A 57,671-nucleotide genomic window follows, 5' to 3' on the forward strand; every position below is an offset into this window, starting at 1 on the left:
TAACCGGACGACGGCTGGCACTGCCGCACGTGACCAGCGAAGCCACCGGCTAGTGCCACCCACCCGCGGTCCGGTGTGCCGTCGCCGCGGCAGACGGAGTTCCACTAGGCGGTGGGTGTGCCGGTAGCGCTCTCGGCGCCGACCACTGCCAGTGGGCAGGGGGCGTGCACGACGAGGGAACGGCTGGTCGAGCCGAGCAACATCCCGTGGAATCCCCCGTTCCCCCGGTTACCCACCACGAGCAGCTGGGCTCGAGAGGCAACCTCGATCAGGGTGCGTACGACGTGTCCGGTGATGACGAGCTGTTCCAGCGGCACGTCGGGATAGTCCTCCTGCCATCCGGCGGTCCGCTCGGAAAGCAGCGCGCGGTCCGATTCGGTTCCGGAAGGCGATGAGTGATCGTCCTTGCCGACGTGCACGGCGGTCAGCGCCACCCCGCGAGCCGAGGCGTCCCGGAAGGCGAACGCCACGGCGGCCGAGCCGGCGGGGGAACCGTCCACACCGACCACGACGGGTAGGGAGCGGTGTGCCGGATCGCGCGAGTGCTCGTCCCGTACCACCACTGTGGGAACGCGCGAGTGCCCCACCAATGCCATCGCCACCGAACCGACCAGCATCCCGCTGAATCCCCCGAGTCCGCGCGAACCGACGACGGTCAGCAGGGCGCCGTGGGACTCCCGCAACAGCGCCACGGTCGGGGGAGCCTCGATTACGCGGGTCTCGACCTCGATGCCGGGTACGGCAGCGCGCACGGCTTCGCTCGTGGTGTGCAGTGCTGTCCGCGCCTGGGCGCGGAGTCCGTTGCGCAGGGCACGCATCGGAACGAGAAAGCGTGGATATCCCCGTTCCGGCATCGCGTACCCGTGCACCAGCCGCAGTACGGCCGAGCGACGTCGCGCTTCGTCGGCGGCCCACAGCGCGGCCCGCACCGCCGAGTCCGAGCCGTCGGTTCCCACGACGATCCTGCCGTTGCGCGAAGTGGCCATACCCGGATGGTCGGGCAACAGCGCACAGATCGCCCGCGCCGAGCGAGCCTCCCGACACGTTTCGGAGGTTTCGGGCCTCGGTCCTGGGCACCGGCGTCCGGAACGGTGCTCGACACGGCTCGCCGGGGCGGGAGGGATCAGGCGGGAGAGGGATCAGCTGTCCCGGATCCGCACCCGTACGGTCTCGGTGCCGGTGGCCTCGACCGTCAACGTTCGGGCGCCCGGTTCGGAGGTGATCCGCCCGCCGCGCACCGTTACCGAGTAGCCCGATTCGTAGTGCCGGTCCGAGACGTAGATCTCGGTGGGCTTCGGGATCGTCGGATCGGGGCGATAGGTGTAGTCGAACTGCCCCGTGGTGGCGTCGAAACGCATCGACTCGGGTGTCCCCGCCGTGGCCTGCGGATAAGTTCGGACCAGTTGGTCCCCTATCTCGGAGCGGAAGGGGTCCTCCCCGGGATCGGGCCCGAAGATGCTCTCGTAGTGCCAGTAGTGCCAACCCACGAACCTGCTGTCGGCCCGTTCCAGCGTGTTGGCCAGCACCCGCGGATCGCTGTCGCCGAACTCGGTGACCATGGCGGGCACGTTCGCGCGTTCGACGAACGAGTCCGCGTTTTTCCAGGTCGTATCGTGCTGTGCGGAGCACACTCCGACCAACTGTTCGGGCAGCCCCAGGTAGATGGCGGCTTGGCTGGCTATGCAGTAGTCGTGGAACGAGAACACCACCTGCTCCGCGGCTATCCGGGGTGTCAGTGGTGGCTCGGCCATGTGGGTGGGCATCAGCTGGTTCCAGGTGGCGTTGGGTTCCCAGAACACCGGAACGTCCGGATCAGCCCGACGGATCCGGGCGGTCAGCTTCTCGTGCACCTCCTGGTACCTGCGGTCGAAGGCCGGGCAACCGGCCGGGAAGCAGCTCGGGAACGCGGCACCGGGCCACGGCTCGTTCAGCAGTTCGATGCCGAGCACCGCCGGTTCGTCGGAGACGCGTTCGGCCAACGCGGCCAACGCGTCACCGAGATAATCGATGGCCCCGTCGCTGTTGCTCCACACCTCGCTCCACGCCTTGTTCATGCTGGGCATCAGGTAGTACAGCGGAAAACCCGGATTCGGTTCTCCCGGAAACGGCTCGGTTTCCACCGCCCAGTCGGGAAATCCGTTTCCGCCCCAGTCGGGGCCGAGCCCGTCCTGGTGGTTGTCGAGCAGGACGTGTATTCCCTCCTCGCCCAGGGTGTCGACAACCCGGGCCACCCGGTCCAGATAGGCCTCGTCGACATCACCGCGTCGTGGCATCAGGCCGTCGAACGAGACACCGAGCCGGACGGTGTTGAAACCGTGTCCGGCGAGGAGTTCGGCGTCGCGAGCGGTGACCGTGAAACCGTCGCCCGGTCGCACGTAGGGCGCGGTCTTGTCCACGTTGTTCACACCGTGCAGCAGCATCCTGCGGCCGTGCTCGTCGACCAGCCAGCGCCCGGAAACCCGCAGTCCGCTCTGGATCTCCGACGTGTCCTCGGATTCGGCGTGTCCGGGAACACCACTGAGCAGCCCCACCGCCGTGGTCATCGCGAGCAGCGTCGGAATCAGTCGCCGCATGGCCTCTCCCCGAGTTTCGGCGTCAGTGATGCCCGAAACTATATGAATGAATTTCACTTATGGCGACTCAACGGCGACGATTTCACCGGATCGGCGGCAGACCGGCCCCGACCGCGGAGTCCACCGAGGCGGTGCTGGACGATGCCGCCGGCACCGTAAGCGAACCACCGCGGGGACACCACAGGGCGGGCCGTTGGCGGCCCGCGACTCCGTGGCGGCTCGGCATGGGCGAAATGCGACCTCGCTCCGGTCGGGGGACCGTGGCGGTGGAGGGGTGCGATGACTGGGGAGACCACCTATCGGATCACTGTCGGGATCGACGGCTCACCGGCCTCGAAAGCGGCACTCCGCTGGGCGTTTCGGCAGGCCGAACTCACCGGCGGGGAAATAACGGCCGTGATCGCCTGGGACTACCCACCGATCTACGGTTGGGAAGTACCGAACGGTGCGGATCTCGACAAGGACGCGGCACGGACCCTCAACACCGTGCTCGCGGAGACCGTCGGCGACGAGGCATCCGTTGTCCCGCACCGCGAGGTGGTCCAGGGCCATCCGGCCAGCGCGCTGCTGGACGTGGCGAACGAGACGGCGGCCGCACTGATCGTCGTGGGCAACAGCGGTCACGGCGGTCTCACCGGAGCGTTGCTGGGATCGGTCAGCCAGCACTGCGTGGCCCATGCCCGCACACCGGTCGTGGTCGTACGGGCTGAGCAGCACGATGGCTCCGGATGAGGCACGAGGAATCCACGGCAACCGCTTCCGCTCCTGGCCAGCTACGAACCGGTCGAAAACACGGGAGGGAACCGATGAGTACCGAACAGGAACGAGTGGTCGTCGGGGTGGACGGATCCGCGGGCGCCGCGGAAGCGCTGTCCTGGGCACTGCGTTATGCCTCCAACAGCGGAGCGGAGGTCACCGCGTTGATCGCCTGGGCACATCCGACCTACTACGGTTTGGGCGCTCCGATCCCGGAAGAGGACTTCGACCAGCGGGCCGAACGGCAGTTGTCGCGGGCGGTCGCCGACGCCGTCAACCAGCTCGGAGTCGATGTCGGGATACAGCAACGAGTGGTGCGGGGAATTCCCGCGCGAGCCCTGCTGGACGCGGCTGAGGACGCCGATCTGCTGGTCGTGGGCAGCCGGGGCACGGCGGTTTCGCCGGAGCGTTGCTGGGCTCGGTCGGTCAACACTGCGTGCACCACGCGCCGTGTCCGGTGGTCGTGGTACGCGAGCGCAGCGAATAGTGGCCCTGTTGACGCGGTTGTCCGTCACGTTCGCTCGGTGGACCTCTCGCGGATCCTCAACCCCGGAAGACCGGATATCGAGCAGCGGGTTCACTCACGCACGTTCGGGGAGTTCGGATGCCCGTTCACGACGAATGGGACTGCTCGATCGCTCGTGAAACGACATCATGGCCTGGACATGAATCGTCGCCGCGGGCGAATTGGAAGGGTTGGCAGCGATGAGCGCGGAGCGGACCGGCAAGGTCGTCGTCGGATTCGACGAACTCGAACACTCACGGCAGACGGTGCGGTGGGCGGCTTTCGAAGCGGCCAGCAGACAGCGGGCGCTGCTGATCGTCCGCGCTATCCCCGTACCGTTGGAACAGATCACCCGCATACACCTGCCCAGTGAGGCAGTGGAGTCCGAACCGCTGCGCACCGAATCGGAGAACGAACTCCGGGCCATGGTGGCCGAGTGTCGTGCGGAACTTCCGCGGCTGGAGATGGAAACCTCGATGCGGATGGGGCACCCGGCCAAGATTCTCGGCGAGGCCGCGGAGGGAGCCGAGATGTTGGTGCTGGGGCCCCCGGAGCAGACACAGCCCTGGCGTGTGCTGCTCGGCTCCACCTCTGCCGAACTGGTTCGCACCGCCGAGCTTCCCGTGGTGGTGGTGCGGGGCGAGCGGGAGAACGAACGGATCACCAATAGCCCCACCGAGTTCACCAGAGTGGTGGTGGGTGTCGACGGTTCCCGAGGCAGCCAACGTGCCATCGAGTTCGCCTACGAGTTCGCCTTCCGCCACGACGCTGAACTGATCGCCCTGTTGGCGTGGAACGAGATCCGCAAGTACGCCCTGTCCGTCTCCGCACGGCGCAAACTCAACTGGGAAGAGGCGCACGAGACCTGTCAACGGGTGCTTTCGGAATCAGTGGCCGGACAACGTGAGAATTATCCGGATGTCGTGCTGCGGAGCGAGGTGGTGACCAACGAGGGAGCCGCGGACGCGTTGTTCTCCGCCTCGGAGCAGGCCGATCTGTTGGTCGTGGGCAGCCACGGCAGGGGACCGATCAGATCGAGCCTGCTCGGCTCGGTCAGCTACGCCGTCGCACACTACGCACAGTGCCCGGTGGCCGTGGTCCACTGACGTTCGCCCGGGCACCGGTGCGCTGACGGCAATGGGTGCGGTCGAACGGCACCCCGAGTCACCGCGTTCTCCCTCGAGAACGTCACTCCCCGTGTGCTCCGCTCCCGGCCGGAGCCGGTGGGGCCCACCGTCCGAGCATCCGCGGAAACCGAACGGAGCAAGCCCCGCCGCGTCACTAGGTGTGGAAGTAGGCCGGTTCACCGGTGGACTGCTCGACGTCGGCGATGGAATCGTCGAGCAACTGGTGCGCCAGCTGTGACAGCGCACGCGAGGCGGCGAGTTCGGCGCCGATCCGCGGAATGTTGCTGTCGTGCGGATTGCGGCGGGCCAGGCCGTTGGCCCGGACCTCCGGCTGGTGCTGCCGGTGCAGTCTGGCCTCGGCGTGTGTTCGGTCCTCGCGTTCGTCGATGAAAATCGTCACCGACCATTCCTCTGTGGCGATCATGATTTTCTCCTCTTCGCCCACGAGCACTCGGAACCGCTTCTTTCGAGCCCGTCCGGTGCTGTACGGGTCCCGATGCTGTACGGATCTCGCATCCGAATCGCCGACATTGTCCGGACGGGAATCATCGGGCTCACATTCGTGCGGCTGCCAGGTGTCCCCATGATGGTGGGCACACCGTTATCACCACAAGTGATCGAGTTGTTGGCGGAAAGACCGCACCAATTTTTGCGAATATTACTCACGCACTGCCGGAAGCCCGCGCAGCTGGGTGGCCAGCGCCCAGATCACCACCACATCCACCGCGATGATCAGTACCGACCACAACGGCTGGATCGGGACGAACATGAAATTGCCCAGCGCGCTCAACGCGACGATCACGATACCGGTGACGCGCGCCCAGCGCTGTTGCGACAGCAGCGCCGCACCGGTGGCTCCGACCAGCAGGCCCAGCGCCACGTGCACCCATCCCCAGGTCGTGATGTTGGCACCGAAGAAATAACCCCCGGCAACCACGTAGAACGAACTCCGCAGCAGTGCCGTGAGGCCGACGACGACGTGGAAAAGCCCGATGATCACCATCAGCACGCTGGCGAACATCTCCACACCGCTGGCCAGGGCTCCGTTGGAACGGTCGACCGGGACTCCGGTCCCGTGCTCGGCGTGTGCCATCTGCCAACACCCCATCAAACGTAGCCGACGATTCGGATCCGTTTCGTCGAGCGGCACCGGCTGAACACCGTTGATCACGAACAACGGAATCGGGCCGATCGACGAGTTCAGCCTAGGCAGGGCACACCGCGCCCCATAGGGCACAAGGTCCCGTGGGAGCGGCGCCGCACGACCGCTGGTATGCGAAGACGTCAACGGCGTGTCGTGACCTCGTCAACCGGGAACGAATGACATAAGACCCTTCGGAAGCGCCACCGGCCACGAGGATGCTTGCGGTGACGACACCACGGCCTGGGAGGTGGGCCATGCTCGATCGGTACGAACGGCGCAGGCTGGACGAGATCGAGCACCAGCTCAGCGGTGACGACCCCCACCTGGCCGAACTCATGAGCAACGAGGGTTCCCGTCGGTCTCGCGGCCTGCGGTTCAACCTCCGGACGGGGATAATCGTCTTCTCCTACGCGTGCGCGCTGCTGTGCCTGGTGCTCGGTGAAGGAGCGGGCTTCTTCCTCGGGGTCGCGCTCGCGACCGTGATGATCGGGCTGTACGACTGGACGATGCGTGCCGTTTGAACCGGTGCGGCCCGGCCCGAAACCGGTGTGGCCCGGTTCAAAGGCAGGGCCCGCTCGCTGGGGTCAGCCGTGAACCGGCCGCAGCAGCCCCGGCTCCAGCTCGGCCGGTTCGGCGATTCCTGCCAGCGCCATGGTGATATCGAGCTCTGCCACCAGGTGTTCGAGCACGGTTCGTACCCCCTCGGCACCTCCCGCGGCCAGCCCGTAGGCATAGGGCCTGCCGATGCCCGCCGCGGTCGCGCCGAGCGCCAGAGCCTTGCACGCGTCCGCGCCGGTGCGGATCCCGCTGTCGAACAGCACGGGGATCCGGTCGTCGACTTCGGCCACGATGCCGGGCAAGGCGTCCAGCGCCCCGAGAGCGCCGTCGATCTGACGGCCACCGTGATTGGACACGAGGATGCCGTCCACGCCGGCGTCGAGGGCACGCCGCGCGTCCTCGACGTGCTGCAGCCCCTTCAACACGATCGGCAGGTTGGTCCGTTGCCGGACGAAGTCGAGCTCGGCCCAGGTCAGCGAGGACCGGGAGAACACGTCCAGGAACGTCTCGACCGCCGCTCGCGGGTACGGCGAGCGCAGGTTGGCCAGCAGTGAGCCGGGGTGATTGCGGCTCATCGACCACAACGCCCGCAGCGCCTGCGGTGTGGGAGTGGGAGCGGGGGAACTCGCCGGACGCTCGGCACGTCGTCGTACCAGGGAGGCGAACACGGGGTCAGCGGTGTACTGCGCGATGCCCTGACCGTGTGCGAACGGCAGGAAACCCGCGTCGAGGTCGCGGGGGCGCCAGCCGAGAACGTGCGTGTCCAGTGTGATCACGATGGCCTCGCAGCCCGACTCCTCGGCACGGCGGAGCATGCTGGTGACGAGGTCGTCGTCACTGCTCCAGTACAGCTGGAACCAGCGGACTGCGTCCGGGGCGACCTCGGCCACTCGCTCCATCGAGTAGGAGGCCTGGGTGGACAGCGTCACGGGAACACCGGTGGATGCGGCCGCACGGGCGACCGCGAGGTCACCGTGCCGATGGACGAGTTCCAGCACCCCGATGGGCGAGAGGAACAACGGTGCGGGCACCGCACGGCCGAACAGCTCGATTCCGAGATTCCTGCTGGAAACGTCACGAAGCATGCTGGGGACGATCCGGTGGCGCTCGAACGCGGTCCTGTTGGCCGCGGCGGTACTTTCCGTTCCGGCCGAGCCCTGCAGATAGTTCCAGGCCCGTCGCGAAATCGCCGAACGGGCGGCCAGGCTCAGGCGTCGCGGATCGACCGGGACCCGGGGTTTGCGGCCGTAAACCCCCTCTCGGTATATGCGCGTCTGGATAGCGCGGCCGATGTTGCCGATGTTGTCCGCCAGTGACATGTGTTTCCCTCAAAGCCGTTCAGCCAACCGACCCCTGTTCCGGGTACCGCAGAAGATAGCCGCGCCGCGGTCGTCCCGGCCACCCCGGAACTCACGGCCATGTTCGTGGAAAACACGGCGGGGCGGTGTCGCCGGACACCGCCCCGCTCGAACTCGGAGGACGAACCGGTCGAGCTCAGTCGAGAGGGACTGTCGGATTCGGACTCACGCCGTGGCCCGCGAGGCCGCCGCGTCGCGACGGTTTCCCGCCATGGTCACGGCGGTGAGGGCGATCAGCGCGATCAGCACACCCGCTGTCATGGCGATCGCCAGCGCCGAGGCGTCGTTGCCGAGCAGGCCGACGACGGGGGCGGTGAACGCACCGAGGCCGAACTGTCCGGCTCCCAACAGCGCGGCGGCCGTACCCCCGGAGTCGCCGTGCCGGGAGAGCGCCAGCGCGGGGGCGTTCGGCAGTACGAAGCCGACCGAGCCCAGCACGAACAACAGCGGCACGAAGAAACCGACTATCCCGCCGAGTCCGGTGGTGGTGAACAGGGTCAGCACGAGCCCGGCCGTCGTGGCCGTGGCCAACGCCCCGAACACGATCTGCTGGGAGGAGAACTTGCGCAGCAGCACGACGTTGAACTGCGTGGCACCGATGATCATGAGGGCTCCGAGCCCGAAGACCAGGCCGAACTGCTGCTGGTTGAGTCCGAACTGCTCCTGCAGCACGAACGAGGCACCGGAGATGTAGGAGAACAACGCGGACATGCCGAGCGCTGCCACCAGCACCATGACCAGGAACTGGCCATCGGTGAACAGCTCCCGGTAGGAGCGCATCACCGGTTTTATGCCGCCCTTGTGCCTGCGTTCGGGCGGCAGGCTCTCGCGCAGTGCCAACGAGGCCAGCACCAACAGCAGGACACCCAGCACGGCCAGCACGGCGAACACACCGCGCCAGGACAACTGCAGCAGGATGATGCCACCCAGGGTCGGCGCCAGGATCGGTGCCGCTCCGTTGACCAGCATCAGTCGGGACAATGTGGTAGCGGCGGTGCGTCCGGTGAACAGATCGCTCACCGAGGCCAGCGCGACGACCATGGCCGCGGCACCGCCCGCACCCTGCAGCACCCGAAGAATCCCCAGCACCAGGATGTTCGGGGCGAGCAAGCACAGTAATGAGGCCACGACGTGTAACGAGATTCCCACGATCAGGGGGGTCCTGCGCCCCACCGCGTCGGAGAACGGCCCCATGAACAGCTGTCCGAGTCCGAGCCCGAGCAGGGTCCCGGTCAGGGTCAGCTGCGTCTGCGAGGAACTCGCCCCCAGACTCTCACCGATGTCGGGCAGGGCGGGCAGGTACATGTCGATGGTCAGCGGAACCAGGGCAACCAGGGCGCCCAGTACGAGAATGATCCGGGTTCTTTCCCACCCGGTGGGTTCACTCACACCCGCCTGGTTCGGGGTGGAAGTGCTGTGCTCTGCGACTCGTTCCATCACGACCTTCCGTACAGGGTGTGAAGATGACAGGACTGCCAACTTCACAGCGAACGTGAAGGAGGTTTTATTCCCGTGGAGCGAAAAGCCTCTCGGGTTTCAGCCGGTCGTACGAACGTGATTCGAATCTCCCTGGCAGAACACACGCCACAGCCCAAAAAAGGACACTCCGGATCGCATGTACTCAACAGCGCACCGTGATGTTTCGCTCTGCCGGGTTCGTTTCACGGCGCCCGTGGAACGTGTCGGCCACCACAAAGCAACGCGAAAACAATTCACAACGTTTCGGGGTGCCGAACCACGGCACCCCGAAATCCCACCGCTCCATTACCGGACAGCAGCCGTCGAGGAAATTTCCCGCGCACGAAAAACTCGTGAGTACGTCAACCAATCACCGCCGTTGGAACCGGGCCCGCCGCCGGCACGGGAGGCGAGCGTTTCCCCGCCACGCGGAGCCGTGGTGATCGCACGGCACGACGGACTGGGCTAACGTTCTCCTGGGCAGTCACCGGCGGAAAAACCGGAGTTCACGTGCAATTGCGGAACAAGAACGTCCTGATAGTAGGAGCGAGCGGGGTGTTGGGTGGCAAGCTCGCCCACAAGCTGCACGAGGCGGGCACCCGCACCTACCTGGCCGGACGCGACCGGAACGAGCTCGCCACCGTTTCCGAGAAGCTCGACGAAACGCCCTACTCGACCTTCGAAGCGATCGACACCGACTCCTGTCGCCGAGTGGTCGACACGGCGGCCGAATCCCTGAGCGGACTGGATCTCGTGCTGATCGCCACGGGCGTCGCGGCGTTCGGCCGCACCTCGGACGCCGAGGACGCGGTGACCGAGCACCTGCTTACCATCAACACGCTCGCGCCCATAGTGCTCGCACGTGCGGCACTTCCCCATCTGGAGCGAAGCGGGGGAACGTTGGCCGCGCTCTCCGCTATACTGGCCGACCATCCCACGGCGGAGATGGCCGACTACTCGGCCAGCAAGGCGGCACTGTCGGCGTGGCTGACCGCCACCCGACGGGAAATGCGCGGACGGGGAGTCGACGTGTTCGACATCCGACCACCGCACATGGAAACCGGGCTGGTGGATCGCGCACTGAGCGGAACACCGCCTCGCATGCCGCCGGCCGCCGACACCGACGAAGTGGTGGAAACCATCGTCTCCGGCATACGCGACAGCGCGCACGAACTGCGCTACGACCTCGAGCAGCGACGGCTACGGCTGGTCTTCTGAACCGACCGCTTCCCGCACAGTGCCCCCGATGTCCCCGGACGGTGGTGTGGCATCTCGGCCGGTTCGGCACCATTGCTAGAGTAATCATCGATGGGTATCAACGCGAGTGCTCCCTTCTACGTGAGGCCCCGCCGCTGACGGCGGGGAGCTGATCTTCACTTTTCGCAGCTCCGCCGCGCATCGGAGTCATCGCCGGTGCGGCTCTCGGCTGCCCGGCTCCGTTCTTCACTCCGCGGAGCACACCCATGTCTCATTCCCACCCTGGCGGGCCGCACGAGCTCGGCCAGAACTTCCTCGTCGACCGGTCCACGATCGCCGTGATCGAGAACCTCGTCGCCGGAACGAACGGACCGATCGTCGAACTCGCCGCCGGCGACGGTGCTGTCACCGTGCCGCTCGGCCGGTTCGGACGGCCGATCACCGCCGTGGAACTCGACCCCGGCAGAGCACGACGATTGCGGCGGCGCACTCCCGAGCACGTCGCTGTCGTCAACACCGACATCCTGCGTTTCACCCTGCCCGGGACTCCGCACGTGCTGGTAGGCAACCTGCCGTTCCACCTCACCACGGCGGTACTCAAACGCGTGCTGGGAGCCCACGAGTGGCGAACCGCGGTCCTGCTGGTGCAGTGGGAGGTCGCCCGCAGGAGAGCCGGTGTGGGCGGAGCCACGATGCTCACGGCCCAGTGGTGGCCCTGGTACGAATTCAGCCTGCGACAGCGAGTACCGGCGCGCGCCTTCCGGCCGGTTCCCTCCGTCGACGGCGGTCTGCTCGTGATGAGCAGGCGGGAAGTCCCCCTGGTCACCACAGCGGGTGAGGAGTACCGGCGATTCGTCAGGGACGTCTACACCGGCCGGGGACGGGGGCTAGGCGAGATCCTCGAACGCACGGGACGGATCGACCGCTCCGCCCTGCGGGAGTGGTTGCGCCTGGAGAACGTCTCGACCCGATCGCTTCCCAAGGAACTCACCGCCGAGCAGTGGGCCTCGCTGTGGCAACGGATCACGGCGACCGGCAAGGGAACGTCGCACCGTCGGCCGGGTGGAACCACACGCTCCGGACGACGTGGTCGGAACCGGAACCGCTGAGTCGGGAGGTTCCGCCAAGCGGTCATCGACAGTGACCCGAACAGCCGGGGCCGGGAGCCCGGAAGAGGAAGCGACGTGCGAGACGTCCACCTCCGTGGCCCGGCCCCGGCCGCTTTCGCTCCCACAACCCCGTGGCGTCGGAGAGCAGGGCCGCCAGGAACTCGGCGGGCTCTCGGTGAACGCGCCACCGTTCCCCGGATCCACGGCGTGGATTCAGAACTCCGGCCCTGGATCTCACACCGAGCCGGAGCCGCTGTGGTACGAGGGCTGTCGCTCCAGGTATCTCGCGTTCGGTTCGGCGAACCCGAAGTCGCGGTAGAGCCCGTGCGCGTCGTCGGTGTGCAGCATCCACTTGAAGTTCTTGCCCGGACCGTTGTCGATCATCTCGTGCACCAGTCCTCTGCCGAGGCCACGACCGCGGTGCGCGCTCTCGATGTAGACGTCGGCGAGGTAGGCCATGGCGACGCCGTCGGAGAACGTCCGGGCGAAACCGACGGTGTCGCCGTGCGGGTCGTAACAGCCCACCACGCGCCAGGCGTGCCGAACCTGCCTGCGGAAGTCGTCGAACTCGCGCCAGCGGCCCCAGTAGGCCTCGGTGGACAGGAAACGCCAGACGGCGTCGAGGTCGAGCCGGTTCGGATCGTCGTCGAACTCGTAAGGGTCATGCGGCGACACGCCTCGATCGAAGCAGATTCGGGCTGGATCTCGCCACTGCTTTTCCACGTGATCTCGAAGCCGACGAGCTCGCCCCGACCCGGTGAGAGGCCGGGGCCATGCCACCGTCGAACCCGGCAGCGGCTCGTGCGGGAGCTACACCCGGTGCGGCTCAGTCGAATCGTCCGCAGCGCAGCGCCGTGGTGAAAGCCGCCCAGGCAGCAGGCGATTTCCCCAGGCTGACAAGCCTGCGGCTTGCAACCGCCTCATCGCCGCACGGTAAACGGCTATCTCCTCGGGCTGCTGGTAGTAGTAACCCTTGACACGTGTGTCCACATAGACGGTTCCGGGATCGTTCTCCAGCTCGGGCGGGAAAGCCAGATATATGAAAGCGCCTTCTATGCCGGTATGAGCTCCGACGGACATGGGCAGCACCTGTACGGCTCTTCCACGAGACGCAACAGGTGATGGAGCTGTTCACGGGTCACGTCTCCACCTCCGACGGAGTGCGCAACGCGGACTCATGGACGACCGACCACAGGTCACCCCGGAACTGGTCACCGACGGAGTCGCACGCACCACTCACCTGTTCCAGGAACGCGTGCCCTGTGCTTACCCGGTACGGCTGACCATGGGGCCGGACGGAACCCACACCGTGTGGCTGGACACCCCGCAGCGGCCGGTCCGCACACTGGAGTAGTGCTTACCAGTACCCCTGCACAACACCGTCCCGAAACCGAGAACCACTGCTCGTCCCGCAAACGGCATCGCGAATCAGCGAACCCGGACAGCGAAAACGATCACATTGTCGAGATAGTCACCGGAGCGGTCGTCGAAAACCCCACCGCAAGTGATAAGCCGTAACTCGGGGGCAGCTGTCTCAGCGTAAACCCTGTTCGTCGGGAAATCGGACTTGGCGTGTCGCTCGCTGCGATACGTCCGGAACACGGCAGTGGATCCGTCAGCTCGGTCCACGAACACCCGGTTTCCGGGCGACAACGTGTCCAGTTCGTAGAACACGGCCGGACCGTTCCTCGAGTCGACGTGTCCCGCGATCACGGCCGGGCCCTGTTCACCGGGTTCAGGTCCCGCACGCCACCAACCGGTTCGATTCGCCGAATCCGGAGCGGCCAGTCTGCCCTCATCGGTGAGTTCCAAGGGATCCACCGGAGCGACCAGTTCCAAAGCGGGAATCCGAACACGAACGGGCAAGGCCTGCTGTCGAGGAACGAAGCGTTGGTCGATAGCTGTGTTCGCACTGACCGCGGATCGTGCCCGGGTGGATTCAGAGCCCGCGGGCGCGGTTGCTCCGGTCAACAACCACGGAAGTATCAACAGGAGCGTAGCGGCCACGGGAACCCATACCCCGTGACCGCTACGCACTACCGACGAACCACGACCGAGGAAGCTCATTCACGCTCCGCCGGAGGAACGACGGCGGAACATCAGAAGCACTCCACCGGCGAATGCCACCCCGCCTGCCGCGCTCAACGGCAACAGCAATTGGGAATCACCATGAGTGGCGGCACCACCGTATCCGGCATCCACCCCGCCAGAAGGAGCGGCACCGGAGTCTCCCCGGGTATCTGCGGTTCCATCTCCGTTCTCACTATCACCACCGACGGCACCGTTGTTGTCCTCGGTGGATTCCGTGGAGTCGGAAGAAAGATCCTCACAGGCGATCCCGTCGTCGTCAGCGTCCAGCCTTTCCGGATCGCCAGGCACGGAGTCGTAGGCCCGCTGAGCCTCTTGCTGCGTGGCGAAATCCTCACAGTCACGATCCGCGGATTGCGCCGTGGCCAAGCCCGCCAGTGGTAAGGAGATCCCAACCGTGAGCGCCGTAGTGGCAGCGATCTTGCGAAGTGTCATGGCTACCCGCTTTCCTCGACAACAGTGGCAGACGAAGAATAAGTAGTTACACTACAGATCACAATTTAGAGGGAACCATACACACGGAAGCGTGAAAGCTAGACAAAGAATATCACTTTCAGTAGCAATCAACATTGCTACAGCAGGTAATCGAGCCACGTCCAGCGTAAAGAATGGATCGAACGGGCAACTGAACGTTTACGGCGGGCCCGTACTGCCGACAACGGAGGGTGGGAGCGAAAAGATCCGGCCGCGCGGCCCGAGGGCGACCGCGCGGCCGGAGTGGTGCGACCGACTCGAACTCACATCGGACGGGTCAGTACACCGAGGACTCCTCGGAGGTCTCCCGGATGCCGTTGGGGCCGTTGATGATGCGCTCGCCCCACGGGGTCAGCTGGTTCGGGTCGAAGTCCCGCACCATGTCGAGGTATTCGACCCCACCGCTGTTGCCGCTCCAGGACCAGCCGATGTAGCCGAGCCCGAGCGACTCGGCGGTGGCCATGACGGCGTCCTCGGCCGGGTCACCATCGGAGTGGCGATGCCCGAACTCACCGACCATGATGGGCAGCCCTGCGTCGACGAAGTGGTTCAGGTAGTTCCTGACCTTGGTGGCGGTGTCGAACACGCCGTACATGTGGACGGAGAACACGGTGTTGCGCAGCGGGTCGGCCTGGAATACCGAAGCGGCGTTGTCGCGCATCGTGTACGTCCAGTCCTGGCCCCAGTTCGGGGCGTCGGCGATCAGGGTGTGCTGGAACCCGAGATCGCGCATCCGCTGGATCGCGTTCGAGATGTCCTCGGTCCACGCCTCGTAACCGGTGTTGCCGAACGGCTCGTTGCCGAGGTTGATGAGGACGTGGTCCTCCTCTCCGGTCAACGCGCTCTTGACGCTGTTCCAGTAGTCCACCGCACGCGACAGCGGCACCGCACCGGACTTCTCCGGATAGCCGATGGTGTCGTGCACCTCCAGCACGCAGACCAGCTTGTTGTGCTCGCAGTTCTCGACCACGGACGCCACGTCGGCGGTGTCATTGCGGTTCCAGAGGTCACCGCTGCTGAGCACCACACGCACGGTGTTGGCGCCGGTGGCCTTGATGTCGGCCAGCGAGTCCGTTTCGTTCGGATACCACGTGTGGGCGTGGTTGATCCCGCGCATCACGAAATCGTTCCCGTTGGCGTCGAGCAGTCTGCCGTTGGAGACGTGGAATCCCATTGCCGCCGCGGCTTTCCCGGTCATCCCGAACGAAAGCTGCGAAAGCGTCAGCAACACCGACATGGCCAGCACGGTGAGGACGGCGGCGGGTAATCTCAATCGTCGTTTCATGTTTTCCTCCGAAAACATTCTCGAACATTCCATCGCGTCGCGCCGCCGACCACACCTCCGTTCCGCTGTCAGCATCGCCGATCGAGGTGTGCTCGTTCGGCGCGACTGGTCGACACGCCGACAACGTCGATTCCGCGAGCCGACCGAGACGCGGCGGCACTCATGCCGCGTCGAAACTCGACATACGCAGTACTCGGACTTCGTAGGGTGGCAGTTCGAGGGTGTCCACGGGCTTCTCATCGTCCAGACCGGTGAGTTCGCCCGCCGTCGCTTCCGGAGTCACCCGCAGCGGCTCCGGGCTCTGGCTGGTGAGAAAGACGAAGCGCCGCCCGTCACGGTGCCGCAGCACGTCCGCGCTCACGGCAGGATCGGCCACCCGCACGCTCCGCCGCACCCCGGCGAACTCGGCCAGTGCGTCGTAGAGCCCTACCGCGGCATCCGGATTCGCCCCGGGGGTCCAGTCGGCCATGTGCTCGATCGGGTAAGTACACAGCACCGTCCAACCGGAACCGACCCGGTTGCGCAGCACCGCGGGCTCGCCGTCCTGATCCACGGCCACGACCTCCGCATCGGTGGCCCGCACCGGCAGCCTGGCCCGGCTGTGCTGATTACCGGCTACCGGCAGCGACAGCTTCGTGCCCGCGGCCAGACCGCCGAAGTCCGCCCGGAAGGTGAGCTCGACTTCGTCGCGTTCGATCGGATCCACCTGCCCGTACCACAACTGGTGCTTCACCCCGAAGATCCGGTCGAGTCCGGCGATCCACGGGCCGCGCTGGAACGAACCGGTGCCGTGGCAGTAGGAGAGGTAGACCGTGGCCCCCGAGGCCGCGAGTTCCTCCAACCTGCCCGTCGAGGGCGCGGTCAGTTGTTTGGCCGAGGGCAGCAGATACAGCGAGCAGTCCTCGGCGATACCGTCCCGCTCCCGGCAGAGCCCTATCGGGAGGTCGGCCAGTTTCGCGCTGGTGTAAGCCTGCCGCAGTGTGCTGAACGCGAACCGTGCGTCGTCGCCGTCGCTGATCGGGATGTCGCCCTCCAGGTGTTCCGGGACGATCATCGCGGCCCGCGCCGGTTCCCGCTCGCAACCGAGCACGTCGATCGCGGCGAGAGTCGCGGAGAACCGTGCCATCTCGCGCAGTTGTGGTTTGGGCTCGCGCCCCGAGGTGGTCAGGCCGAAGTGGAGCTCGAAGGGGTGATGCCGATACGGGTCCTGCCCGGCGAGTTCGTCGAAATCGGTGTTGTTCCAGGCCATCCAGCCGGTGGATCCGGCGAGCAGGCTGTTGTGCAGCACCTGCCGGTAGTAGACCGCCGCGTGCTCGTCGGAGGCGAAGTCCGAGGACAACCCGAACTCCTCCAACACCACGGGACTGCCCAACGTGGTGGTGAGCTCACAGATGAAGGCCGCCCCGAAGTGCTGCCGGACCCGGTCGTCCTCCATGCGATAGACGTGCGGACCGAGGAAATCGGTCAACGAGGCCAGGTCACGCACCGAGAACCCGTTGTCGGTTCCGGTGATCTCGGCACCCCAGGCACCGTCGCCGATGGAGACCGGCTGGGTGGCCCCACCCGCCCGCACCGAGCGGACCATCAGGCCCGCCCAGGCGGTCACGCTCTCCCGATCGGCGGGCTCGCCGTAGATCGGCATCTCGTTGCTGATCAACCAGCCCGCCACTGCGGGATGATCGGTGTAGCGCGCGGTGAGCTGTTCGACGAACCAGCTCTGCCGGTCCAACAGCCACACGTCCCGATAAAGGTCACGATCCCCGCGCCAGGGTGGATCGAAGTTCTCACCGGACATGTGCCCCACCAGGAAGGTCGGTACGGTCCGCATGCCCGTTTCGACGTGTGCGTTCAGGAAATCCGCGTAGGCGGCGGCACAGTTCTCGTCGATTCTGTCCGGCTCCGGCATGAAATCGGGCCAGAAGAAGAACGACCTGGTCAGTGTCAAGCCGTGTTCACGCAGCACGGCGAGCTCGGCACGGACCAGCTCGGGATCGTAACGAGTCCACATCCGCGGCCCGCCGGACGCGGACCAGAAATTGGCCCCGAACCAGCTGACCGGGCCGTCCTTCGTCTCGACGAAGGCGAAACCACGACGCATCCGTGCGCTCCCATCAACAGTGTGCGGACCGCTGCGGCTCGCGGAATCCGAGCCGCGAGTCCGCACGAAACACTGAAGTGAATTGGATCACTTAAGCGATTAATAGTCAAGGTGAAACCACGTGGAACAGGAAGCACGGACAGCCTTCGATTTCCGAACCGGACGGACGAGGTGTCTTCGATTCCCGGGGCTCACCCGGGGTGAAATCCGATACTGTGCCGCTCGACGAACTCCGGATCGGAGGTGCGTCGGTCCCCGACCGTTGGCCTGTCACGCAGTTCGAGCAGCATCCGCACCGCGGTGGCTCCGCGTTCGGCGATCGGCCTGCGCACCGCTGACAACGCGGGCCGAACCAACCGGCACAGCGCGGAATCGTCCCAGGCCACCAACGAGACATCCTCCGGAACGGACAGTCCCAGCTCCCGCACTACCCCCAGTGCGGAGACGGCCATCACGTCGTTGTCGAACACCAGGGCGCTCGGAGCCTCCGACGAGGAGAGCGCCGCACGGACGACACGCGCGGCGGACTCGTCGGTGTAGTCGGCGTGCACGATCCGGGCCCCGTGCAAACTGAGTCGTGCCGCCGCCTCGGTGAACGCGTCCGAGCGAATACCGGTGTGCACGAACTCCTCCGGCCCGGCCACCCGTGTGATCCAGCGGTGCCCGAGCGCCGCGAGCCGTTCGAGCACCTCGGTCATCACGCCCCGGTCGTCGGTCCACACGGAGGGCAGGCCCAACCGATCGACCGGATCGGCCAGCAGCACGGCGGGCAACCCGAGCTCGCGTACGAGCCGGACCCGAGGATCCTCATGACGCAGATCCACCAGCAGCACACCGTCGACCCTGCCCTCGGCGGCCCAGCGACGATAGGTCGCGAGTTCGGCTTCGGCGTTGTCGGTGACCTGCAGCAGCAGCGCGGTGGGGCCATCGGCCAGCTCGGCCTGGATCCCGGAGATCAGCTGCATGAAGTACGGCTCGACTCCGATCTCGCGGGCGGGGCGGTCCACCACCAGCCCCACCGCTTCGGCTCTACCGCCGGTCAGCGAGCGCGCGGCGCTGCTCGGGGCCCAGCCCAGCTCGGCCGCGATCCGCAGGATGCGGTCGCGGGTCGCCGCGGAGACGCCGGGGCGCCTGTTGAGCGCGTAGGAGACCGCGCCGGTGGACACCCCCGCCGCTCTGGCGATGTCGGAGATCGTCGGGCGCTTCGACGGCATCACGTCCCCGGGTGCTGCTGTGGTGTACGGCAACACCCTAGTAGAAGGGCTTCGGCCGGCCGGTTTCGCCGCTGCTCCGCGTTTCCCGTCGGGCGGAACCTCTGGCGGACTCCCGCACGGAATGCCCGAGTCGGATAGGCATCCGTGGGGAGGTTCCCAGTGGTCGCCGGAAACCTCCCCACGGACAGCCGCGAGAACGAGTCACTGGTGCGCGGAACCCGTCACCGCGGCGTCCCGGCCCGCCGACACCGAGAGCAGTTCGTCGAGATCCACGGCATCCGCCATGGCGGCGGTACCGGCATCGCCGGGGTGCAGCCCGTCACCGCCGTCGTAGCTCGGTCGCAACCGCAGCTGCGCAGCGGGATCGGCGGTGGCCGCCGCGAAGTCGATCACCGCGTCGAACCGGCCGCTGTTCCTGATCCACTCGTTGACCCGCTGCCGGGTGTCCTCCCGCTGCTGGGTCCAGACGCTCGATCCCTTGAACGGCGTGATCGTGCCGCCCAGCACGGTCACTCCCCGAGCGTGGGCCAGCTCGATCAGCCGCTCGTAGCCTGCGATCACTCCATCGGCGGTGGCGTTGTAACCGATGTCGTTTACCCCCTCCAGCACGATCACGCTGCGCACCCCGGACTGACTCAACACGTCCCCGGCGAACCGGTCCACCCCGGCAATCCCGTAATAGGGCTGCCCGGGACGCTCGGCCAGCAGTCGGTTACCGCCGAGCCCCGCGTTGACGACCGAGAGGGTGGCGCCGCTTCTGGCGTGCAACCGTCGCGCCAGATGGTCGGGCCAACGTTGATTGGCGTTGTAAGTGGTGGCGGCGGTGTCGGTGATCGAGTCTCCGAAGGCGACCACCGTGCCCTCGACCCGTGGGCTCGGGCGCACGTCGACGGCATCCGCCACGACCCAACACGGCATGGTGCTGTATTCCGAACCGGCCGGATCGGCAGCGGTGTCACCCTGTGCCAGGTAGTTGGTCTGATTGGCGAAGGGGTGATTGGTCAGCGCACCGGTGGTCTCGGGAAGGTGAACGCTGATCAGCAGTGTGGACAGCGCCTCGACCCGCAGCTCGACCGGATCGCTGTAGCGGTACTCTCCCGCCGGGATCACGGTGCTCGCGTTCCCACCGAACCTCAGTTCGCGCATGGTTCCGGGCACGGAGGCGGCACCGGCGGAGCGCACCGCGACAGTCGCGTGGCCGATCCGAAGCGGAGCGTTCCCGTACACATTGCTGAGCCTGATCCGGACCTCGGAACCGCCGCTGCTGATGAACACGGCATCGCGCACCGTGGCGTCGTCGACTCCCTCCCCCGCCGGGCACGAGTCGGTTCCCGGAAGATCGCTGCCTCGCACCGGACTGGCCGCCCAGGCGGCCACCCATTCCTGGGCACGCGGCTCCGGCTCGGAACGAGCGGTGGCGGCCGGCGCGGTCGTGGCAACGGCCGCCAGACAGCCGAGCAGGCACAGCAACGTACGGAGGACCAAACCACGCAACGGATATCGCTCCTCGGACTCTCGACGAACTCCGATCGACAACAGCACCTGTGAGCGCTCCCAAAAACTCAACACACGATTCGTCGAATTCGCTACCGCCGATCCGGTTACGGCAGGAGAATTCGGGAAAGCACCGGAAGATCGGCACATCGGGACAATGCGGAAATCGGAGGTTTCACGCGGGGATGCGACTACTGGTGACGGCGGAACGGATATGGACCGGAAACGAAGGTCACATCATCGAGGACGGTGCGGTGCTCGTGGACGAGGGAACGATCACCGCCGTGGGTCCGCGCACCGAGCTGGCCGAATCGGCGATCGGGGCTGAAAGGTACGATTTCCCAGGACACACGCTCCTGCCGGGGCTGATCAACGCACACGTGCACCTGTCCTTCGACGCGGGCGAAGAACCGATCAACACGCTGCTGGCCACCGAGGACCACGAGCTGCTGGACGGTATGGCCGAACGAGCTCGCGACTCCCTGGACGCGGGAACGACCACCGTTCGCGACCTCGGCGACAGGAACGGCGCGGCGATCCGGATCAGGGACGCCGTCGCACGGTCCGAGATCGCCGGACCGCGCGTGCTCGCGGCGGGCCCACCGTTGACCGTCCGTGAGGGACACTGCTGGTTCCTCGGCGGCGAGGTGGAACGTGAGGAGGACTCGCTGCGCCGAGCGGTCGCGCATCGCGCGGAACTCGGCGCGGACGTGGTGAAGGTGATGGCATCCGGTGGGCAGATCACCCCGAACTCGCCCGCCATGTGGCAGTCACAGTTCGACGCCGCCGAACTACGAATCATCGTGGACGAAAGCCGGCGGCACGGACTGCCGGTCGCCGCACACGCGCACGGATCCGACGCGATCGAGGACGCGGTCTCCGCGGGAGTGAGCACGATCGAGCACTGCACGTGGCTGGGACCGGACGGGTTGGACGAACGTGAGCCGGTGATCCGCGAGATGCGGCAGCGCGGCATCAGCGTGTGTGCCGGGCAGTCCCGCAACTGGCACCGGCTCGCCGACAGGGTCGGTGCGGAACGGGCGCAGCGGTTCCAGCGACGACTCCGCACCCTGGACGAGGCAGGCGTCGATGTGATCATCGGAACCGACGCGGGGCTGCGGGACTCGGTGTTCGACGATTTCGCCGGAGCGCTGGGGCTGTACGAGCACCTGGGGTTCGGCAACGAACGGATCCTTCGGATGGCCACCTCCGAAGCCGCGATCGCGCTCGGCATCGGCGAACGTACCGGGCGGGTGGCGACGGGACTGGCCGCCGACCTGGTGGTGGTGCGCGGTGATCCGCTGACGCGATTGGGTGATCTGGGTGAGGTGGCCCTCACGGTCGCGAACGGTAGACCACACCACCCCTCGGCGAGTGGGTGAGGCGCCTGGGTCCTCCGAAGTCGTCACCGGGCTCCTCCGCGACGGGCGGCGCTTCGGAAGCCGGGTTCGGCAGCGGGTGAGCGCTGCCGAACCCGGTGATCAACGAGCCTCTCCGACTCCGGGATCCGATCGCAGCACCGGATCCCCGGCGGGAACGGCCGAACGGATCAGGCGTTTTCCAGGGCGGATTCGTAACGTCCCTCGCAGGCGGCCCCGTTCAACTTCGCGCGGTGCGCCAGCACCTGCTGGGCACTGTCGAACTTCTCGTCACGTCCGACCCACTCCTGCAGGGCAGGAGCCAGCAGGCCGCGTCCGAACGAGAAGGTGACCTGCCACGGCAACGGACCGAGCTGGTTGATCGCGTTGAGATTGACCGTGGCCTCCTCGTCGCTCTGTCCTCCGGAGAGGAAGGCGATGCCGGGAACCGCCGCGGGAACGGTTCGCTTGAGCGTGCGTACCGTGGCCTCAGCGACCTCGACGGAACCGGGTTGCGGGCTGTGATCCTTGCCCGCGACCACCATGTTCGGCTTGAGCACCATCGACTCGAGATCGACGCGCTGCTCGGCGAGTTCGGCGAAGACACGACGAAGCGCCCGGGTGCTCGCCTCCTCGGCGGCGGCCAACGAGTGGTCGCCGTCCATCAGCACCTCCGGCTCGACCATGGGAACCAGCCCCGCCTCCTGCGACAGCGCCGCGTAGCGGGCGAGCGCGTGGGCGTTGGTGTGGATCGCGTAGTCACTGGGCCTGCCGGACCCGATGTCGAGCACCGCGCGCCACTTGGTGAACTTCATGCCGAGCTGGACGTACTCGGCCAGCCTGTCCCGCAGTCCGTCCAGTCCTTCGGTGATCTTCTCACCGTCGGTTCCGGCGAGCGGCTTGGCTCCCTTGTCCACCTTGATACCGGGCAGGACGCCGTTCTGCTCCGCGATCTTGCGCAGCGGCACCCCGGAGCCGGAGTCCTGGCGGACGGTTTCGTCGTACAGGATCACACCGCTGATCGAGCTCCCCAACTCCGGCGTGGAGACGATCAGCTCGCGGTACTGGCGCCGCACTTCCTCGTTGGAGTCGAGGCCGACGGCGTGCAGCCTCTTCTCCATCGTTCCGGTGCTCTCGTCGGCGGCGAGAATGCCTTTGCCCGGTGCAACCATCTGCTGTGCGATCAACCGCATGTCGTCGCTGAACACGGTGCGCTCTCCTTAGGGACGTATCTGCCTGTCGTTGTCGGCCGGTGATCGCCGGGCCGGACTCACTTCAAGCCTGACAGACTCCTGCCCGGTATTCCGAACCCAATCACCTTGAATCGAATCAGATCGAACGGAATCGAATCAGTAAAGTATCGCACGTCACCCGAGCCGGTGACCATTCATCACAGAAAGCGATATATCGATCGCCCAAAACGGGTCACCCGTTCGGCGGTAGCAATTCAGTGGTTACGACAAGTACCCATCACCCGGAGGACAGCAGAATTGGTACACACAACCGTGCGGCCTCACGACGGAATCGATTCGGCCGATCGGGAGATGATTCGCCGCCGTCCGGACGCTCACCGAGCGCACTCCGCCGCCCCGTGCTTCCCGTCGGGGGCCGATGCCGATAGCGTCCGACGACTGTGGGAGGAAGTACCGATTCAGTCCGCACGGGTCGCACCCATCGCGGCGGTCATCACTCACCACCACGCATCGCATCCACCCGATAAGAGGAACGACATTGACCAATCCCGACTCCGCGGAACACCACGAGTGGCTGACGGCCGAACGGAGCAGGCTGTTCGACTTCGCTTCCGCCGCACGCGGCTCCGAAGGTGGCTTCGGATGGCTGGACGACGCCGGAAATCCCGATCCGGGCCGACCAGTGGAAACCTGGATCACGGCCCGGATGACACACGTGTTCAGTCTCGCCCATCTGCTCGGTGAACCGGAGGCCGCGGAACTCGCCGACCACGGCATCGCCGCGCTGGTCGACCAACTGCGCGACTCCGAGCACGGCGGCTGGTTCACCAGCACGGTCGACACCACCAAGGGTGCCTACGAACACGCTTTCGTGGTACTGGCGACCAGTAGTGCCACGGCCGCGGAACGCCCCGGCGCCGCGGAGTTGCTCACCGAGGCACTGCGCGTCGTCGAGTCCCGCTTCTGGGACGACCAGGTGGGGTTGGGTCTGGAGAGCTGGGACAGAGCCTGGACGACCACCGAGTCCTACCGTGGCGCCAACAGCAACATGCACCTCGTGGAAGCCATGCTCGCCGCGGGTGACGTCACCGGTGAACGGATCTGGCACCAGCGAGCGCTGCGGATCGCCGGAACGCTGATCGACGAGGTCGCCCGTACCCACGGCTGGCGACTGCCGGAGCACTTCACTCCCGCGTGGGAGCCCGAACCGGATTACAACAGCGATCGTCCGCACGACCCGTTCCGCCCGCACGGCACCACTGTGGGGCACTGGCTGGAATGGTCCAGACTGCTGCTGCAGCTGGAGGCATCCCTCGGGGAGGAGGAGTCACCGAACTGGCTGATCTCCGACGCCCGGAATCTGTTCGAGGCCGCCATACAGCACGGTTGGCACGCCGACGGTCACCCCGGGTTCGTCTACACCCTGGACTGGCAGGACCGCCCGCAGGTTCGCGAGCGAATGCACTGGGTCACCGCCGAGGCGGTCCTGACCGCTGCCGCGCTGCACCGACGCACCGCCGAGTCCTACTACCAACGGTGGTATGCCACGTTCTGGGACTTCGCGCGGACGAGGCACATCGACTACGGACAGGGCAGTTGGCACCACGAGCTGGCTCCGGACGGTCGCCCCTCGACAACCGTGTGGGCGGGTAAGCCCGACGCTTATCACGCCTACCAGGCCGCGCTGTTCCCGACCCTTCCCCTGGCGCCCTCGGCGGCGACGGCGCTGCGACCAGCCCCGCGCTGAGGCCGGTGGCAACGCCCGCCAACTCACGCGACGAGCCGCTGACCGGTGCTGGGGTGGAACAGGTGCACATCCTCGTGATCCCGCAGCACCAGGTTCAGCGTCTCCCCCGCGCCGGGAACGCCGCGGCCATCGGTACGAACCGTGAACCGCTTGGCGACACCCGAGACATCCACGGAGCCGATTACCAGGGCGTCGGCACCCAGCTCCTCGACCAGTTCCACGTCCATCCGGATACCCTCCTCGTCGGCGGGCACCGGACGCAGCGCCTCCGGGCGTATCCCGAACATCACCTCGTCGAGTCCCTCCGCCGCGGCCTGTGCGGCGCGGGGCAGTTCGACCCGATGACCGCCGAGCAACACGCTGTCTCCCCACGACGGGACGGTCTCCAGGTTCATCGCGGGTGATCCGATGAATCCGGCGACGAACGAGTTGGCGGGGTTGTCGTAGAGCTCACGCGGGGCGGCGACCTGCTGCAGGACTCCCCCGTCCAACACCGCCACCCGGTCGCCCATGGTCATGGCCTCGACCTGATCGTGGGTGACGTAGATGGTGGTGGTGCCCAGTTTCCGCTGCAGGGCGGCGATGTTCGCGCGGGTCTCCACCCGCAGTTTGGCATCGAGGTTCGACAGGGGCTCGTCCATCAGGAACACGCTCGGATCCCGGACGATGGCCCTGCCCATCGCGACCCGCTGCCGTTGCCCGCCGGACAGGGCACGTGGCTTGCGATCGAGGAACTCGCGCAGATCCAGCATGTCGGCCGCCTCGGCGACCTTGCGGCGTATCACGTCCTTGGGGGTCTTGCGCAGTTTCAAGGCGAACCCCATGTTCTCGCCGACCGTCATGTGCGGGTACAGCGCGTAGGACTGAAACACCATCGCTATGTCGCGCGCCTTGGGAGGAGTGCCGGTGACATCGGCACTGCCGATCGAGATGCCGCCCTCGTCGACGTCCTCCAGCCCAGCGAGCATGCGCAGCGCCGTCGACTTCCCGGAGCCGGAAGGCCCCACCAGTACCAGGAACTCGCCGTCGCCGATCTCGAGGTCCAGTGAGTCGACAGCCCGGACCGGCGGTGTGCTCGGATAGGCTCTCGTGGCGGCGCGGTATTCGACTTCTGCCATGGCGGTATTCCAATTCGTTCGGATGTGTGGGTGGAAGCCGCCCGTGGGGCTTCGGTGGACAACACCGGAGCCGCGGGCCGCGGCCCCGGCCGCCGGAGGGGCGCACCGGGGCCGGAATCGAACAGGGCGTCAGCCGGTCAACGAGCCGTCGGGTTCCCGCGAGTGCGCGACGGCGCGGCGGTACCAGTCGAAGCTGTCCTTGCGGACTCGTCGTTGGGACTCGAAGTCCACGTACACCAGGCCGAAACGCTGCTCGTACCCTTCAGCCCACTCGAAGTTGTCCAGCAACGACCAGCAGTAGTAGCCGTGCACGACGACCCCGGCGCGCATCGCGCCGCGCAGTTCGCGCAGATGCGTGTCCAGATACTCGATGCGGTGCCCGTCGTGGATCTCACCCTCGCCGTCCGGCGCGTCGAATCCACTCGTTCCGTTCTCGGTGATGTAGATCGGTGGAAGCTCGGGGTAGCGTTCGCCGAGCCACAGCAGCAGTCGGGACAGTCCCGCCGCCTCCACCGGCCAGTTCATCGTGGTCCGTCGCAGCGACTCGGGGGGATCGAGTTCGACCCCGATGTCATCGGCCGTGCGCAGCTTCGGATCGACGCTCTCGAAGGGCGCGGCCCGCACGTACGCCGGGAAGTAGTTGTTCACGCCCAGGAAGTCGAGCTCCGTGCCGATCAGTTCCAGGTCACCACCGCGCCGGAAGGAGAAGTCACTGATCTCGCCCCACACCGTGCTTTCGATGTCCGGATAGCTCCCGGCCAACACCGGATCGGAGAACGCGAGATTCTGGTAGCACTCGTAGCGCCTGGCCGCGGCCACGTCCTCGGGGGAGTCGCTGACCGGTGTCACCGGATTCAGATTGAGCGTGATCCCGAACGACTCGTCACCGTAACGCTGCGCACGCATCGCGGCTGTCGCGGCGCCGTGTCCCAGCAGGAGGTGGTGGGCGGCGGCGAGCGCCTCGTGGCCCTCCCTGGCACCGGGCGCGTGCCTGCCCTCGGCGTAGCCGAGGAACGCGGCACAGAACGGTTCGTTGAGCGTCGTCCACAACCGCACCCGGTCGCCGAGCTCGCGGTGCACGATCGCCGCGTAGTCGGCGAACCGGCCTGCCGTGTCGCGTTCACGCCATCCGCCCGCTTCCTCGAGCCGCTGGGGCAGATCCCAGTGGTACAGCGTCAGGCACGGTTCGATACCCGCCGTGAGCAGTTCGTCGACCAACCGCGAGTAGAAGTCGAGTCCCGCGCTGCTCGGCGCACCGCTGCCCTGCGGCTGTATCCGGGGCCATGCCACCGAGAACCGATAGCTGTCGACCCCCAGCTCGCGCATCAGCGCGATGTCCTCCTCGTAACGGTGGTAGTGGTCGCAGGCCACATCGCCGGTGTCACCGTTGTCCACCGCACCGGCTCGGTGCGAGAAGGTGTCCCAGATGGACGCCCCGCGCCCGTTGACGTCCACCGCCCCTTCGATCTGATAGGCCGAGGTCGCCACTCCCCACCTGAAACCGTCGGGGAAGGTGGGGAAAGTAGATTCGCCAGTCAACTCGTTCGCTCCATTTCCGCTGTTGCGAAGTCCGGACCCGCCGTAAGGCGCCGAACGAAACGGCCGGGGACGGCTTCGCTCCCCCGGCTCACTTGACGGCTCCAGCCGTCAGCCCCTGCACGAGGTAACGCTGCAGGGCCAGGAAACCCAGCACGACCGGAATGCTGACCACCAACGAGGCCGACATCACCTCGTTCCAGTAGACCGTGGACTGTGTGGAGTAATCACGCAGCCCGATCGCGAGGGTCGTGGAATCGGAATCGGTCATGATGGAGGCGAACAGGGTCTCGCCCCAGGCCGTCATGAACGCGTAGATCGACACCGCGGCTATGCCCGGTTTCGCGGCCGGGATCACGACCCGCCACAACGTCTGGACCGGGCCGGCTCCGTCGATGTAGGCCGCTTCGTCGAGATCGACCGGGATCGAGTCGAAGTAACTGACCAGCATCCAGATCGAGAAGGGAAGCGAGAAGGTCAGATACGTGATGATCAGGCCGATGTGGCTGCCCTGGAGCACGATTCCCGTTGCCTGTCCGACAGTGGCGTAGATCAGGTACAGCGGCAGCAGGAACAGGATTCCCGGAAACATCTGGGTGGACAGCACGGTGAACCGGAAGGCGTCACGACCGCGAAAGCGGTAACGGCTGATCGCGTAGGCGGCGAACAGCGCTATCAACACCGAGAAGGCGGCCGCCCCCAGCGAGACCACGGCACTGTTGACGAAGTAGTCGGCCAGCCGCACGGTCGACCACATGTCGACATAGGGCTCCAGCGTCAGCGCCGAGGGCAACCACTGAAACGTGTCCTGCACGTCGGCCAGGGGCTTCACCGAGGTCGTCACCATGACGTAAAGCGGTATGACGGTGAACAGCGTCAGCAGGCACAGTCCTACACCGCGAACCCACTGGAACCAGCGTGGCTCACGCATTGCGGCTCCTCCTCGAAGTCAGCATCAGGTACCCGGCGGTGATGACGAGCAGGAACAGCAGCAACAGGGTCGACATGGCCGAGCCGAGTCCGAAGTTCCAGGTCAAGAACGAGTTCTGATAAATGTGGATCGATATGAGATTCGCCGAGGAGGGAACCGCCTGGTCGAACAGCAGATAGGGAACGTTGAAGTCGTTGAACGTCCACAGGAACAGCACCAGGATCAGCACCTGACTGACCGGCTGCAACATCGGCACGGTGATCGTGCGTATCTGCTGCCAGAGCCCGGCGCCGTCCACCGCGGCGGCGTCGTAGATGTCGGTCGGAATGGACTGCAGTCCCGCCATCAGGGCGAGGAAGGCGAACGGCCACAACCGCCATATCGCGGTCACCGTCAGGCTCAGAAACGCGTTGTTGCCGAGCAGCCAGAAACGTTCACCGCCCAGCCCCAGGTCGGACAACGTCGCGTTGACCATACCGTCGCTGCGGTCGAGCATGAACTTCCAGATCATCACCGAGGTGTAGATCGGTAGGGCGTACGGCACCAGGAACAGCCCGCGCAGCAGAGTCCTGCCGGGGAAGGACCGCTGCAGGAACAGCGCCGCGGCCAGCCCCATCACCCAGGACGCCCCCACGGTGATGACCGCGAAGGCGATGGTCACGGCGAAGGACTGGAACAGTTCGACCCCGGCGGCGCCGTCGAAATCCAGCGCGAAGCGGTAGTTCTGCAGCCCGGTGAACGGAGCGCTCATCCACTCGCGCAGGAAGAACTGGTTGAGCCGCAGAAAGCTCATCCAGAGCCCACCGAGCATCGGCACGATGTGCACCAGCAACTCGAAGAAGAGCGCGGGCGCCAGCAGCAGGTACGGCACGCTGCGTTTGCTGATCCTGGGACGTCTGGCTCGGGAACCGTTCGGCTCGGCGCCGGAAGGTGGTGCCGTCGAAGCGGTGCTGGTCACCGTCATCGTGTCGAACCTCCACCGCTCCGCATCTTCTGCTGCGCCTCGTCCAGTGCTTCCGCGATGTCCTCGCTGCGCACCGAACGGTTGGTACCCGCTCTGGCGAACAGGTCACGCACCGCGGCTCCGACCGTGGTCTCGAATCGGTTCTCGTTGGGAATCATCGGGACCTGCTTCGACGACTCGGCGAGTATTCGGGAGAAAGTACGCAACGCGTCGGTGTTGAAAGCGGGATTGTCGTAGGCGTCCGAGACCACGGGCAGGCTGCCGTACTTCTCGTTGAGAATGCTCTGCTCTTCGGCACTGGTCAGAAACTTGACCAACTCGATCGCAGCGTCCTTGTTCTCGCTGTTGCGGTACACCGCGATGTTGGTACCGGCGACGTGACTGCGGACCTCCTCCCCTCCCTCGGGCAACGGATCCGGAGTCGGGAGCGGGAACACCCCCCACTCGCTGTCCGACATGCCGGCGGCACGGATCGCGGCGATCGAACTGTTCTGCGCCACCAGCATCCCCGCCTCACCGGTGGCGAAATTGCCCACGGCCTCGGTGGCCGAGCCGATCTCGGCATCATCGGGATTGACCACTCGGTGCTCGCTCATCAGCTCCACGTAGCGCTGCACGCCGGAGGCCATCCGTGGTGAGGCGAACGTCGCCCTGCCGTTCGAGTCGAACAGCTGGGCCCCCTCCTGGTTCCCGAGCATGAAGGCGAAGTGCGCGTTCTCGGTGTAGCTGGCACCTGCCAGCGTCATCCCCCATTGATCCTGGCTCGGTCGAGTGAGGTCACGGGCGACGTCGACGAATTCCGACCAGTTCTCCGGCGGTTGTTCGATTCCCGCCTCGCGGAACATCGCCTTGTTGTAGAAGACCCCGTAGGAAAGCCCGTACAACGGAACCGAGGACGGCGGCCTACCGGACATGCCGGTGGAGCTCATGCTGGTTTCCAGGAAACGGTCGCGTCCACCCAACCGCTGCATCCGTTCCTCGGTGAACGGCACGAAGGCACCCGTGGCCTGCAACGAAGCCGCCCATGTGTTTCCGAGATTGACCACGTCCGGTCCCACTCCGGAAACAGCCGACCCCAGAATCTTGTTCAGTAGATCCCCCCAGCCGATCACCTCGACGTTCACCTCGATACCCGTACGGGCGGTGAACTTCTCGAACTCCTCGTTCAGAATCCTGCGGTCCTGTTGCGGACTGTTGCCCTGATTGCTCGCCCAGTAAGTCAGGGTCCGCTCGTCGTCCTGTTCCCGGGCGCACCCCGACAACAGGCTCGACGCCAGCACCAGGATGAGCACGATCACCCCGGATAACCTTCTGTGCCGCATTACCACTCCTTGTCGCGGCGTCGATGGAGTCGGCAGCGGCGCCCGGACCGCGAAGCGCACGCCCGGACATCTCCCCCACCGGCTCACTCGTTCGTCTTGCTGGGAGCGCTCTCACTAGTCGTGAAAGACTGCTCGCGGACCCGTGGATTGTCAAGTAAGTCACACGAAAGACGAGGGCAACAGGCTGACACAGCAACCGAATCGGACAACACAACGTGATCAACTGTGTTCGCGACCGAACCGACACCACTAGGGGGTTCGAATTCAGGGGTTTACGCAACGCGTTCGAGTCGCTAGCTTGGGAGCGCTCCCAGTGATCTGGATCACCGAATGGTTCCGGGCTCGGGAGGAATGATTCGGCGTAGCTTCCTCCGCTGCGCTCAGTCGACGGTGGCCGGGCTGCCAACCGGTCACCGGCAGAACCGAAAACGGCAAGGAGCATCTCGCATGCCATCCAACTCATTACCCGAGCAGGGGCGCAGACCGGCTTGGCGTCGCGTCGTGCCGGGATTCGTCGCGTTGGCGATGACGGCGGCGGTTCCCATGCTGGCCCCGGCCTCGTCGGAGGCAGCTCCCGCCCATGTGGACAACCCCTTCGAGGGAGCCACCTCCTACGTGAATCCCGACTATGCCGAGAACGTCCAGGCGTCCATCGACCAAACACAGGACGCCGAGCTGAAAGCCAAGATGCAGCAGGTCAAGTCGTACCCCACCGCGGTGTGGCTCGACCGCATCGCGGCGATCGAGGGCGGCGAGGCCAACAGTGGTCGGCTGAGTCTGCGCGAGCACCTCGACGAGGCACTGGCGCAGAAGGGCTCCGGTCCGATCACGGCCTCGTTCGTCATCTACGACCTGCCGGGACGCGACTGCGCCGCGCTGGCCTCGAACGGCGAGCTGCCGCTGACGCAGCAGGGCCTGCAGCGCTACAAGACCGACTACATCGACGCCATCACCGACGTGATGGACGACCCCAAGTACAACGACATCCGAATCACCACGGTGATCGAGCCGGACGGGCTGCCCAACCTGGTCACCAATCTGGACGATCCGGAATGCGCCGAGGCGAAGTCCAGCGGCATTCAGGTCGATGCCGTGCAGTACGCCCTCAACGAGCTGCACGATATTTCGAACGTCTACACGTACATGGATTTCGCGCACTCCGGTTGGCTGGGCTGGAACAACAATCTGACCCAGACGGTACAGCTCTACACGGACGTCGCGCAGGGCACCGAGGCAGGATTCCAGAGCGTCGACGGATTCGCGACCAACACTTCGAACTACACTCCGACGGAAGAGCCTTTCCTTACCGATCCCAACGCCCGAGTAGGCGGTGGTCAGGTCAGATCCGGAGACTTCTACGAGTGGAATCCGAATTTCGACGAGTCCGATTTCGCGAGAAACCTCCACGACCAGTTGATCAGCAACGGCTGGCCCAGTGACGTCGGAACCATCATCGACACGGGCCGCAACGGATGGGGCGGTTCGGAACGGCCGACCCAGGCCAGCTCCAGCAACGACCTGAACACCTACATCGAGGAATCGAAGGTGGACCGCCGCGCTCACCGCGGCCTTTGGTGCAACGTCAGCGGTGCCGGCATCGGAACTCCACCACAGGCCTCGCCCTCGGGCTACGGCTCCAGTATCGACGCGTTCGTGTGGACGAAGCCTCCGGGCGAATCCGACGGTTCCAGCGAGGAGATCCCGAACGACGAGGGCAAACACGCCGACCCGATGTGTGACCCCGACTACGTCGCACCCAACGCGGGCAACAACCCCACCGGGGCACTGCCGAACTCGCCGTTGGCGGGTCACTGGTTCCACGAGCAGTTCAAGATGCTGGTGCAGAACGCTCATCCGGAAATCAACACAGCGGCCTCCCGGCAGGGAGCGAACTGAGGGGAGCACCCCGACAGTTTGATCCGGCTCGATTGAAACACCGCGCCATGTAGATCAGCCGGAACCAGGACCGTCCCGCCCGAGCGGATTCGGGCGGGACGGTTTTCGCGTATCGACCGCTCGCCCGACCTCCAAAGTGATCAAAGTCGCCGACCCCGGAACAACACGGAGAAACATTCCACGATCTCTCCCGGAAAAAACAGATCACATCGGGGAACAACAAGGACTATCGCCACAATACACAAAATCACCTGATCGCACCATTCGTATGTAGGGAGCGCTCACTAAAATCAACGGTGGACCACGAAGAGAACCGAACGGGAGCAGAAATGCGATTACGAGGAAAAATGATCGCCCTCGGCGCCCTGGGCGCGGCGGTCGCACTGTTCACCTCGACGATGAATCCCGGCGTGGCACAGGCCCACGGCGGATTCACGTACCCGAAAACCAGAACCTACGCCTGCTACGTCAACGGTCTGGAAGGTGGCCAGGGTGGTGACCTCGCCCCCACCAACCCGGCCTGTGCCGAGGCTATCGAGCGCGGCGGCAAGACCGCGCTGTGGAACTGGTTCGGCAATCTGATCAGCGATGTGGGCGACAACCATCGCGAAAGGATTCCCGACGGGAAGCTGTGCGGGCCCACGGAGACGTTCGACGCCTACAACATGGCCCGTACGGACTGGCCGACCACCACGATGCCCGCCGGTGAGACGGTCACCCTGCGGTACAACGCCTGGGCCGCACACCCCGGTACCTGGTACCAGTACGTGACGAAGGACAGCTGGGATCCCAGCGAACCACTGGCCTGGTCCGATCTGGAACCCGAGCCCTTCAACACGGTCACCAATCCGCCGATCAACGGCAGCGGACCCCACGGTGACGAGTACACCTGGCAGGCCGAGCTGCCGGACAAGGACGGCAGGCACCTCATCTACTCGATCTGGCAGCGCTCGGACAGCCCGGAGGCCTTCTACAACTGCTCCGACGTGATCTTCGAGTGATCGTCATACCGTGACTGGTCAGTCGGGCGTGGTGATGGGACACGACGACCGTGGTCCCGTGCAGTGCTCCCATCACCACTTTGACAACGGACCCGTTTCGCGGCTCGACGGACCGCCGTGAGGCGGCGGTGGAGCCCGAGGACGGAATCCGCAGCACCCAACGGATCGGATAGGACTACGTCTCGATGTTCAACGGAAACAACCGCGGACGACGCGCCGTACTCGCGCTCGCCGTGTCCGGACTGGCACTGAGCTCGTTGAGCACGGGTGCGGCCGCGGCACAACCCGCCACCACCATGTGCGGCAAGTACGCCTCCACCCAGGTCGAAGGTGGACGCTACATCGTGCAGAACAACGTGTGGGGCGCCGACACCCAGCAGTGCGTCAGCGTCGACGGCAGCTCGTTCACGGTGACCACGGCCAACCACGACAAGGCCACCAACGGCTCACCGGCGAGCTACCCCTCCATCTACGCGGGATGTCACTACGGCAACTGCACGACGAACACCGGGCTGCCCGTGCGGGCCGACCGGATGACCGAGGCGACCACCAGTTGGGACATCACCACTCCGGATACCGGAACGTACAACGCCGCCTATGACCTGTGGTTCGATCCGCAGCCGAGCAAGTCGGGGCAGAACGCCGCGGAACTGATGATCTGGGTCGATCACCGGGGCGACATCCAGCCGATCGGTTCACCGGTGGGCACCGTGACGATAGACGGCGCCCAGTGGGAGGTCTGGACCGGTGACGCCGGCTGGAACGTGATCAGCTACGTCCGGACGGAAACGACCGATTCCGTGGATCTGGACCTGACCGCCTTCAGCGCCGACGCTGTCGAACGGGGCTCTGTCGAACCGAGTTGGTATCTCAACAGCGTGCAGGCGGGATTCGAACCGTGGATCAACGGCACCGGACTCGCGACGAACGACTTCTCGGTCAACGTCGGGTGATCCGTCACTGACGAGCGGGCGGGCACGAGTTCGTGCCCGCCCGCTCCGCTGCCGCGTGAACGACCGATGCGAACGGAGAGATCCCGCACCACCACGAGCCGAAGAACGCCGCGGCGAGTCTCGCTACGTCAGGCCGAACCACGGCGGACCAGCTCGGTCGGCAGGATCACCGGATCCAGGCTGCGCCCCGGCTCCTCCAACTGTGTGATCAGCAATTTCGCCAACTCGGTTCCCATCCGCTGCACCGGCTGCGCGACACTGGTCATGGCCGGTTCCGTGTTGCGAGCGACGTCGGAATCGTCGAAACCGATCACGGCGACGTCCTCGGGAACACGTTTGCCCGCTTCGCGCAGCACCCGCATCGCGCCCGCCGCCATGAGGTCACTGGCCGCGAAGACGGCATCCACTTCGCTGTCACGTTCGAGCACGTCGCGCATGGCCTGCTCACCACTGACCTGCCCGAAGTCGCCCTGCGCGACGACTCGTGTCACGCCGCGCCGCGATTTGAGAGCACTCCGATACCCCGCCAGCCGGTCTATACCCGCAGCCATGTCCTGCGGACCCGCCAGGGCGGCGATACGACGCCTGCCTGACTGGTAGAGGTACTCGGTGGCGCTCTTCGCGCCCGCCAGGTTGTCGGCGTCGACGAACGGTACGGCGACCTCCGAGGAGAACGGGCGCCCGTTCAACGCGACCGGCGCTCCCACTTCCACGAGCTTGCGCGGCAGGGGGTCGTCGCCGTGCAGTGAAATCAGCACCGCACCGTCGACGTGACCGTTGCCGACCAGCTGCTCCACTCTGTCCCGTTGCCGGGCACCACTGGCCATCATCAGGTTGAGCTGCAAATTCGTCTTCGCCAGCTCCTGCCCGAGCCCACGCACGACTCCCGCGAAGAAGGGTTCGTCGAAAACTCGTGCCTCGGATTCCGAAACCACGAGCAGCACGGTGTCGGTTCGCCTGGTCACCAGGCTGCGTGCCGCGTGGTTGGGCACGTAACCGAGTTTGTCGATGGCATCCTGCACCGCGCGCAACGTGGTGGTACTGACTTCGAGCGAGCCGTTGACCACTCGCGACACGGTGCCTCGCGACACACCCGCCTCCGCGGCCACCTGTTCGAGCGTCGGCCGCCCCGTCGTCCGCACACGCCCAAGACTCGTCATACGGCCTCCAGCTCGCCCCACATATCCCCGTACCCCAGCCATAATACTGGGAACGCTCACGTAAGAAACGCCTACGCTGACCTGATGATATTACACAGCGCGTCTGAACAGTGACGTTTGATTATCACGATCGTGTGGCGTCCGGACGACGCACACCACCCGAAGAGTTAAGCGCCGGTAACGGGTGGGACGCACAGCGACCGACGTCGGGCGTGCGCGAAATTTCGCCCATCGTTTATTACACGTTGACGATCGGAAATCACGGCATGTTCGAATGCTTTCAGCATGATCGACCATCGGGAGGTGCGCGGATGAAAATCGAGAATGTCGAGAGGAATCCGGTCGAAGCGGAACAAGCGACAACCGGTCGTTGGATCGACCACTGGGAACCGGAGGACGCCGGATTCTGGCACCGGACCGGAAAGTGGGTGGCCTGGCGCAATCTGTGGTTGTCGGTACTGGCCGAACACCTGGGATTCAACGTCTGGACGTTGATGAGCATAGTCGTGGTCAGCCTGGACGACGTCGGTTACGCGTTCACCGTGGGGCAGACGTTCTGGCTGTTGATTCTGCCGAATCTGGTCGGAGCGGCGCTGCGCATTCCTTACACCTTCGCCGTACCACGATTCGGCGGCAGGGGCTGGACCACCACGAGCGCTTCGCTGTTGCTCGTTCCGTGCGCGATGCTCGCCGGTGCCGTCACCGCGGCGGGAACACCCTACTGGTTCTTCCTCCTCACCGCCGCGGTCATGGGTGTGGGAGGTGGGAATTTCTCGTCCTCGATGACCAATATCTCCTTCTTCTTCCCGGAACACCGCAAGGGGCTGGCACTGGGGATCAATGCCGCGGGCGGCAACATCGGCGTGGCCGTGAGTCAGTTGCTCGTTCCGTTCGCGATACACCTGGGCACCGGAGTCAACCTCTCCTATGCCGCCTTGATGTGGATGCCCGTGATCGTCGTATCGTCGGCCTGTTCGTGGTTCTTCATGAACAGCCTGACGGCGGCCAAGCCGGACAACACCTCCTACCGCGAAGCGCTGACCAGCAAACACACTCCGGTTATGGCGCTGCTCTACGTGGGGACGTTCGGATCTTTCATCGGTTTCTCGTTCGCTTTTCCGTCGCTTATCGGGATCGCTTTCAGCGATTTCTCGCGATTCACCGGAATCGCGTTCATCGGAGCACTGATCGGATCGGTCGCACGGCCGATCGGTGGCTGGTTGTCCGATCGGCTGGGTGGGGCTCGAATAACGTTGTGGAACTTCGTGGGACTGGCCCTGGGAACGGTGGGAGTACTTCTCGGCGTACGAGTGGACAGCTTCGCGCTGTTCTTCGGATCGTTCGTTCTCCTGTTCGTTTTCACCGGGATAGGGAATGGTTCCACCTATCGTATGATTCCGTTGATATTCCGGACCGAGACGAGTGCACGGGTGGCGAGAACCGGCGAGGACATGGACGCCGCACAGAAAGCGGCCAAGCGCCAGGCCGGCGCCGTCGTGGGGGTCGTCGGCTCCGTCGGGGCTTTCGGCGGTGTGGTCATCAACCTGGTTTTCAAGTTCTCGTTGCAGGCCGGCGGAACGCTGATCCCGGCACTGCTCGCGATCCTCGTGTTCTTCCTGGCCTGTGGGCTCGTCACCTGGTGGTTCTACGTGCGGAGCACCTTCGCCATCGAGCGTGCCCCCAACCTCTCCCACGCCCGCATCTGAGAGCACACCCGGGGACAGGGCGCACAACTCACCACGCACCACGGCGAGAACTCCGTAACAGGCGGGAAACCACTTCGAACCAGGAGTGACATCAACGACTACGAGCATGCGAGGAGCAGCACCCGACCGAGGAGGTGCGCATGCCGCGCACTGCCGACAGCGCCGCGCGGCTCCTCCTCTCCGACAGCCACGTGAGCGCGAACCGAGCGCGGGATGACAGCACAGCGACAGGAAGCACTACGGCAGACAGGACCACTCACCGGCTTCACCGTGGGGGTGACCGCGGCACGACGAGCCGAGGAACTGGCGACCATGCTGCGCCGTCGAGGCGCGGAGGTGCAGCACGGTCCAGCCATCCGCATCCTTCCGCTCGCCGACGACCGGGAACTGTTCGAGGCGAGTCGGAACCTGGCGGAGCGGCCGGTGGACAAGGTCGTGGTCACCACGGGTATCGGATTCCGAGGCTGGCTGGAAGCGGCGGAGGACTGGGGACTGGCAGCGGAACTGGCCCGACACCTGAGCGAAGCCAGATTGCTCACCAGAGGGCCCAAGTCCACCGGAGCACTGCGGGCCGCTGGTTTTCACGAGGCCTGGTGTCCCGATTCGGAAAGCAACTCGGAAATACTGCACGAACTGCTCGCGGAAGGGGTGCGCGGCCAACGGATCGCGGTACAGCTGCACGGCCGGCGGATGCCGGAGTTCACCGACGAGTTGCGTACGGCCGGGGCGGAGGTCATCGAGATACCGGTGTATCGGTGGGCGGCACCGCTGGACATCGGCCCGCTCGACGGGCTGGTGGACGCCGTGGTGAACCGGCGTATCGACGCGCTCGCCTTCACCAGCGCACCCGCCGTGACCAGCATGTTGGAGCTGGCCAGGCGCACCGGCAGGTGGGAGGGACTGCTCACGGCGTTCCGGGAACACGTCGTAGCGGCCTGTGTGGGGCCGGTCTGCGCACAACCGCTGCGGGAGATCGACGTGGCGGTGACGTTCCCGGAACGGGCCAGACTCGGATCATTGGTGCGTTCGCTTTCACATTCCCTGCCGCAGCGGAGCGACCACCTGCGAATCGGCGGCCGGGAGATAGAGCTGCGCGGACAGGGGGTGCTCGTCGACGGCGAGCTACGCCCCGTGTCGCCGGTCCCGATGGCACTGCTGCGCAAACTCGCCGAGCGCCCCGGAAGAGTAGTGTCTCGCGAGGAGCTGGTGGCAGCGTTGCCCAACGGAGGAGAGGAGCACGCCGTCGAGACAGCGATCGGCAGGTTACGGACCGCGCTGGGGACGAGACGATTGGTGCAGACCGTGGTCAAACGGGGTTACCGGCTCGGGATGGACAGTTCGGAGATGCTCGGGGCACGCCCACCGTCCTGAAGCGGGTATCACGACGCACCACCTGTTCCACGGGGAACGAAACCCACCATCCGGCCACTACCGAACTATTCGAATACTGTTCATTTTCCCCTGTTCCGTCGATGGTGCAGCCATATCGCAGCACCACCCAACGACAGCGCACCGGGAGACAACGACAAACCTCGCGAATTTTCCTTTTCCGGTCCATTGTTTCCCACATTGAACCCGAACTCCCGATTGGAAAGATCCCGTGCCAGCGTACGCGCCTGTTCCTGTGCCGCTCCGACTCCCAGCATCAGCTCGGTCATCGAAGTCGCGGCCTGCACCAGCGAGAAATGTTCTCCTACCAGGTCAAGCATGATGCGCTTCATCTGTTCCTGAAAAACCTGGGTGAGCGACAACTCTGGTGCCAGACAACGCACCGACCCTTCGATGTTTCCGAAGGCCTTTCCCAATACGGAAATGACAGGATTCGTCTTGATACCACGCTTGGTGGACTGCTGGAGAACCGAGGTCAACGTGACCCCGAAGTTCAACTCCGACAACGAGGCGGAGGCTATCTTCGGAGTAAGGGCGGACATATCAGACACGAACGCCGACACATCCGCCCAGGGAGTGGCGTGTCCAAGTTCTATCCACGCTTTCGCCAGCCCGTAACCGTCGTTCTGGGCGAGGTTCAACAAAACGAGCATGATCATGAGACTGGTACGACGATCGACCCTGCCCACCATTCCCCAGTCGATCAGCGTAGCCTGTCCGTCCGGCTGAACGAAAATATTGCCGGGATGTGGATCGGCATGGAACATGCGGTTGACGAAAAAGCCACGGTAGGTAAAAGCGAGCAGATCCTCCCCCATGGCCAGCCGCTCTCGTTCGGCCAACTCCGCACGGTCCACTTCCCGGACGGATTTTCCGGGCGCCAGGGACTGCACGAGAACTCGAGGAGTACAGAACTCGACGTCCGGAACAGCGAGGTTACGGAAACCCTTGATGTCCTTTCTCGCCTGATCCATGTGCGAAGCCTCGACGGTGAAATCGAGTTCCGAACGCATCGAGTCGAACAGCACTCCCAGCATGGCTTCGATATCCACGACGGAGTTGAAACGGGGCGCACAACGACCGACCATACGAGCCGCTCGACGCATCATGCGCATGTCCTCCAGCACGGTGTCCCGAATCCCCGGCCTCTGAATCTTGATCACACCGGGCCGACCGTCACGCAACGTGACCGAATACACCTGTGCGAGGGACGCGACGCCCAACGGATCCAGCATTTCGACATGCAGGAACCGTTCTTTCCACTCCGTGCCCAAATCTTCTTCCAGGACGGGCTGAAAAGAACTGAACGGTAGTGGTGACACCCTGTCGTGGAGCTTCTCCAACTCGCTTATCATCACGGGAGGAACGATGTCCGGACGTGTCGAAAGCATCTGTCCCACCTTGATGTAGAACGGCCCCAGACGCTCCAGTCCCTGACGCACCTCCTGCGCACGTCGTCGTTCTCGATCCACGGATGACACAGCATTGTCGCCCTCGCCGGATCCACCGAACACGCGGCCGAGCTCATTCATGAAAAGCCCGCCCAATACTTCGGAGACGAGACGAATGCGGTTCATACCCAACTACGGTTTCCTAACCGGCGCAGGAGAAAGAAGAAAATCCTCCCGCGTCGCAGCACATCAGCGGGAATCGTGATCGCTTTCCCTCGAATCGCTTCCTTCTACTGACCACCGACTACGTTGGTTGCCTGACCAACCGCACCGGTGGCTCCTGAAGCTCCTGAAGCCGCGCTACTCGCAGTACCTGCCGCGTCACCGATCCCCGGAACCTTTTCCAAGGTCTTGATCAAGGAGCCCACCGAGTCGGTCAGCTCCGCGACCTGACCGGGGAGCTTCGCCAAGTCACCAGCGGCACCAACAGCTCCCTGCGCTGTACCGGCCGCGTCCCCGACCGTCTTCATCCCTGTCCGGGCAGCACTGGTGACCCCCTGCTCGACGAATCCCACGGCATCATCGTCCCGGTCGAGCAGCTCGTCGAAGGCTGTTTTGGCGTCGTCAGCGACATTGCCGATGAAATCCTTGATAGTGTCCAGCGTGCTGTTCTCGCAATTATTCTTGGACATGACCTGAAATCCTTTCTGATCATTTTGACGGGAGAACCGTTCTGTCGGGTTCTCAAAACTCACGATGGGCCGCCGAATCGGCCAGTTCACGCAAAGCGCGTCGTGCTTGCTCGGTCACGGGAGCCTGTTCCAGGGCATCTAGCGCTAGTTCACGACGGGTGACAATCATTTCCTCCACGGCACTACGGGCACCGGTCTCCTGAAAGATCTCACGTACCCGGTCGGCTCCCGCTTCATCCAGCTCCGGATCGCCGTGCAACGAGCGAAGGACCTCGTTCTGAGCGGGTGTGGCGCGCTGACGAGCCAATGCGACGAGGACGGTGCGCTTGCCGTCCCGCAGGTCGTCGAGCGCGGACTTTCCGGTTACGGAGGGCCTCCCGAAGACACCGAGCAGATCGTCCCGCAGCTGGAACGCTTCGCCCAACGGACAGCCGTACGCGTCGCAGGCCCGTAGCAACGACTCGTCACCACCGGCCAACGCGGCGCCGATCTGCAACGGACGTGTCACGGTGTAAGCGGCGGTCTTGTACCGGACAACTCGCCACGCACGACTGAGTTCGGCCTCGTTATCGTTCTCGGAAGTGTCGATGTCGAGGTACTGCCCGGCCACTATCTCGGTGCGCATGGTGTTGATCAGTCGGCGTGAATCACTGAGCCGTTGCGGTGAGACCCCGGAATCGTGCAACAACATGTCCGACCAGACCAGGCAAACGTCGCCGGCGAGGATCGCCGCGTTCTCTCCGAACCGGTCGGCGGAAGTCCCGTCGTTCGGCACATCGTTTCGCATCGCGAGCATCCGGTGAACAGTGGGCTTGCCCCGCCGGTAGTACGACGCATCCATGACGTCGTCGTGTATCAGCGCGAACGCGTGGAACAATTCCAGTGCGGCTCCCACTCTGAACGCAGCGGGCGTTGCGACATCACCTCCCGCTGCCGCCCAGCCGCACACGCAGAACATGGGGCGGAGTCGTTTTCCTCCCGTAACGAACCGGCTAACGACCTCGGCCAACGGTGGCAGAGATTCGTCCACGGATTCGCTGAGCTGCTCGTCCATGAACCGAGCCAATGCCGTGTCCACGTCCCGCCGAATCCGATCCAGATACAACCCTGCGGACTCTCGCCCATCATTCGATACCGCATCGACGGCGACCCGTTCGGCGGTATGTCCGGTTGGCATGGTCTCCTCCGGTTCGCATTGTGCGGTCACGGGAGCACGGGCAGAGTAGGCGGGCACCGACTTCCGAGCGATCGGAAGAAGGAACAACCACGCCCGCCGTTCCAACGGCAATGTGGGGACACACCGAAGCCACGGAAATCCCGCTGTGGAAGCTCACCGTAAGGCACGGTAGCAACGAGCCACAAGAAGTATAAACACCCATTCTCGTGATTCAACACTCACACATCAGCGTGTAACTCATTCGCGTGAGCATCCCCAAAAAGAGTGTGATTCATCGTTTTCCGTATCGATACCCCCGGGGAAAGGTTGTCGCAGCCACAAGGATTCTGATATTCACGACGACGTTCACCCGGCAAGGAATGAGCACAAGGTCGATCCGGCATGCCGGCCCGTGAAGGCCGATGTGTCCGAGAGGCATTTACACCATCCGTTCCGGCGACGACGGCCTCACGAGGAGATCACGATGACAGGTATGCGAGAACGTTTCAGAATTCCGCCGTTCTACTGCCCGATCGAGCCGGCACTTCATCCGGACACGGACAGAATCGAGAAGCGGGCGATCGAGTGGATCGACAGAGTACGTGTTTACGAGAACGAGACGAGGCGCGCCTGGGTCCTCGGCACCAACAGTGCTGAATTCTTCTCACGATTCGCGCCGGAGGGGATCGCGGACAATGTTGTGCTCGCCGCACAGTGGGTGTACTGGGGATTCGCCTTCGACGACGTTCGATGCGACAACGGGCCACTGGCAGACGATCCCGCCGAATTCGCGAAGCATGCGGGACGTGCACAACGCGTGCTGGAAGCTCCGCGCGACACCGACGCCACCGGTGATCGCTACCTCGACGCGCTGCACGACATCGGGCTGACGATGCGGGAGCTGGCCACTCCTACCCAGGTTCGTCGGTTCATCGACGCTCACCGGGCATGGCTGTACTGTGTCGCTTGGCAGGTGGGCAATCGGGCTCGTGGGGAAATGCCCGACCTCGACGACTACCTCGCGATGCGGTTGGGAAGCTCCGGAGGCTTTCCCACCATGGCCCTGTTGGAGATCGGCAATGGCGCCGAGGTGCCCGCCGCGGAGATGGACCATCCGACGGTTCGTGCCGCGACCGAGGCGGCGATCCTGACGGCGGGGCTGGACAACGACCTGCACTCCTATCGAAAAGAGCTCCGACAGGACTCCACCGATCAGAACATCATCAACGTGATGCTGCATCACGAGTGTTCGGATCTGGAGTGGGCACTGGCCGGCGCCGTCGGCCTGCGTGACCGAATATTTCAGCTCTACCTGCGACTGCGGGACCAACTCCTGCCGAACGCGAGCGAAGAGTTGCGGACATACCTGAACTGCTTGGCGCACGGAGTACGCGGCAACATCGACTGGGCACTGCGCGTTCCGCGCTACACCAGTTTGACCGACCCCGAGAAACCTCCTGTCGAGGGAGAGCAGTGGACGCCCCACTGGTCGGAAACTCCGTACGATCCGAGCACCGGCCCACCGGCTCTTCCCGCCATCTCCTGGTGGTGGGACAGGTTGGACAGTCACTGAAACCTCTCGGGACGAACCGTGCTCCACAAGCCGTGGGAAGCACGTGGCCCGACTCGAGAGCCGGGCAGCAGTCCGAACCGTCCCTTCGACTGGCCCCGGCTGCTCGAACCCCGGTTCGTCGGCAGCAACGACACGATCGAAGATCGGGAACAGCTCCACAGTAGATACGAGAACGGAGATAACTCCGATCGATCGAGCCGTTCGTTACTGCGAACGGACCAATCCACAGCTCTGAACAGCGGACAAACTTTGTTCTCAACACAGCAAAAGTTTGTTCAAAAGCGGCACTAGTATTGCCACATCCCGTGAAACGTGATTAACGTCTCGCCTCGCCTGGAGAGCGATCCGGACACGGGAGGAGAAACAGTGCCGCGTATCGCATCACGCCCGGAAACCCCCCAGCAGGGACGACTGCTGCGACTGCTGCGGGACAGTGGGCCGCACTCCCGAGCGGAACTGGGCGAGGCACTCAAGCTCTCCCGGTCGAAACTGGCCCACGAGGTCGACCGGCTCACGGAACTGGAATTCGTGGAGAGCGGCGGATTCGCCGCGTCCCGAGGCGGACGCCGTTCCTCGATCGTCCGGCTGTCGAAGCATCTGCGATTCGTCGGCGTGGACATCGGCGCGACCTCCGTCGATGTCGCCATCACCGACGGACAGCTCGATGTTCTCGGGCACGGCAATGCTGAGATCGGAGTCCACAACGGCCCCGACACCGTGTTGGACACCGCACTCGACCTGCTGAGCAAGCTACGTGCCGACGGCACCGCCCCGGAGATCCACGGTGCCGGTGTCGGCATCCCCGGACCGGTGAGTTTCCGCGACGGAGCTCCGGTAGCCCCACCGATCATGCCGGGCTGGGACCAGTACCCGGTGCGCGAGACGATGAGCCAGGCTCTCGGTGTGCCGGTACAGGTGGACAACGACGTCAACCTGATGGCTCTCGGTGAGCTGCACGCGGGCGTGGCCCGCTCCGTCGACGACTTCCTGTTGGTCAAGATAGGTACCGGCATCGGATGCGGCATCGTCGTCGGTGGTGAGCTGCATCGGGGGGTCTCGGGCAGCGCGGGCGACATCGGTCATATCCAGATCGAGGAGAACGGGCCGCCCTGCGCCTGTGGAAACAGCGGCTGTCTGGAGGCCTACGCGAGCGGAACAGCGCTGGCCCGGGACGCGATGGCCGCGGCACGGGCCGGTAAGTCCCCACGGCTGGCCGAGCTGTTCGAGAAGTCGGGGGCACTCTCGGCCGCCGACGTCACCGACGCCGTCTCGGTGGGCGATCCCGCAGCGGTACAGCTACTGCGAAGTGGTGGGCATCGCGTGGGACAGGTGCTGGCCAGCCTGGTCAGCTTCTTCAACCCCGGGCTGGTGGTCGTGGCCGGCGGTGTGGCGGGCGCGGGCCACTCCCTGCTGGCCGAGATGCGCAGCGCTGTCTATCGCAGGTCGTTACCACTGGCCACGGGCAACCTGCCGATCGTGCTGTCCGAACTGGCCGCGGCGGCCGGAGTGGTCGGCGGTGCGAGGTTGATCAGCGACCAGGTCCTGTCCGTACCGCGTGGCATCGAGGAACGTTAGGGGCACTGTGACGATGATCAGTTTCACCAGGTGTTGTGCACCACCTCCCGCCGGAGCCGTCACTCGATTCGGCATCACCTCGCGTCTCCCCCACGCACGACGGTTCGAGGAGTGCAGCGAATGAGTACGACCCTGCTTCAAATGCGCGGAATAATGAAAACTTTTCCCGGCGTGCGTGCGCTGGACGGGGTGGACCTCGAGGTGCGAACCGGCGAGGTGCACTGCCTGCTCGGACAGAACGGCGCGGGCAAATCGACATTGATCAAAGTGCTCGCGGGAGCACAACGGCCCGACGGGGGAACCATCGAGTGGGGTGGCGACACGGTCTCGGCCCGGAGTCCCGCCGCGGCGATGAAACTCGGTATCGCCACGATCTACCAGGAACTGGACCTGGTCGACGGCCTGTCGGTCGCCGAGAACATCTTCCTCGGTCACGAGCCGACCACTGTCGGCTTCGCACGACGCGCCGAGATGCGGCGAAACGCTCGGCGACTGCTCGAAAGACTGGGGCACGGCGAGATCGACCCGGCACGAGAGGTCGGTGAGCTGTCATCGGCGAGCAAACAACTCGTCAGCATGGCACGCGCGCTCTCCCTCGACGCGAGGTTGATCGTCATGGACGAGCCGTCGGCCGTGCTCGCCCACGACGAGATCTCGGGCCTGTTCCGGGTGATCGAGGAACTCACCAGGCAGGGAATCGCGATCGTCTACATCTCACACCGGCTGGACGAGATCCGTGAGATCGGCGACCGCATCACCGTGCTCAAGGACGGCCGGACAGTGGCCGAGGGCCTTCCCGCGGCCGACACCCCCACGGAACGGGTCGTGTCGCTGATGACGGGGCGGAGTATGGTCTCCGCCTTCCCGGAACGTAACTCCGTGAGCGCTCCCGAGCAGCAGAGCGAACTGCTCCGGGTGGCGGAGCTGAGCCGCACCGGTGAGTTCGAGGACATCTCGTTCACGGTGCGCGGTGGCGAGATCGTGGGAATAGCCGGACTCGTGGGGTCGGGCCGTTCGGAAATCCTGCAGACCGTCTACGGGGCGCGCAAACCCCGTAGCGGAGGGGTGGAACTCGCCGGTGGACGTCTCCCACCGGGCAATGTGCGAGCCGCCGTACGTGCCGGGATGGGGCTTGCTCCGGAAGAACGCAAGAGTCAGGCCCTGGTTCCGTACGAGTCGATCGCGCACAACGTCTCGCTGGCCGCTCTGGGGCGCTACGCCCGGCTGGGCTGGGTGGACAGGACCGGGGAACAAGCCGCTGCCGAGGAAGTAACCACCGCGCTGCGCCTCCAGCCATCGGACACGAAACAACCGGTGCGGGTGTTGTCCGGGGGAAACCAGCAAAAGGCCGTAGTGGCTCGATGGTTGCTGACCGACTGCAGGGTGCTGTTGTTGGACGAACCCACCCGAGGTGTCGACGTGGGTGCCAAGGCCGAGATCTACGCGTTGGTGCGTGAGCTGGCCGACTCCGGGGTGGGGGTGCTGCTGGTTTCCAGTGAGATACCGGAGGTTCTCGGTCTTTCGGATCGCGTCCTGGTGCTTCGCGAGGGACGAATCGTTCGGGAGTCCCCCGCCGACGAGATCGACGAGGCCGAAGTGCTCGATCTGTTCATCGAAGGGAGTGCCGCGTGACGGAGCAATCGCAGACCGACACGGTGCCGGCGTCGGAATCACGGTCCGCCACAGCCGCGGCGCCGAGAACGAGAAGCGCTCGCGCGAGATTCTCGGACGGTAATCAGCGGCAGATTCTCGGCCTGTTGGCCGTACTGGTGATTCTGATCGCGGTGGGCAGTTTCACCACGGACAACTTCTTCGAGGTATCCAATCTGGTGCTGCTGCTGAGTCAGGCGTCGATCATCGGCGTGCTGTCGATCGGGATGACCTTCGTGATCATCAGCGGTGGTATCGACCTGTCGGTGGGCGCGATCATCGCCCTGGCCTCGGTGTGGGCCACGACGGGAGCCACCCAGGAGTTCGGGCTGTGGGGGATGCTGTTCACCGCGGTCGTCGTGGCCGGAGTGTGCGGTCTCATCAACGGTGTGTTGATCGCCTACGGCGGTCTCGTGTCGCTGATCGTGACGATCGCGGGCCTGGCCAGTTACCGCGGCATGGCCACCCTCATCTCGGGAGGGCAGCCGCAGGTCGTGCGGGTGGACGGATTCGGTGCCATCGCCACGACGGAGTTCCTGGGCATCCCGCTGCTCGTCTACATGTTCGCCGCCACCGTGGTCCTCGGATGGTTACTGCTGAACCGGACGACGTTCGGGAGGCACGTGTTCGCCGTCGGTGGTAACGCCGAGGCAGCCAGGCTCGCCGGTATCGATGTACGTCGAATTCGCACGATCGTGTTCGTACTGTCCGGGCTGTGCTGCGCCGTCGCGGCGATCATGCTCACGGCCCGCACCGCCACCGGAGCCAGCACCCACGGCAATCTCTACGAACTCGACGCCATCGCGGCGGTGATTCTCGGCGGCACGCTGCTTTCCGGCGGCCGCGGCACACTGATCGGCTCGATTCTGGGGGTGGTCGTGTTCACCACCGTCAACAACATCTTCGTGCTGAACAACCTGTCCACTCCGATCCAGCAGATAGCCAAGGGCGTGATCATCGTGATCGCCGTGCTGCTGCAACGCCGTGCCAACAAGGAATCGGCCGGCTGAAACCGGAGGGATTCCTGACCAGACCGTGCAGTACCCGTCGTCGAAGGAGTATCGACATGTCGAAGTGGGACAGTTCAGCGACGCAACGCCGCCGTTTCCTGATGGGAGGAGCCGCCGTGGGAGCGGGCGCACTGCTCACCGCCTGCACCGGAAGCGGCAGCGGCGAGTCCGACGGCGCCAACCAGCTCGTCGGCCAACAGCAGGGTGACAACTCGCAACCCGGCGAAACCGTCACGATCGGACTGTCCATTCCCTCCGACGATCACGGTTGGATGGGTGCCATCGGCGCGAACGCCACCGCCCAGGCCGAGAGCTTCGAGGACGTCAACCTGGAGGCCACGGAAGGCACCAACGATGTGAACCGTCAGATATCACAGGTCAAGACGCTGATCAACAAAAAGGTCGATGTACTGGCGATCCTGCCGTTCAACGGTGAATCGCTGACCCAGGTGGCGGAACAGGCGATGCGGGCGAACATCCCGGTGGTCAACATCGACCGCGTCTTCGCGTCGAAGTTGGCCTATCGCACCTGGATCGGCGGGGACAACTACGGCATGGGGGTCAACGCGGCCAACTTCATCGCCGATCGTCTCGAGCAGCAGGGCGTCGAGAACCCGGTGATCGTCGAGATCGCGGGCATCGACAACCTGGAGCTGACCCGCGAGCGCAGCAGGGGATTCGCGGAAGCGCTCGAATCACGGGGGTTGAGCGTGACGATGAGTCAGAGCGCCGAGTTCACCCCGCAGTCCGGTCGCCAGGTCATGGGAAACGTGTTGCAGGCCAGGGACAACATAGACGCGGTCTGGAACCACGACGACAACCAGGGGGTCGGGGTACTGGCCGCGATCGAGCAGGCCAACCGGGGCGACGAGTTCTTCATGGTGGGCGGCGCCGGTTCGAAGGTGATGATGGAACACATCAAGGCAGGTGACGGCCCTATGGCCGCCACCGTGTCGTACCCGCCGACCATGTCCGCCTCGGCCGTCAACATGGCCAGGCTCATCGCACAGCAGCGCAGCGTGTCGGGGCTGGTGGAAAGTGCCGTACCCAGTGAGATCACGCTGCACTCGGCGACCGTCACCAAGGACAACGTCGACGAATACCTGAAAACGGCGTTCTGAGCGAGCCGAGAACAGCCACGAGCAGCGGACACACCTTCCGGGGCACCGAACGAAGAGGTGCTCCCCGTGAAGCGGGACGAGCCACTACACAGAAAGGTGACCGTGACCGATGACGGAAAACGACCGACTGGGCGTCGGGATGGTGGGGTACTCGTTCATGGGAGCGGCCCACTCACAGGCCTGGCGTACCGTCGGCCGGGTCTTCGACACACGCGTACAGCCCGTGATGGCCGCGTTGTGCGGGCGTCGATCGGACAACACGGCAGCGGCCGCCGAACGCCTCGGATGGGCCGCGGTCGAAACCGACTGGGAGAAACTGATCGAACGTCGGGACGTGGCGCTGGTCGACATCTGCACCCCTGGTGACACCCACCCCGAGATAGCGATCGCCGCGTTGGAAGCGGGCAAACACGTACTCTGCGAAAAACCGCTGGCGAACTCAGTCGCGGAAGCGAGCGCGATGACCGATGCCGCTCGAAGGGCACGGGAACGCGGTGTACGCAGCATGGTGGGATTCAACTACCGCAGGGTTCCGGCGCTGGCCCTGGCTCGGCGGATGGTGGCCGACGGCCGAATCGGCACGATTCGGCACGTACGCGCCCAGTACCTGCAGGACTTCATCGTGGACCCGGAATCTCCCATGATGTGGCGCCTCGACCGGGAGCGGGCCGGCTCGGGTGCGCTGGGTGACATCGGCGCTCACATTGTCGACCTGACCCGGTTCGTCACGGGGCAGAACATCACTGGCGTGTCCGGAATCACGCAGACATTCGTTCCCGAACGTCCGCTCGACGACGGTAGCGGCTCCTACGGAGAGGTCACCGTGGACGATGCGGCGGCGTTCCTCGCACGGCTGGACGGCGGCGGAATGGCCACCTTCGAGGCCACCCGGTTCGCGACCGGGCGCAAGAACGCCATGCGACTGGAACTCAACGGCTCCGCGGGCAGTCTGGCCTTCGACTTCGAGTCGATGAACGAGCTGCTGTTCCACGACCACACCGAGGACGAGTCCACAGCCGGCTTCCGCAGGATACTGGCCACCGAACCGGACCACCCCTACATGCACGCGTGGTGGCCACCGGGTCACGGACTCGGGTACGAGCACACCTTCACGCATCAGATGCGGGACCTGCTCGAAGCCGTCGGCACCGACGGCGATCCCGAGCCTTCGTTCGCCGACGGCCTCGCGGTGCAACACGTGTTGGCGGCCGTCGAGCACAGCTCGAGCAATCAGAGCGTGTGGACGGAGGTCCCCCGGCAGAACGAGTCGTGAATCACCTTCGAGCACGAAAGGATCGGTCATGCGGGAGTTCACGAACAACGGCAGACGTGCTTTTCTCCGCGGTGCGGGTGCGGCGGCGCTGGCGGTGGGAGCCTCGACCGTGGGAGCGCGAACGGCGTTCGCGGGAGCGGAGTGGGGCCACGGGCCGCACATACCGCGGAGCAGGATCGGAATCCAGCTCTACACCATGCGCGACATGATGAGCGAGTCGGTGTCCGAGACGCTCTCGTACCTGGCCGAGGTCGGTTACTCGGAGGTGGAGTTCGCCGGACTGTACGACCACACACCGGAACAAGCGCGCGATCTGCTGCGAGAGCTGCGGCTCCGGAGCCCCGCAGCCCACGAGGACATCCCCACTGAACGGGACGAGCTGGAGCAGCTACTGGACCGGGCCAGGACGCTGGGACAGCGCTGGGTAGTACTTCCCTGGTTCTCCGCGGATGACCTGGCCTCGTACCACCGGCTGGCCGAACGGCTGAACTGGGCCGGTGATCTGGCACGCAGGCACGGTGTCCGGATCGGGTACCACAACCACGCCCACGAGTTCGAGACGTTGGAGGGCAAGCGTCCGTACGACGTCCTGCTGGAGGAGACCGACCGGCATCTGGTCGACTTCGAAGTGGACCTCTACTGGGTGATCAAGGCGGGCGTCGATCCCCTGGAACTGTTCGAACGGGCCCCTCGCAGATTTCCACTCGCGCACATCAAGGGAATGGCCCAGGACGGTTCGTTCGCCGACCTGGGCGAGGGTGTTATCGACTACGAACGCATTCTCGCGGCGGGGAAGCACGCCGGGATACGCCACTTCCTCGTGGAACGCGACGACCAACCGCACCCGAGGGAAACCGCGAGGGAGGGATACCGCTACCTTCGACGTCTCGGATGCTGAGCACGATCCGAGATTTCGATCGAGTGCTCGATCGAGTCGTTCCGTCGGATCCGTCATACCCGTGAAGCCGGTCAACCGGATTCCTCGCTCCTCGCGACGGTCCGGCATCGCCCCGGAACGAGAATCGGGAACCGGCCGTATCGGAAATGCCGAGTCCGGTAAAGGAAATCTGTCGCGCAACCAGTATTCGAAACCGAAGCAGCATGCTGTCTACAGAGGGAGACACCGTGCCACCGTTATTACGTAGAGCGTTAGCGGCGACATTCAGCACGATACTTCTCGTCGGAACCATGATCGCGTTCGGCGCGCCCGCCGCCGCCCGGTCCGACGACTCCACTACCGCCGCGAACAACACCGACTCCGCGGCGGATGTCACCCCGAAGCACCAGGAATTCAACGTACTGGTGTTCTCGAAGACCGCCGGTTACCGACACGGTTCCATCCCGGCCGGAATCGAGGCGGTGAAACAGCTCGGCAACGAGCACCATTTCGGAGTGACCGCTACCGAGGACGCCTCGGCCTTCACCTACGACAACCTCAAGCAGTACGAAGCGGTCGTGTGGTTGTCCACCACCGGTGACGTGCTCAATGCGACGCAACAGGCGGCCTTCGAGAAGTACATCAACAACGGCGGCGGTTACGCCGGTGTGCACGCGGCGGCGGACACGGAGTACGACTGGTCGTTCTACGGCGACCTCGTCGGGGCCTACTTCGACTCGCACCCGGCCGTTCAGGAAGCCACCGTCAACGTCACCGACTCCGAGCACCCCTCCACCTCCCATCTACCGAGGGAGTGGAATCGCACCGACGAATGGTACAATTACTCGCCCAATCCGCGCGAAGACGTGCACGTGTTGAGCACGCTGGACGAGTCCACCTACGACGGTGGCTCGATGGGCGAGGACCACCCGATCAGCTGGTGTCAGCCCTATCAGGGTGGCCGTTCCTGGTACACGGGAATGGGACACACCACCGAGTCCTTCTCGAACCAGAACTTCCTGGACCATCTGGCGGGCGGTATTCGGACCGCGGCGGGCGCCGTCTCGGCCGACTGCGGCGAGGCCGCAGCGGAGGGGACTCTCAACCAGGTGACACTGGCGAAAACGGCCGACGAGGTCGGCGAGCCCATGGGCATGGCGGTACTGCCGAACGGCGATGTGCTGCACAGCGAACGCCAAGGCACGCTGTACTACACCACCGCGTCCGGCAACACCGAAGTGGCTGGCGACATCCCCGTATACACCCACGACGAGGAAGGTCTGCAGTCGCTGGCGATCGATCCGAACTTCGAGCGGAACCGGTGGGTCTACCTCTATTACGCTCCCCCGTTGAACACCCCCTCGGGAGATGCCCCCGCGACTGCCGACGATCCGGCGACGTTCGAGGAGTGGCAGGGATACAACCAGCTGTCGCGTTTCAAACTCGCTCAGGACGGCTCCCTGGACATGACCAGCGAGCAGCAGATCATGCGGGTGGACGCCACCCGCGGCATGTGCTGTCACGTGGGCGGGGACATCGCCTTCGGCCCCGAGGGCTCGCTGTATCTGTCCACCGGGGACGACTCGAACCCGTTCCAGTCGAGCGGTTACACCCCGATCGACGAACGCGGCAACCGCAACCCGGCATTCGACGCACAGCGCACCTCGAGTAACACCAATGACCTGCGTGGCAAGGTGCTGCGGATCGACGTCGCACCGGACGGTTCGTACAGCGTCCCGCAGGACAACCTGTTCGCCGGGGACAACAGCGACAAGACCCGCGACGAGATCTACGCGATGGGTTTCCGCAACCCCTACCGGATCTCGGTCGATCAGCGGACCGGCACTGTCTACGTGGGCAACTACGGTCCCGACGCCGCAACCGCCGATCCACAACGCGGCCCGGCGGGCATAGTGGAGTACGAACGGGTCACCGAGCCCGGCAATCACGGTTGGCCGTACTGCGTGGGTGACAACAAGGCCTACCACGACTACGACTTCGCCACCGGTAACTCCAACGGCGAGTTCGACTGCGCCAATCCGGTCAACGACTCCCCCAACAACGACGGACTCACGCAACTTCCCACCGCGAAGCCCGCGTGGTTGCCCTACAACGACGACTCGGTTCCCGAACTCGGCTCGGGCAGCGAGTCACCCATGGGCGGACCGGTCTACAACTACGACGCCGACAACCCCTCCACCACGAAACTGCCGGCCTCCTACGACGGCAAGTTCTTCGCCTACGAGTGGGGACGAGGTTGGATCAAGACGATCACTCCGGACTCGAACGGTCAGCCGTCGCGGATCGAGGACTTCTTCTCCTCGATGACGTTGACCCGTCCGATGGACATCGAGTTCGGTCCGAACGGCTCGCTGTACGTACTCGACTACGGCAGTGGGTACTTCGGCGGCGCCGAGGACTCGGCCGTGTACCGGATCGACTACACCCGTGACGGACGAGCCCCCACCGCACAGATCTCGGCCGAACCGACGAACGGTCAGGCGCCGTTGGAGGTCGACTTCTCGTCGAAGGGATCCTCGGATCCGGACCAGGGTGACTCGCTGAGCTACGCGTGGGACTTCGACGGGGACGGGCGGACCGACAGCACCGAAACCAACCCCACGCACACCTACACCTCGGACGGCGAGCACACCGCCACGCTGACCGTCACCGACCAGACCGGCAAAACCGGTTCGGCCAGTGAAACCGTGGTGGTGGGCAACACCGCTCCCAACGTGACGTTCCAACGGCCCGCGGCGGGCAAGGTGTTCGAGTTCGGGGACACGATCAACTACGAGGTCTCGGTCACCGATCCGGACGGCACGGCGGTCGACTGCTCGAAGGTGCACGTGGAGTACATCCTGGGCCACTCCACCGGCAACGACTCGCACGGGCACCCGTTGAGCGAGGCCAACGGCTGCAGCGGGACCATCGAAACCTCCAACACGGACGGCCACCAGGGCGCCGACATCTACGGTGTGCTCAACGCCAGCTACACCGACACCTCGCCCACCGAGCAGGCGCCCGCCCTGACCGGTTCCGCCGAGATCATCATGCAGCCCGCGAGCAAGCAGGCGGAGTTCTTCGAAGACAGCGACGGCGTGCAGCTCGTGGAGGACAGTGCGGGTGCCGAGGCCGGCGCCAGGGTCGGGCACATCCAGTCGGGTGACTGGATCTCGTTCACTCCGTACAACCTCGATGGGATTCGCTCGGCCACGTTCCGGGTCTCCTCGGGCGGTCCGGGTGGCACGATCGAGGTGCGTTCCGGTGCACCGGACGGACCGGTGGTGGCCACCGCCGATGTACCCAACACCGGCGGTTGGAGCACCTACACCGACGTCGGCCCCGTTCCGGTGACCGATCCGGGTGGCTCGGACGAGCTGTTCCTGGTGTTCACGGGCAGCGGTTCGGGTGGCCTGTTCGACGTGGACTCGATGCACCTGAGCCGCTCCGATGCCGCGCCGAACTGTGAACCGGTGCAACCCGAGCAGGGCTACACCAGTCTGTTCGACGGCACCGTGGCCAGCATGAACGGCTGGAAACAGGCCGGTCCCGGCGGGTTCGAGCACACCGCGAACTGCACGTTGCGCTCCACCGGCGGCATGGGGCTGTACTGGCTGGGTGACCGGCAGTTCACGGCGCCCTATTCGCTGAAGCTCGACTGGAAGCTCTCCGACCAGGACAACTCCGGGGTGTTCGTCGGTTTCCCCGACCCGGGCGACGATCCCTGGTCGGCCGTCAACAACGGTGAGGAGATCCAGATAGATCCCACCGACGCCCCGGAGAACCAGACAGGGGCGATCTATGACGAACAGGCTCCCGACCAGGAGAAACGCGACGCCGCGTTGAACCCGGCCGGTGAGTGGAACACCTACGAGATCGTCGTGACCGAAGAGTCGATCACCGTCCACCTCAACGGTGCGCGGATCACCCACTGGGTCGACGACGACCAGAACGTCGATCTGAGCAACGGTCACATCGGGCTGCAGAACCACAGTGACGAGGACACGGTCGCCTTCCGCAACGTCCGTGTCGACGAGGGCATCGACGTGACCGCGCCGAAGGTCTCGGCCGTTCCCTCCCCCGCCGAGCCCAACGGTGATCCGCACGGCGATTACGCGGGAACCTACAACACTCCCGTGAGCGTCACCCTGGAGTCCTCGGACAGCGGGTCCGGGGTGGCGACCGTGGAGTACCGCGTGGACGAGCAGGGCTGGACCGACTACGCGGAACCGGTGACCGTACGGGGAGCGGGCGAGCACACCGTGCGGTACCGGGCCACGGACGAGGCGGGCAACACGTCGAAGGTGGGCACGTTCACCCTCGAGATCAGGACCGACTCCTGCCCTGGTTCGGACCTGCGGAAAACCGTGGTGATCGGCTCCGACGACACCGGCGTCACCAACCGGGACTCCGGGAACGGTTGCACGATCAACGACCTGATCGACGAACAGGCCGGCTACGACGCTCACGGGCGGTTCGTGTCCCACGTGGATCGGGTGACGAACGAGCTGCTGGCGGACGATGTCATCTCCGGACGTGACAAGGGTCGGATCATGAGCGCCGCCGGGCGTTCCGATATCGGCAAGTGAGTTCCGGTCCCGGTCTCGCACCGCGCGGGACCGGGACCGTGCCACCTGGCGAGTTCCGCCGCCGGACGGATGTTGCCGCACCCGTCCGGCGGTCGGGGCGTGCCGAACGGATCGAGGCGAACGAGGAGGGCCGTCCATTGACGAGTCCCGAGAGCGACGGACGTACCGGAGTCTGGCTAATCGGCGCCCGGGGATCGGTCGCGACCACGGCGATCACGGGCGCGGCGGCACTGCGCGACCGGCTGATTCCCCCCACCGGCTGCGTCACCGAATCACCGGAACTCATGGACCCCGCGATGCCCGGATTCGACCGACTGGTGTTCGCCGGGCACGACATCACCGACACGCCGCTACCGAAGCGGGCCGAGCAACTCGAGGCGGGGGGCGTGCTGCCGCGCGGACTGCGCGAACTGGTTCACACCGATCTCACGGCCGCGGACAACCGGATCCGGTCCGGCATCGGTACCGCGGACGAACGCCACGACCAACTGGAAGCGGCCGAACGGCTGACCCAACAGCTATGCTCCTTCCGGGAGTTGTACGCGCTGTCCCGCGTCGTGGTGATCAATGTGGCCGCCACCGAAGCACACCCACCGTCCCGACGGGAACACGCCGATCTCGAAGAGCTGGAGAACGGCCTGCGGCATCCCGACCCGGCCGAAGGAGGACCACTTCCGCCGAGCTCGCTCTACGCCTACGCGGCCCTGCGAGCGGGCTGTCCGTACGCCGACTTCACGCCTTCCGTCGGAGCTCGGTTACCAGCGCTGGATCAGCTGGCCGCGGAACAACGGGTGCCATACGCGGGCAGCGACGGCAAAACCGGCGAGACACTGGTCAAAAGCGCGTTGCTGCCGATGTTCTCCAGCCGCGCGCTACACGTCCGCTCCTGGTCCGGCACCAACCTGCTCGGCGGCGGTGACGGACGCAACCTCGCCGACCCGAACAACGTGACCAGCAAAACCACCTCGAAGCAACGTGCCATCGGCGAATCGCTGGGGCATCCGGTCGACGGGGACGTGCACATCGACTACGTCCCCGCTCTCGGCGAATGGAAAACCGCCTGGGACCACATCTCCTTCGAGGGGTTTCTCGGCAACGGCATGAGCATGCAGTTCACCTGGCAGGGCTGCGACTCCGCCCTGGCAGCACCTCTCGTACTCGACCTGGCCAGGCTGCTGGCACGGGCACACGAACGCGGGCACTCCGGTCCGCTCCCCCAGCTCGGTTTCTTCTTCAAGGATCCGGTGGCCTCGGAAGAGCATCGGTTGGTGGCCCAGTTCGAAGCGCTGCGTTCCTTCGTCGAACGACTCAAGGAGGGATGACAGTGCGAATTCGGACACTGGTGGAACTCGTACGCGCTCCGGCCGCGCTGTCGGTGCCCGGCGACGTAGCGGCCGGATCCGCCGCACGACACCCGTCGCGTCAGACGACGATGCTGATGTTGTCCTCGTGCTTGTTGTACTGGGCGGGCATGGCGCTCAACGACTACGCCGACCGGGAGGTCGACGCGGCTGAGCGACCGGCGAGGCCGATTCCGTCCGGCCGGGTTCCGCCCGGCCTCGCGCTGGGCCTGGCGATCTCGTTCACCGGCTTGGCCACGACGATCGCCGCGCTCTCCTGCGGCAGGCGGACCCTGCGCGTCACCGTACCGCTGGCGGGCACGGTCTGGGGCTACAACATGGGATTGAAACGGACTCCGGCCGGTCCAGCCACGATGGCCGCCGCTCGCGCACTCGACGTGCTGCACGGCGCCGGACCCGGTGGTTTCCGCGACGCGGCACCGGCGGCCGCCGCCATCGGTGCCCACACCTACGGCGTCAGCACGGTGGGGCGTGCGGAGGTCAGCGGAGCGTCCCGACGGGTTCCCCGGGCCGCGTTGACGATGACGACCACGATCGTCTCAGCGCTTCTCCCCCGAGCGATCCGGATGACCGCGGTAGGAGGTCCGGAATCGCGGCACCGCCTCGTCGGGGCCACGATGTCGGCGGCACTGGCCGTCTACGTGGGCACGACCGGGACCGCTCAGTTGAAAGCTCTCCGCGACCCGAG

Annotated in this window: 47 protein-coding genes and 2 pseudogenes (2 of these 49 cut by a window edge); 25 read left to right on the forward strand and 24 right to left on the reverse strand. The window is 65.2% G+C overall.

The genetic code is table 11. The annotated features are described in order from the left end of the window. Nucleotides 1–53: the 3' portion of a pyridoxamine 5'-phosphate oxidase family protein gene (locus BM394_RS00550; protein WP_092972675.1), read on the forward strand. Its footprint begins 373 nt before the window's first position; the window shows 53 of its 426 coding nt (coding positions 374–426); its start codon lies beyond the left edge, outside the window; its stop codon occupies nucleotides 51–53. A gap of 51 nt (nucleotides 54–104) precedes the next feature. Here the strand turns inward: BM394_RS00550 and BM394_RS00555 are convergent, their stop codons facing one another. Next, entirely contained in the window at nucleotides 105–986 is an 882-nt protein-coding gene (locus BM394_RS00555; protein ID WP_092972677.1) for a universal stress protein, read from the reverse strand. Between the two features lie 153 nt (nucleotides 987–1,139). Beyond that, a complete protein-coding gene (locus tag BM394_RS00560; protein WP_092972679.1) occupies nucleotides 1,140–2,573 on the reverse strand; it encodes an endoglycoceramidase I in 1,434 nt (477 codons plus the stop codon). A gap of 279 nt (nucleotides 2,574–2,852) precedes the next feature. Here BM394_RS00560 and BM394_RS00565 point away from each other — a divergent pair, with 279 nt between their 5' ends. From BM394_RS00565 to BM394_RS00575, 3 genes and pseudogenes are all read left to right on the forward strand, one after another. After that, nucleotides 2,853–3,305 (forward strand): universal stress protein, encoded by a 453-nt coding sequence (locus BM394_RS00565; protein ID WP_092972681.1) that lies wholly within the window; start codon nucleotides 2,853–2,855, stop codon nucleotides 3,303–3,305. A 74-nt stretch (nucleotides 3,306–3,379) separates the two neighbouring features. Then, nucleotides 3,380–3,816, forward strand: a pseudogene (locus tag BM394_RS23860) (universal stress protein). Nucleotides 3,817–4,034: 218 nt separating this feature from the next. Next, nucleotides 4,035–4,940, forward strand: coding sequence for a universal stress protein (locus tag BM394_RS00575; protein WP_092972683.1), 906 nt, complete (start codon nucleotides 4,035–4,037; stop codon nucleotides 4,938–4,940). 175 nt (nucleotides 4,941–5,115) lie between these two features. On the opposite strand, the gene BM394_RS00580 is transcribed toward BM394_RS00575, so the two are convergent. Next, nucleotides 5,116–5,385, reverse strand: coding sequence for a DUF1876 domain-containing protein (locus BM394_RS00580; RefSeq protein WP_092973570.1), 270 nt, complete (start codon nucleotides 5,383–5,385; stop codon nucleotides 5,116–5,118). 234 nt (nucleotides 5,386–5,619) lie between these two features. Then, complete coding sequence (locus BM394_RS00585; RefSeq protein WP_092973571.1) at nucleotides 5,620–6,054, reverse strand: DUF7144 family membrane protein; 435 nt, start codon at nucleotides 6,052–6,054, stop codon at nucleotides 5,620–5,622. 305 nt (nucleotides 6,055–6,359) lie between these two features. On the opposite strand from BM394_RS00585, the gene BM394_RS00590 reads away from it, so the two are divergent. Beyond that, on the forward strand, nucleotides 6,360–6,626 hold the full coding sequence (locus tag BM394_RS00590; RefSeq protein WP_092972685.1) for a DUF3040 domain-containing protein: 267 nt from the start codon (nucleotides 6,360–6,362) through the stop codon (nucleotides 6,624–6,626). A 63-nt stretch (nucleotides 6,627–6,689) separates the two neighbouring features. On the opposite strand, the gene BM394_RS00595 is transcribed toward BM394_RS00590, so the two are convergent. Together BM394_RS00595 and BM394_RS00600 are read right to left on the reverse strand one after the other, a co-directional pair. Next, complete coding sequence (locus BM394_RS00595) at nucleotides 6,690–7,982, reverse strand: alpha-hydroxy-acid oxidizing protein (RefSeq protein WP_092972687.1); 1,293 nt, start codon at nucleotides 7,980–7,982, stop codon at nucleotides 6,690–6,692. A 204-nt stretch (nucleotides 7,983–8,186) separates the two neighbouring features. After that, the gene (locus BM394_RS00600; RefSeq protein ID WP_092972689.1) at nucleotides 8,187–9,458 is read right to left on the reverse strand and encodes a multidrug effflux MFS transporter; all 1,272 of its coding nucleotides are present in this window, start codon (nucleotides 9,456–9,458) and stop codon (nucleotides 8,187–8,189) included. A 531-nt stretch (nucleotides 9,459–9,989) separates the two neighbouring features. On the opposite strand from BM394_RS00600, the gene BM394_RS00605 reads away from it, so the two are divergent. Next, nucleotides 9,990–10,697: an SDR family NAD(P)-dependent oxidoreductase gene (locus tag BM394_RS00605; RefSeq protein WP_092972691.1), complete on the forward strand. Its 708-nt coding sequence runs from the start codon at nucleotides 9,990–9,992 to the stop codon at nucleotides 10,695–10,697. Between the two features lie 245 nt (nucleotides 10,698–10,942). Continuing rightward, the gene (gene erm / locus BM394_RS00610; RefSeq protein WP_092972693.1) at nucleotides 10,943–11,785 is read left to right on the forward strand and encodes a 23S ribosomal RNA methyltransferase Erm; all 843 of its coding nucleotides are present in this window, start codon (nucleotides 10,943–10,945) and stop codon (nucleotides 11,783–11,785) included. Nucleotides 11,786–12,019: 234 nt separating this feature from the next. Here erm and BM394_RS00615 read toward each other — a convergent pair whose 3' ends face one another. Both BM394_RS00615 and BM394_RS23865 read right to left on the reverse strand, forming a co-directional pair. Continuing rightward, complete coding sequence (locus BM394_RS00615; protein ID WP_092972695.1) at nucleotides 12,020–12,460, reverse strand: GNAT family N-acetyltransferase; 441 nt, start codon at nucleotides 12,458–12,460, stop codon at nucleotides 12,020–12,022. 135 nt (nucleotides 12,461–12,595) lie between these two features. Continuing rightward, entirely contained in the window at nucleotides 12,596–12,874 is a 279-nt protein-coding gene (locus BM394_RS23865) for a Scr1 family TA system antitoxin-like transcriptional regulator (protein WP_425427634.1), read from the reverse strand. Between the two features lie 88 nt (nucleotides 12,875–12,962). Here BM394_RS23865 and BM394_RS22605 point away from each other — a divergent pair, with 88 nt between their 5' ends. Then, entirely contained in the window at nucleotides 12,963–13,139 is a 177-nt protein-coding gene (locus tag BM394_RS22605) for a hypothetical protein (protein ID WP_175529900.1), read from the forward strand. A 74-nt stretch (nucleotides 13,140–13,213) separates the two neighbouring features. Here BM394_RS22605 and BM394_RS23475 read toward each other — a convergent pair whose 3' ends face one another. The 6 genes from BM394_RS23475 to BM394_RS00645 all read right to left on the reverse strand — a co-directional run bounded on the left by BM394_RS23475 (nucleotide 13,214) and on the right by BM394_RS00645 (nucleotide 20,438). Next, nucleotides 13,214–13,684: a class F sortase gene (locus BM394_RS23475; RefSeq protein ID WP_342752620.1), complete on the reverse strand. Its 471-nt coding sequence runs from the start codon at nucleotides 13,682–13,684 to the stop codon at nucleotides 13,214–13,216. Between the two features lie 168 nt (nucleotides 13,685–13,852). Continuing rightward, the gene (locus BM394_RS00625) at nucleotides 13,853–14,308 is read right to left on the reverse strand and encodes an excalibur calcium-binding domain-containing protein (RefSeq protein WP_092972699.1); all 456 of its coding nucleotides are present in this window, start codon (nucleotides 14,306–14,308) and stop codon (nucleotides 13,853–13,855) included. A 316-nt stretch (nucleotides 14,309–14,624) separates the two neighbouring features. Then, entirely contained in the window at nucleotides 14,625–15,632 is a 1,008-nt protein-coding gene (locus BM394_RS00630; RefSeq protein ID WP_092972701.1) for a glycoside hydrolase family 5 protein, read from the reverse strand. A 160-nt stretch (nucleotides 15,633–15,792) separates the two neighbouring features. Further along, the gene (locus BM394_RS00635) at nucleotides 15,793–17,730 is read right to left on the reverse strand and encodes a cellulase family glycosylhydrolase (RefSeq protein ID WP_092972703.1); all 1,938 of its coding nucleotides are present in this window, start codon (nucleotides 17,728–17,730) and stop codon (nucleotides 15,793–15,795) included. A 191-nt stretch (nucleotides 17,731–17,921) separates the two neighbouring features. Further along, entirely contained in the window at nucleotides 17,922–18,944 is a 1,023-nt protein-coding gene (locus tag BM394_RS00640) for a LacI family DNA-binding transcriptional regulator (protein ID WP_092973573.1), read from the reverse strand. A 201-nt stretch (nucleotides 18,945–19,145) separates the two neighbouring features. Continuing rightward, nucleotides 19,146–20,438: an SGNH/GDSL hydrolase family protein gene (locus BM394_RS00645; protein ID WP_217643266.1), complete on the reverse strand. Its 1,293-nt coding sequence runs from the start codon at nucleotides 20,436–20,438 to the stop codon at nucleotides 19,146–19,148. A 185-nt stretch (nucleotides 20,439–20,623) separates the two neighbouring features. On the opposite strand from BM394_RS00645, the gene BM394_RS00650 reads away from it, so the two are divergent. Next, complete coding sequence (locus BM394_RS00650; RefSeq protein ID WP_092972707.1) at nucleotides 20,624–21,820, forward strand: amidohydrolase family protein; 1,197 nt, start codon at nucleotides 20,624–20,626, stop codon at nucleotides 21,818–21,820. A 167-nt stretch (nucleotides 21,821–21,987) separates the two neighbouring features. On the opposite strand, the gene BM394_RS00655 is transcribed toward BM394_RS00650, so the two are convergent. After that, nucleotides 21,988–23,004 carry a class I fructose-bisphosphate aldolase gene (locus BM394_RS00655; protein WP_092972709.1) on the reverse strand — a complete coding sequence of 339 codons (1,017 nt, stop codon included), beginning with the start codon at nucleotides 23,002–23,004 and terminating at the stop codon, nucleotides 21,988–21,990. Nucleotides 23,005–23,527: 523 nt separating this feature from the next. On the opposite strand from BM394_RS00655, the gene BM394_RS00660 reads away from it, so the two are divergent. Then, nucleotides 23,528–24,736, forward strand: coding sequence for an AGE family epimerase/isomerase (locus tag BM394_RS00660; RefSeq protein WP_092972711.1), 1,209 nt, complete (start codon nucleotides 23,528–23,530; stop codon nucleotides 24,734–24,736). 23 nt (nucleotides 24,737–24,759) lie between these two features. On the opposite strand, the gene BM394_RS00665 is transcribed toward BM394_RS00660, so the two are convergent. The 5 genes from BM394_RS00665 to BM394_RS00685 all read right to left on the reverse strand — a co-directional run bounded on the left by BM394_RS00665 (nucleotide 24,760) and on the right by BM394_RS00685 (nucleotide 30,607). After that, nucleotides 24,760–25,854 (reverse strand): ABC transporter ATP-binding protein, encoded by a 1,095-nt coding sequence (locus BM394_RS00665; protein ID WP_092972713.1) that lies wholly within the window; start codon nucleotides 25,852–25,854, stop codon nucleotides 24,760–24,762. A 129-nt stretch (nucleotides 25,855–25,983) separates the two neighbouring features. After that, on the reverse strand, nucleotides 25,984–27,393 hold the full coding sequence (locus BM394_RS00670; protein ID WP_092972715.1) for a GH1 family beta-glucosidase: 1,410 nt from the start codon (nucleotides 27,391–27,393) through the stop codon (nucleotides 25,984–25,986). A gap of 88 nt (nucleotides 27,394–27,481) precedes the next feature. Continuing rightward, nucleotides 27,482–28,321 carry a carbohydrate ABC transporter permease gene (locus tag BM394_RS00675; protein ID WP_092972717.1) on the reverse strand — a complete coding sequence of 280 codons (840 nt, stop codon included), beginning with the start codon at nucleotides 28,319–28,321 and terminating at the stop codon, nucleotides 27,482–27,484. Then, nucleotides 28,314–29,285, reverse strand: a complete 972-nt coding sequence (locus BM394_RS00680; protein ID WP_092972719.1) for a carbohydrate ABC transporter permease — start codon at nucleotides 29,283–29,285, stop codon at nucleotides 28,314–28,316. The genes BM394_RS00675 and BM394_RS00680 overlap by 8 nt, the downstream gene beginning before the upstream one ends. Next, nucleotides 29,282–30,607: an ABC transporter substrate-binding protein gene (locus tag BM394_RS00685; protein WP_207227287.1), complete on the reverse strand. Its 1,326-nt coding sequence runs from the start codon at nucleotides 30,605–30,607 to the stop codon at nucleotides 29,282–29,284. Before BM394_RS00685 ends, BM394_RS00680 begins: the two co-directional genes overlap by 4 nt. Before the next feature lie 525 nt (nucleotides 30,608–31,132). Here BM394_RS00685 and BM394_RS00690 point away from each other — a divergent pair. The 3 genes and pseudogenes from BM394_RS00690 to BM394_RS00700 form a co-directional block, all read left to right on the forward strand. After that, a pseudogene (locus BM394_RS00690) lies at nucleotides 31,133–32,470 on the forward strand (glycoside hydrolase family 6 protein); the annotation flags it as partial. Nucleotides 32,471–32,832: 362 nt separating this feature from the next. Further along, the gene (locus tag BM394_RS00695) at nucleotides 32,833–33,504 is read left to right on the forward strand and encodes a lytic polysaccharide monooxygenase auxiliary activity family 9 protein (RefSeq protein ID WP_092926416.1); all 672 of its coding nucleotides are present in this window, start codon (nucleotides 32,833–32,835) and stop codon (nucleotides 33,502–33,504) included. A 185-nt stretch (nucleotides 33,505–33,689) separates the two neighbouring features. After that, on the forward strand, nucleotides 33,690–34,457 hold the full coding sequence (locus tag BM394_RS00700) for a GH12 family glycosyl hydrolase domain-containing protein (protein WP_092972723.1): 768 nt from the start codon (nucleotides 33,690–33,692) through the stop codon (nucleotides 34,455–34,457). Between the two features lie 128 nt (nucleotides 34,458–34,585). On the opposite strand, the gene BM394_RS00705 is transcribed toward BM394_RS00700, so the two are convergent. After that, complete coding sequence (locus tag BM394_RS00705) at nucleotides 34,586–35,617, reverse strand: LacI family DNA-binding transcriptional regulator (protein WP_092926412.1); 1,032 nt, start codon at nucleotides 35,615–35,617, stop codon at nucleotides 34,586–34,588. A gap of 311 nt (nucleotides 35,618–35,928) precedes the next feature. On the opposite strand from BM394_RS00705, the gene BM394_RS00710 reads away from it, so the two are divergent. Beyond that, complete coding sequence (locus BM394_RS00710) at nucleotides 35,929–37,323, forward strand: MFS transporter (protein ID WP_092972725.1); 1,395 nt, start codon at nucleotides 35,929–35,931, stop codon at nucleotides 37,321–37,323. A gap of 213 nt (nucleotides 37,324–37,536) precedes the next feature. After that, a complete protein-coding gene (locus tag BM394_RS00715) occupies nucleotides 37,537–38,694 on the forward strand; it encodes a uroporphyrinogen-III synthase (RefSeq protein WP_092972727.1) in 1,158 nt (385 codons plus the stop codon). Nucleotides 38,695–38,774: 80 nt separating this feature from the next. Here BM394_RS00715 and BM394_RS00720 read toward each other — a convergent pair whose 3' ends face one another. The 3 genes from BM394_RS00720 to BM394_RS00730 all read right to left on the reverse strand — a co-directional run bounded on the left by BM394_RS00720 (nucleotide 38,775) and on the right by BM394_RS00730 (nucleotide 41,972). Beyond that, nucleotides 38,775–40,289, reverse strand: a complete 1,515-nt coding sequence (locus tag BM394_RS00720) for an ABC1 kinase family protein (RefSeq protein ID WP_245779885.1) — start codon at nucleotides 40,287–40,289, stop codon at nucleotides 38,775–38,777. A 104-nt stretch (nucleotides 40,290–40,393) separates the two neighbouring features. After that, nucleotides 40,394–40,795: a hypothetical protein gene (locus BM394_RS00725; RefSeq protein WP_092972729.1), complete on the reverse strand. Its 402-nt coding sequence runs from the start codon at nucleotides 40,793–40,795 to the stop codon at nucleotides 40,394–40,396. Between the two features lie 52 nt (nucleotides 40,796–40,847). Beyond that, complete coding sequence (locus BM394_RS00730) at nucleotides 40,848–41,972, reverse strand: polyprenyl synthetase family protein (protein ID WP_092973579.1); 1,125 nt, start codon at nucleotides 41,970–41,972, stop codon at nucleotides 40,848–40,850. Between the two features lie 463 nt (nucleotides 41,973–42,435). Here BM394_RS00730 and BM394_RS00735 point away from each other — a divergent pair, with 463 nt between their 5' ends. The 10 genes from BM394_RS00735 to BM394_RS00780 form a co-directional block, all read left to right on the forward strand. Beyond that, nucleotides 42,436–43,524 carry a terpene synthase family protein gene (locus BM394_RS00735; RefSeq protein WP_245779886.1) on the forward strand — a complete coding sequence of 363 codons (1,089 nt, stop codon included), beginning with the start codon at nucleotides 42,436–42,438 and terminating at the stop codon, nucleotides 43,522–43,524. A gap of 375 nt (nucleotides 43,525–43,899) precedes the next feature. Beyond that, nucleotides 43,900–45,099, forward strand: a complete 1,200-nt coding sequence (locus BM394_RS00740; RefSeq protein WP_092973583.1) for an ROK family protein — start codon at nucleotides 43,900–43,902, stop codon at nucleotides 45,097–45,099. Nucleotides 45,100–45,219: 120 nt separating this feature from the next. After that, nucleotides 45,220–46,731, forward strand: coding sequence for a sugar ABC transporter ATP-binding protein (locus tag BM394_RS00745; protein WP_092972731.1), 1,512 nt, complete (start codon nucleotides 45,220–45,222; stop codon nucleotides 46,729–46,731). Beyond that, the gene (locus BM394_RS00750; RefSeq protein ID WP_092972733.1) at nucleotides 46,728–47,759 is read left to right on the forward strand and encodes an ABC transporter permease; all 1,032 of its coding nucleotides are present in this window, start codon (nucleotides 46,728–46,730) and stop codon (nucleotides 47,757–47,759) included. The genes BM394_RS00745 and BM394_RS00750 overlap by 4 nt, the downstream gene beginning before the upstream one ends. A gap of 56 nt (nucleotides 47,760–47,815) precedes the next feature. Next, nucleotides 47,816–48,880, forward strand: coding sequence for a substrate-binding domain-containing protein (locus tag BM394_RS00755; protein ID WP_092972735.1), 1,065 nt, complete (start codon nucleotides 47,816–47,818; stop codon nucleotides 48,878–48,880). Between the two features lie 109 nt (nucleotides 48,881–48,989). Beyond that, nucleotides 48,990–50,153 (forward strand): Gfo/Idh/MocA family protein, encoded by a 1,164-nt coding sequence (locus BM394_RS00760; RefSeq protein ID WP_092972737.1) that lies wholly within the window; start codon nucleotides 48,990–48,992, stop codon nucleotides 50,151–50,153. A 28-nt stretch (nucleotides 50,154–50,181) separates the two neighbouring features. After that, complete coding sequence (locus BM394_RS00765; RefSeq protein WP_092972739.1) at nucleotides 50,182–51,051, forward strand: sugar phosphate isomerase/epimerase family protein; 870 nt, start codon at nucleotides 50,182–50,184, stop codon at nucleotides 51,049–51,051. 290 nt (nucleotides 51,052–51,341) lie between these two features. After that, entirely contained in the window at nucleotides 51,342–55,622 is a 4,281-nt protein-coding gene (locus BM394_RS00770; protein ID WP_245779888.1) for a ThuA domain-containing protein, read from the forward strand. Between the two features lie 137 nt (nucleotides 55,623–55,759). Further along, the gene (locus BM394_RS00775; protein WP_092973585.1) at nucleotides 55,760–56,944 is read left to right on the forward strand and encodes an inositol-3-phosphate synthase; all 1,185 of its coding nucleotides are present in this window, start codon (nucleotides 55,760–55,762) and stop codon (nucleotides 56,942–56,944) included. Further along, a protein-coding gene (locus BM394_RS00780; protein WP_175529902.1) for an SCO3242 family prenyltransferase crosses the window boundary here: on the forward strand, nucleotides 56,941–57,671 show its 5' portion. 160 nt of this gene lie beyond the right edge of the window; 731 of the gene's 891 nt are visible here — the first part of the coding sequence; it begins with the start codon at nucleotides 56,941–56,943; its stop codon lies beyond the right edge, outside the window. The genes BM394_RS00775 and BM394_RS00780 overlap by 4 nt, the downstream gene beginning before the upstream one ends.

This window comes from Actinopolyspora lacussalsi subsp. righensis (assembly GCF_900116555.1).
Classification (GTDB): Bacteria; Actinomycetota; Actinomycetes; order Mycobacteriales; family Pseudonocardiaceae; genus Actinopolyspora; species Actinopolyspora lacussalsi.

Bases quoted from the DNA above. Each gene is read 5' to 3' on its own strand.
- BM394_RS00725 (WP_092972729.1), bottom strand. From the start codon at position 40,795: ATGTCCAAGAATAATTGCGAGAACAGCACGCTGGACACTATCAAGGAT.
- BM394_RS00665 (WP_092972713.1), bottom strand. From the start codon at position 25,854: ATGGCAGAAGTCGAATACCGCGCCGCCACGAGAGCCTATCCGAGCACA.
- BM394_RS00635 (WP_092972703.1), bottom strand. From the start codon at position 17,730: ATGCGTCGTGGTTTCGCCTTCGTCGAGACGAAGGACGGCCCGGTCAGC.
- BM394_RS00580 (WP_092973570.1), bottom strand. From the start codon at position 5,385: ATGATCGCCACAGAGGAATGGTCGGTGACGATTTTCATCGACGAACGC.
- BM394_RS00760 (WP_092972737.1), top strand. From the start codon at position 48,990: ATGACGGAAAACGACCGACTGGGCGTCGGGATGGTGGGGTACTCGTTC.
- BM394_RS00555 (WP_092972677.1), bottom strand. From the start codon at position 986: ATGGCCACTTCGCGCAACGGCAGGATCGTCGTGGGAACCGACGGCTCG.
- BM394_RS00680 (WP_092972719.1), bottom strand. From the start codon at position 29,285: ATGACGGTGACCAGCACCGCTTCGACGGCACCACCTTCCGGCGCCGAG.
- BM394_RS00720 (WP_245779885.1), bottom strand. From the start codon at position 40,289: ATGAACCGCATTCGTCTCGTCTCCGAAGTATTGGGCGGGCTTTTCATG.
- BM394_RS00755 (WP_092972735.1), top strand. From the start codon at position 47,816: ATGTCGAAGTGGGACAGTTCAGCGACGCAACGCCGCCGTTTCCTGATG.
- BM394_RS00770 (WP_245779888.1), top strand. From the start codon at position 51,342: ATGATCGCGTTCGGCGCGCCCGCCGCCGCCCGGTCCGACGACTCCACT.
- BM394_RS00630 (WP_092972701.1), bottom strand. From the start codon at position 15,632: ATGAAACGACGATTGAGATTACCCGCCGCCGTCCTCACCGTGCTGGCC.
- BM394_RS00765 (WP_092972739.1), top strand. From the start codon at position 50,182: ATGCGGGAGTTCACGAACAACGGCAGACGTGCTTTTCTCCGCGGTGCG.
- BM394_RS00650 (WP_092972707.1), top strand. From the start codon at position 20,624: ATGCGACTACTGGTGACGGCGGAACGGATATGGACCGGAAACGAAGGT.
- BM394_RS00585 (WP_092973571.1), bottom strand. From the start codon at position 6,054: ATGGCACACGCCGAGCACGGGACCGGAGTCCCGGTCGACCGTTCCAAC.
- erm (WP_092972693.1), top strand. From the start codon at position 10,943: ATGTCTCATTCCCACCCTGGCGGGCCGCACGAGCTCGGCCAGAACTTC.
- BM394_RS00695 (WP_092926416.1), top strand. From the start codon at position 32,833: ATGCGATTACGAGGAAAAATGATCGCCCTCGGCGCCCTGGGCGCGGCG.
- BM394_RS00710 (WP_092972725.1), top strand. From the start codon at position 35,929: ATGAAAATCGAGAATGTCGAGAGGAATCCGGTCGAAGCGGAACAAGCG.
- BM394_RS22605 (WP_175529900.1), top strand. From the start codon at position 12,963: ATGGACGACCGACCACAGGTCACCCCGGAACTGGTCACCGACGGAGTC.
- BM394_RS00600 (WP_092972689.1), bottom strand. From the start codon at position 9,458: ATGGAACGAGTCGCAGAGCACAGCACTTCCACCCCGAACCAGGCGGGT.
- BM394_RS00730 (WP_092973579.1), bottom strand. From the start codon at position 41,972: ATGCCAACCGGACATACCGCCGAACGGGTCGCCGTCGATGCGGTATCG.
- BM394_RS00640 (WP_092973573.1), bottom strand. From the start codon at position 18,944: ATGCCGTCGAAGCGCCCGACGATCTCCGACATCGCCAGAGCGGCGGGG.
- BM394_RS00705 (WP_092926412.1), bottom strand. From the start codon at position 35,617: ATGACGAGTCTTGGGCGTGTGCGGACGACGGGGCGGCCGACGCTCGAA.
- BM394_RS00565 (WP_092972681.1), top strand. From the start codon at position 2,853: ATGACTGGGGAGACCACCTATCGGATCACTGTCGGGATCGACGGCTCA.
- BM394_RS00735 (WP_245779886.1), top strand. From the start codon at position 42,436: ATGACAGGTATGCGAGAACGTTTCAGAATTCCGCCGTTCTACTGCCCG.
- BM394_RS00685 (WP_207227287.1), bottom strand. From the start codon at position 30,607: ATGCGGCACAGAAGGTTATCCGGGGTGATCGTGCTCATCCTGGTGCTG.
- BM394_RS00700 (WP_092972723.1), top strand. From the start codon at position 33,690: ATGTTCAACGGAAACAACCGCGGACGACGCGCCGTACTCGCGCTCGCC.
- BM394_RS00625 (WP_092972699.1), bottom strand. From the start codon at position 14,308: ATGACACTTCGCAAGATCGCTGCCACTACGGCGCTCACGGTTGGGATC.
- BM394_RS00745 (WP_092972731.1), top strand. From the start codon at position 45,220: ATGAGTACGACCCTGCTTCAAATGCGCGGAATAATGAAAACTTTTCCC.
- BM394_RS00715 (WP_092972727.1), top strand. From the start codon at position 37,537: ATGACAGCACAGCGACAGGAAGCACTACGGCAGACAGGACCACTCACC.
- BM394_RS00595 (WP_092972687.1), bottom strand. From the start codon at position 7,982: ATGTCACTGGCGGACAACATCGGCAACATCGGCCGCGCTATCCAGACG.
- BM394_RS00590 (WP_092972685.1), top strand. From the start codon at position 6,360: ATGCTCGATCGGTACGAACGGCGCAGGCTGGACGAGATCGAGCACCAG.
- BM394_RS00675 (WP_092972717.1), bottom strand. From the start codon at position 28,321: ATGCGTGAGCCACGCTGGTTCCAGTGGGTTCGCGGTGTAGGACTGTGC.
- BM394_RS00575 (WP_092972683.1), top strand. From the start codon at position 4,035: ATGAGCGCGGAGCGGACCGGCAAGGTCGTCGTCGGATTCGACGAACTC.
- BM394_RS00560 (WP_092972679.1), bottom strand. From the start codon at position 2,573: ATGCGGCGACTGATTCCGACGCTGCTCGCGATGACCACGGCGGTGGGG.